The 56,042-nt window shown below is 69.9% G+C and carries 51 protein-coding genes, 1 pseudogene and 1 riboswitch (2 of these 53 only partly in view); of the genes and pseudogenes, 26 read left to right on the top strand and 26 right to left on the bottom strand.

Features of this window, described 5'->3' with window-relative positions; all coding sequences use genetic code 11:
* Positions 1-1,935, bottom strand: the 5' portion of a protein-coding gene (locus AB5J87_RS18005) for a DUF6049 family protein (protein WP_369377781.1). The gene continues 402 nt to the left of window position 1, outside the view; 1,935 of the gene's 2,337 nt are visible here — the first part of the coding sequence; it begins with the start codon at positions 1,933-1,935; its stop codon lies off the left edge, out of view.
* 239 nt (positions 1,936-2,174) lie between these two features.
* Between AB5J87_RS18005 and AB5J87_RS18000 the strand changes: the two genes are divergently transcribed.
* Entirely contained in the window at positions 2,175-3,617 is a 1,443-nt protein-coding gene (locus AB5J87_RS18000) for a CCA tRNA nucleotidyltransferase (RefSeq protein ID WP_369377780.1), read from the top strand.
* 145 nt (positions 3,618-3,762) lie between these two features.
* Here AB5J87_RS18000 and AB5J87_RS17995 read toward each other — a convergent pair whose 3' ends face one another.
* From AB5J87_RS17995 to AB5J87_RS17980, 4 genes are all read right to left on the bottom strand, one after another.
* A complete protein-coding gene (locus AB5J87_RS17995) occupies positions 3,763-4,281 on the bottom strand; it encodes a hypothetical protein (protein ID WP_369377779.1) in 519 nt (172 codons plus the stop codon).
* A gap of 109 nt (positions 4,282-4,390) precedes the next feature.
* Complete coding sequence (locus AB5J87_RS17990) at positions 4,391-5,644, bottom strand: MFS transporter (RefSeq protein ID WP_369377778.1); 1,254 nt, start codon at positions 5,642-5,644, stop codon at positions 4,391-4,393.
* Positions 5,645-5,725: 81 nt separating this feature from the next.
* Complete coding sequence (locus AB5J87_RS17985) at positions 5,726-6,808, bottom strand: inositol-3-phosphate synthase (RefSeq protein ID WP_369377777.1); 1,083 nt, start codon at positions 6,806-6,808, stop codon at positions 5,726-5,728.
* Positions 6,809-6,858: 50 nt separating this feature from the next.
* Positions 6,859-7,542 carry a helix-turn-helix transcriptional regulator gene (locus tag AB5J87_RS17980; RefSeq protein ID WP_369377776.1) on the bottom strand — a complete coding sequence of 228 codons (684 nt, stop codon included), beginning with the start codon at positions 7,540-7,542 and terminating at the stop codon, positions 6,859-6,861.
* A 375-nt stretch (positions 7,543-7,917) separates the two neighbouring features.
* Here AB5J87_RS17980 and AB5J87_RS17975 point away from each other — a divergent pair, with 375 nt between their 5' ends.
* Together AB5J87_RS17975 and AB5J87_RS17970 are read left to right on the top strand one after the other, a co-directional pair.
* Positions 7,918-10,587, top strand: a complete 2,670-nt coding sequence (locus tag AB5J87_RS17975; protein ID WP_369377775.1) for a transglycosylase domain-containing protein — start codon at positions 7,918-7,920, stop codon at positions 10,585-10,587.
* Positions 10,588-10,717: 130 nt separating this feature from the next.
* On the top strand, positions 10,718-12,229 hold the full coding sequence (locus AB5J87_RS17970; RefSeq protein WP_369377774.1) for a glycosyltransferase family 87 protein: 1,512 nt from the start codon (positions 10,718-10,720) through the stop codon (positions 12,227-12,229).
* 76 nt (positions 12,230-12,305) lie between these two features.
* On the opposite strand, the gene AB5J87_RS17965 is transcribed toward AB5J87_RS17970, so the two are convergent.
* From AB5J87_RS17965 to AB5J87_RS17955, 3 genes are all read right to left on the bottom strand, one after another.
* Positions 12,306-13,337, bottom strand: a complete 1,032-nt coding sequence (locus tag AB5J87_RS17965) for an alanine racemase (RefSeq protein WP_369377773.1) — start codon at positions 13,335-13,337, stop codon at positions 12,306-12,308.
* A 68-nt stretch (positions 13,338-13,405) separates the two neighbouring features.
* Positions 13,406-14,524, bottom strand: coding sequence for a lipid II:glycine glycyltransferase FemX (locus AB5J87_RS17960; protein WP_369377772.1), 1,119 nt, complete (start codon positions 14,522-14,524; stop codon positions 13,406-13,408).
* 124 nt (positions 14,525-14,648) lie between these two features.
* Positions 14,649-14,969 (bottom strand): hypothetical protein, encoded by a 321-nt coding sequence (locus AB5J87_RS17955; protein ID WP_369377771.1) that lies wholly within the window; start codon positions 14,967-14,969, stop codon positions 14,649-14,651.
* A gap of 271 nt (positions 14,970-15,240) precedes the next feature.
* Here AB5J87_RS17955 and rpsF point away from each other — a divergent pair, with 271 nt between their 5' ends.
* The 4 genes from rpsF (at position 15,241) to rplI (ending at position 16,942) form a co-directional block, all read left to right on the top strand.
* Positions 15,241-15,531, top strand: coding sequence for a 30S ribosomal protein S6 (rpsF, locus tag AB5J87_RS17950; RefSeq protein WP_067162183.1), 291 nt, complete (start codon positions 15,241-15,243; stop codon positions 15,529-15,531).
* A 75-nt stretch (positions 15,532-15,606) separates the two neighbouring features.
* Entirely contained in the window at positions 15,607-16,197 is a 591-nt protein-coding gene (locus AB5J87_RS17945; RefSeq protein ID WP_369377770.1) for a single-stranded DNA-binding protein, read from the top strand.
* Positions 16,198-16,240: 43 nt separating this feature from the next.
* The gene (gene rpsR, locus AB5J87_RS17940) at positions 16,241-16,477 is read left to right on the top strand and encodes a 30S ribosomal protein S18 (RefSeq protein ID WP_005315025.1); all 237 of its coding nucleotides are present in this window, start codon (positions 16,241-16,243) and stop codon (positions 16,475-16,477) included.
* A gap of 18 nt (positions 16,478-16,495) precedes the next feature.
* Complete coding sequence (gene rplI, locus AB5J87_RS17935; protein WP_369377769.1) at positions 16,496-16,942, top strand: 50S ribosomal protein L9; 447 nt, start codon at positions 16,496-16,498, stop codon at positions 16,940-16,942.
* Positions 16,943-17,143: 201 nt separating this feature from the next.
* Here rplI and AB5J87_RS17930 read toward each other — a convergent pair whose 3' ends face one another.
* Positions 17,144-18,481 carry an MATE family efflux transporter gene (locus tag AB5J87_RS17930; RefSeq protein ID WP_369377767.1) on the bottom strand — a complete coding sequence of 446 codons (1,338 nt, stop codon included), beginning with the start codon at positions 18,479-18,481 and terminating at the stop codon, positions 17,144-17,146.
* A 424-nt stretch (positions 18,482-18,905) separates the two neighbouring features.
* Between AB5J87_RS17930 and dnaB the strand changes: the two genes are divergently transcribed.
* Both dnaB and AB5J87_RS17920 read left to right on the top strand, forming a co-directional pair.
* A complete protein-coding gene (gene dnaB / locus AB5J87_RS17925) occupies positions 18,906-20,393 on the top strand; it encodes a replicative DNA helicase (RefSeq protein WP_369377766.1) in 1,488 nt (495 codons plus the stop codon).
* A gap of 184 nt (positions 20,394-20,577) precedes the next feature.
* Positions 20,578-21,954, top strand: a complete 1,377-nt coding sequence (locus AB5J87_RS17920) for a serine hydrolase domain-containing protein (protein ID WP_369383573.1) — start codon at positions 20,578-20,580, stop codon at positions 21,952-21,954.
* A 130-nt stretch (positions 21,955-22,084) separates the two neighbouring features.
* On the opposite strand, the gene AB5J87_RS17915 is transcribed toward AB5J87_RS17920, so the two are convergent.
* Together AB5J87_RS17915 and AB5J87_RS17910 are read right to left on the bottom strand one after the other, a co-directional pair.
* A complete protein-coding gene (locus tag AB5J87_RS17915) occupies positions 22,085-22,537 on the bottom strand; it encodes an N-acetyltransferase family protein (protein ID WP_369377764.1) in 453 nt (150 codons plus the stop codon).
* 10 nt (positions 22,538-22,547) lie between these two features.
* Positions 22,548-23,021, bottom strand: coding sequence for a MarR family winged helix-turn-helix transcriptional regulator (locus AB5J87_RS17910; protein ID WP_369377763.1), 474 nt, complete (start codon positions 23,019-23,021; stop codon positions 22,548-22,550).
* Positions 23,022-23,158: 137 nt separating this feature from the next.
* Here AB5J87_RS17910 and AB5J87_RS17905 point away from each other — a divergent pair, with 137 nt between their 5' ends.
* Entirely contained in the window at positions 23,159-24,367 is a 1,209-nt protein-coding gene (locus tag AB5J87_RS17905) for an MFS transporter (RefSeq protein ID WP_369377762.1), read from the top strand.
* Positions 24,368-24,443: 76 nt separating this feature from the next.
* Positions 24,444-24,866, top strand: a complete 423-nt coding sequence (locus tag AB5J87_RS17900) for a heme-binding protein (protein WP_369377761.1) — start codon at positions 24,444-24,446, stop codon at positions 24,864-24,866.
* A gap of 52 nt (positions 24,867-24,918) precedes the next feature.
* Here AB5J87_RS17900 and AB5J87_RS17895 read toward each other — a convergent pair whose 3' ends face one another.
* Complete coding sequence (locus AB5J87_RS17895; RefSeq protein ID WP_369377760.1) at positions 24,919-25,773, bottom strand: GNAT family N-acetyltransferase; 855 nt, start codon at positions 25,771-25,773, stop codon at positions 24,919-24,921.
* Positions 25,774-26,015: 242 nt separating this feature from the next.
* On the opposite strand from AB5J87_RS17895, the gene AB5J87_RS17890 reads away from it, so the two are divergent.
* Both AB5J87_RS17890 and AB5J87_RS17885 read left to right on the top strand, forming a co-directional pair.
* Positions 26,016-26,651, top strand: a complete 636-nt coding sequence (locus AB5J87_RS17890) for an HAD family hydrolase (RefSeq protein WP_369377759.1) — start codon at positions 26,016-26,018, stop codon at positions 26,649-26,651.
* A gap of 139 nt (positions 26,652-26,790) precedes the next feature.
* Positions 26,791-27,936: a globin domain-containing protein gene (locus tag AB5J87_RS17885; protein ID WP_369377758.1), complete on the top strand. Its 1,146-nt coding sequence runs from the start codon at positions 26,791-26,793 to the stop codon at positions 27,934-27,936.
* Positions 27,937-27,971: 35 nt separating this feature from the next.
* On the opposite strand, the gene AB5J87_RS17880 is transcribed toward AB5J87_RS17885, so the two are convergent.
* The 4 genes from AB5J87_RS17880 to AB5J87_RS17865 all read right to left on the bottom strand — a co-directional run bounded on the left by AB5J87_RS17880 (position 27,972) and on the right by AB5J87_RS17865 (position 31,154).
* Positions 27,972-28,454, bottom strand: a complete 483-nt coding sequence (locus AB5J87_RS17880) for an NUDIX domain-containing protein (RefSeq protein WP_369377757.1) — start codon at positions 28,452-28,454, stop codon at positions 27,972-27,974.
* 38 nt (positions 28,455-28,492) lie between these two features.
* On the bottom strand, positions 28,493-29,389 hold the full coding sequence (locus AB5J87_RS17875) for a LysR family transcriptional regulator (protein ID WP_369377755.1): 897 nt from the start codon (positions 29,387-29,389) through the stop codon (positions 28,493-28,495).
* Positions 29,390-29,607: 218 nt separating this feature from the next.
* A complete protein-coding gene (locus tag AB5J87_RS17870; RefSeq protein ID WP_369377754.1) occupies positions 29,608-30,753 on the bottom strand; it encodes a cystathionine gamma-lyase in 1,146 nt (381 codons plus the stop codon).
* A gap of 20 nt (positions 30,754-30,773) precedes the next feature.
* Complete coding sequence (locus AB5J87_RS17865; protein WP_369377752.1) at positions 30,774-31,154, bottom strand: phage holin family protein; 381 nt, start codon at positions 31,152-31,154, stop codon at positions 30,774-30,776.
* A 50-nt stretch (positions 31,155-31,204) separates the two neighbouring features.
* Between AB5J87_RS17865 and AB5J87_RS17860 the strand changes: the two genes are divergently transcribed.
* The 4 genes from AB5J87_RS17860 (at position 31,205) to AB5J87_RS17845 (ending at position 33,392) form a co-directional block, all read left to right on the top strand.
* Complete coding sequence (locus AB5J87_RS17860; protein ID WP_369377751.1) at positions 31,205-31,522, top strand: cupin domain-containing protein; 318 nt, start codon at positions 31,205-31,207, stop codon at positions 31,520-31,522.
* Positions 31,523-31,674: 152 nt separating this feature from the next.
* Complete coding sequence (locus tag AB5J87_RS17855) at positions 31,675-31,893, top strand: DUF5326 family protein (protein WP_369377750.1); 219 nt, start codon at positions 31,675-31,677, stop codon at positions 31,891-31,893.
* Between the two features lie 223 nt (positions 31,894-32,116).
* Entirely contained in the window at positions 32,117-32,854 is a 738-nt protein-coding gene (locus tag AB5J87_RS17850) for an IclR family transcriptional regulator (RefSeq protein WP_369377749.1), read from the top strand.
* A gap of 100 nt (positions 32,855-32,954) precedes the next feature.
* Positions 32,955-33,392 (top strand): SsgA family sporulation/cell division regulator, encoded by a 438-nt coding sequence (locus tag AB5J87_RS17845; RefSeq protein ID WP_369383572.1) that lies wholly within the window; start codon positions 32,955-32,957, stop codon positions 33,390-33,392.
* A gap of 19 nt (positions 33,393-33,411) precedes the next feature.
* Here AB5J87_RS17845 and AB5J87_RS17840 read toward each other — a convergent pair whose 3' ends face one another.
* On the bottom strand, positions 33,412-34,764 hold the full coding sequence (locus AB5J87_RS17840) for a YibE/F family protein (protein WP_369377748.1): 1,353 nt from the start codon (positions 34,762-34,764) through the stop codon (positions 33,412-33,414).
* 71 nt (positions 34,765-34,835) lie between these two features.
* A riboswitch (TPP riboswitch) is annotated at positions 34,836-34,970 on the top strand.
* Between AB5J87_RS17840 and thiC the strand changes: the two genes are divergently transcribed.
* Complete coding sequence (gene thiC, locus AB5J87_RS17835) at positions 34,963-36,741, top strand: phosphomethylpyrimidine synthase ThiC (RefSeq protein WP_369377746.1); 1,779 nt, start codon at positions 34,963-34,965, stop codon at positions 36,739-36,741. (Overlaps the previous riboswitch by 8 nt.)
* A 133-nt stretch (positions 36,742-36,874) precedes the next feature.
* Here thiC and AB5J87_RS17830 read toward each other — a convergent pair whose 3' ends face one another.
* The 3 genes and pseudogenes from AB5J87_RS17830 to AB5J87_RS17820 all read right to left on the bottom strand — a co-directional run.
* Positions 36,875-37,720, bottom strand: coding sequence for a hypothetical protein (locus AB5J87_RS17830; RefSeq protein WP_369377744.1), 846 nt, complete (start codon positions 37,718-37,720; stop codon positions 36,875-36,877).
* A gap of 172 nt (positions 37,721-37,892) precedes the next feature.
* The gene (locus AB5J87_RS17825) at positions 37,893-39,059 is read right to left on the bottom strand and encodes a metallophosphoesterase (protein WP_369377743.1); all 1,167 of its coding nucleotides are present in this window, start codon (positions 39,057-39,059) and stop codon (positions 37,893-37,895) included.
* A 247-nt stretch (positions 39,060-39,306) separates the two neighbouring features.
* Positions 39,307-40,413 (bottom strand): annotated as a pseudogene (locus AB5J87_RS17820) (LacI family DNA-binding transcriptional regulator); the annotation flags it as partial.
* 406 nt (positions 40,414-40,819) lie between these two features.
* Here AB5J87_RS17820 and hisC point away from each other — a divergent pair.
* On the top strand, positions 40,820-41,899 hold the full coding sequence (gene hisC, locus AB5J87_RS17815; RefSeq protein WP_369377742.1) for a histidinol-phosphate transaminase: 1,080 nt from the start codon (positions 40,820-40,822) through the stop codon (positions 41,897-41,899).
* 26 nt (positions 41,900-41,925) lie between these two features.
* Here hisC and AB5J87_RS17810 read toward each other — a convergent pair whose 3' ends face one another.
* Positions 41,926-42,303 (bottom strand): cyclophilin-like fold protein, encoded by a 378-nt coding sequence (locus AB5J87_RS17810; protein WP_369377740.1) that lies wholly within the window; start codon positions 42,301-42,303, stop codon positions 41,926-41,928.
* Between the two features lie 253 nt (positions 42,304-42,556).
* Between AB5J87_RS17810 and AB5J87_RS17805 the strand changes: the two genes are divergently transcribed.
* The 5 genes from AB5J87_RS17805 to AB5J87_RS17785 all read left to right on the top strand — a co-directional run bounded on the left by AB5J87_RS17805 (position 42,557) and on the right by AB5J87_RS17785 (position 51,643).
* Complete coding sequence (locus AB5J87_RS17805) at positions 42,557-44,065, top strand: cytochrome ubiquinol oxidase subunit I (protein ID WP_369377739.1); 1,509 nt, start codon at positions 42,557-42,559, stop codon at positions 44,063-44,065.
* A gap of 18 nt (positions 44,066-44,083) precedes the next feature.
* Complete coding sequence (gene cydB / locus AB5J87_RS17800) at positions 44,084-45,085, top strand: cytochrome d ubiquinol oxidase subunit II (protein WP_369377737.1); 1,002 nt, start codon at positions 44,084-44,086, stop codon at positions 45,083-45,085.
* A 62-nt stretch (positions 45,086-45,147) separates the two neighbouring features.
* Positions 45,148-48,666 (top strand): thiol reductant ABC exporter subunit CydD, encoded by a 3,519-nt coding sequence (gene cydD / locus AB5J87_RS17795; protein ID WP_369377736.1) that lies wholly within the window; start codon positions 45,148-45,150, stop codon positions 48,664-48,666.
* A 59-nt stretch (positions 48,667-48,725) separates the two neighbouring features.
* A complete protein-coding gene (locus AB5J87_RS17790) occupies positions 48,726-50,456 on the top strand; it encodes a GAF domain-containing sensor histidine kinase (RefSeq protein ID WP_369377735.1) in 1,731 nt (576 codons plus the stop codon).
* Between the two features lie 101 nt (positions 50,457-50,557).
* The gene (locus AB5J87_RS17785) at positions 50,558-51,643 is read left to right on the top strand and encodes a peptidoglycan DD-metalloendopeptidase family protein (protein WP_369377734.1); all 1,086 of its coding nucleotides are present in this window, start codon (positions 50,558-50,560) and stop codon (positions 51,641-51,643) included.
* A 32-nt stretch (positions 51,644-51,675) separates the two neighbouring features.
* On the opposite strand, the gene AB5J87_RS17780 is transcribed toward AB5J87_RS17785, so the two are convergent.
* The gene (locus AB5J87_RS17780) at positions 51,676-52,545 is read right to left on the bottom strand and encodes a Cof-type HAD-IIB family hydrolase (protein WP_369377733.1); all 870 of its coding nucleotides are present in this window, start codon (positions 52,543-52,545) and stop codon (positions 51,676-51,678) included.
* Between the two features lie 157 nt (positions 52,546-52,702).
* On the opposite strand from AB5J87_RS17780, the gene AB5J87_RS17775 reads away from it, so the two are divergent.
* Positions 52,703-53,599: an LLM class flavin-dependent oxidoreductase gene (locus AB5J87_RS17775; protein ID WP_369377732.1), complete on the top strand. Its 897-nt coding sequence runs from the start codon at positions 52,703-52,705 to the stop codon at positions 53,597-53,599.
* A 23-nt stretch (positions 53,600-53,622) separates the two neighbouring features.
* Here AB5J87_RS17775 and AB5J87_RS17770 read toward each other — a convergent pair whose 3' ends face one another.
* From AB5J87_RS17770 to AB5J87_RS17760, 3 genes are all read right to left on the bottom strand, one after another.
* On the bottom strand, positions 53,623-54,084 hold the full coding sequence (locus AB5J87_RS17770; RefSeq protein ID WP_369377730.1) for a hypothetical protein: 462 nt from the start codon (positions 54,082-54,084) through the stop codon (positions 53,623-53,625).
* 63 nt (positions 54,085-54,147) lie between these two features.
* Complete coding sequence (locus AB5J87_RS17765; RefSeq protein ID WP_369377729.1) at positions 54,148-54,720, bottom strand: RNA 2'-phosphotransferase; 573 nt, start codon at positions 54,718-54,720, stop codon at positions 54,148-54,150.
* 64 nt (positions 54,721-54,784) lie between these two features.
* Positions 54,785-55,300 carry a PadR family transcriptional regulator gene (locus tag AB5J87_RS17760; RefSeq protein WP_369377728.1) on the bottom strand — a complete coding sequence of 172 codons (516 nt, stop codon included), beginning with the start codon at positions 55,298-55,300 and terminating at the stop codon, positions 54,785-54,787.
* 110 nt (positions 55,301-55,410) lie between these two features.
* On the opposite strand from AB5J87_RS17760, the gene AB5J87_RS17755 reads away from it, so the two are divergent.
* Entirely contained in the window at positions 55,411-55,983 is a 573-nt protein-coding gene (locus AB5J87_RS17755) for a hypothetical protein (RefSeq protein WP_369377727.1), read from the top strand.
* A gap of 56 nt (positions 55,984-56,039) precedes the next feature.
* Here AB5J87_RS17755 and AB5J87_RS17750 read toward each other — a convergent pair whose 3' ends face one another.
* Positions 56,040-56,042 carry the end of a MerR family transcriptional regulator gene (locus tag AB5J87_RS17750; protein ID WP_369383571.1) on the bottom strand. 918 nt of this gene lie beyond the right edge of the window, so 3 of the gene's 921 nt are visible here — the last part of the coding sequence; its start codon lies off the right edge, out of view — the gene reads right to left on this strand; it ends in the stop codon at positions 56,040-56,042.

Here is a 56,042-nt window from a genome sequence, read left to right as displayed (position 1 = left end):
GTCGTCCTCGCTGGTGGTCACCTGGAGACGGGTCGGGCTGCTCGGCTCCAGCCGCAGCACCAGGTTGCCGACGGGCTGGACCAGCTGGTTCTGCACCGTGACGGCCAGCGTGGCGCTGCGCCCGGACATGGTGGCCGTGGACTTCTGGATGAGGCGGACCTCACCGGTGAGCTTGTCCAGATAGCTCTGCACTCCGGCCCGGTAGACCGTCCCCCCTTCGGGGTCGCCGCGCCAGGACGTCGACATCTCGCGGTTGATGGCGTTGCCGAAGGGCGTGACCACCCGGTCGGGGGCGCTGAGGACGACCTTGAACTTGTCCAGGGTGCCCTGGGTGCTCTTCATGTCCTGGAACGCCTGCACCGGAAGCTCCTGCTTGCGCAGCGATCCCGGGTACGAGGAGGAGCCGGGCACCCGGGCGGTGGCATGGGCGTCGGGCTTGGCCGCGGCAGCCGCGACGAGGTTCAGCGACTGGGTCCAGCGCTGGGCGCTCAGGGCGCGCACGGCGATCGCCATCGTCTGGGCCTGGCTGGCGGACGGCATCCGCTGGGGCGCGACGACGATGCTGCGCTGCTTGTCCGTGTCCTGGAGCGTGACGGCCAGCGACTGGGCGAGGAACTCCTGGACCGCCAGCGTCGAATTGCCCGCCTTCGACATGTCGCCCTCGAAGGCCGTGGAGAGCCGGGCGTCGGCGACGACGGCCGTGGTGCCGCCGCCGATCGGGCGGGCGGCCGTCGGCGAGTACCCGAGGTCACGGGTCTCGCGGAGGCTGTCGCTGCGGGCGATCACGTTGTGGGCGCCGGCCGAGGTGGCCACGTCCACGATGGAGGGGTCCACCGCGCCGTCCACCGGCCAGGCGAAGTCCACCGAGGGCGTCACATGGAGGATCGTCTCCACGGTCTTCTCGGCGACGTCCGTGGCGCCCTGCAGATGGCTGAGCGACCCGGAGACCTCCTTGCCGCGGTGGGCGAGCGAGGCCAGGTCGGGGTCGGCGAACGGCAGGGCGACGACCTTGTCGCCCTGCACCGCGTTCTCCAACTGGCTCAGCCATTGCTTGGCCACGTCCTGGTTGGTGCCCGGCACGTCGCCGTCCTCGGACTTCACCCGGTAGTTGCGGGTCATCGCGTCGACGGTGGCCAGCAGGTCGGGATCGACCACCCAGGTCACCGACAGCTGGCTGCCGAGCGAGACCATCCGCTCCAGCCGCCCGCCGGGCGCGAGCTCGGCGGCCAGCGCGTCATCGGCGAAGACCGGCGTCTGCTGCTCGTCGGAGCCCGTCTGGGCGGTGAGATGGATCGAGGTGGTCAGCGGCCACATGTAGGTGAGCTGCGACTTCTTGCCGTCGACGGCGTCGGGCTGCCACGGCAGGAAGGTCCGCTGGATGCCCAGCACCTGCTCGTAGGGCTGGTTCGACGTCTGGCCCGACAGGGAGACGCCGAGCTGATAGACCCCGTCCCCGTCCAGGCCGAGCTTGTTCACCGGGACGGAGAGCGTGAAGTCCTGGCTGATGCCGGGCGCGAGCTTCCGGAACTTCACCGTGAACCCGTCGCCGAGCTCTGCGGGGTCCAGGCCCGGGGTGAAGACGGTGCGCTGTGAAGCCTCGTCGATGGCGGTGCGCCCGGCCAGCCGCTGGCCCACCCGCAGCCCCACATGGGCGCTGGTGATGGCCTGCTTGCCGCTGTTGGTGACCGTGCCGGAGATCGTCAGCGTGTCGTTCTTGACGGGGGCGCTGGGAGTCATCGAGTCCAGCGTCACCTGGACCGTGCGCGAGCCGGTCCCGGCCTTGGCCGGCACGGCCGCCCCGGCCGCCGGTGCGGCGCCGGTGCCCGAGAGCAGACCGGCGATCAAAGGTGTGCCGACCAGCAGCGCCGCTGTGCGGCGCAGCCACCGGCGGGCAGGAGAGGGGCCCATCCCCTGAGAGTCTGCCGCCTCGGCCACGCGTCGCCCGTCCCTCGTCGTCGTCAGCTGTGTCGGTGGTTGTCGATTGATGCGTCCACGCATGGTAACGAGGTGGACTGTGGCGAAGTGCCGTGGACTGCTCCACATGATCGGAAGAGTCTGTCAGGCCGCTGGTGGGGCGCCGTACGGGGCCTTCGAAGTGCCTCGCGGGACGAGCCCGCCCGGGCGCCCGGAAACGATGACGCTCCGGTCGGCCGGGGCACGTACCCTTTTCTGTTGTGCCGAACGCCAACGAAGACAATCCCAGTGCCCTGAGCCAGGTGCAGCGCCGCGCGGTCAGCGAACTGCTGCGGGTGTCCCCGGTCGCCGACGACCTCGCCCGCCGCTTCCAGGAGGCCGGGTTCTCGCTTGCCCTGGTCGGCGGCTCGGTACGGGACGCGCTGCTCGGCAGGCTCGGGAACGACCTGGACTTCACGACCGACGCCCGCCCCGAGGACGTGCTGAAGATCGTGCGCCCGTGGTCGGACGCGGTCTGGGAGGTCGGGATCGCCTTCGGCACCGTCGGCTGCCAGAAGGACGGCTACCTCATCGAGGTGACCACCTACCGCTCCGAGGCGTACGACCGGACCTCCCGCAAGCCCGAGGTCTCCTACGGCGACTCCATCGAGCAGGATCTGGTCCGCCGTGACTTCACCGTCAACGCGATGGCCGTCGCGCTCCCCGAGAAGGAGTTCGTCGACCCGCACGGCGGCCTGGAGGACCTGGCGGAGCGCGTGCTGCGCACCCCCGGCACCCCGGAGGAGTCCTTCTCGGACGACCCGCTGCGCATGATGCGGGCCGCGCGCTTCGCGGCGCAGCTCGACTTCGAAGTGGCTCCCGAGGTCGTCACCGCGATGACGGAGATGGCCGACCGGATCGAGATCGTCTCCGCCGAGCGCGTCCGGGACGAGCTGAACAAGCTGCTGCTCTCCGCGTACCCCCGCAAGGGCCTGCGGCTGCTCGTCGAGACCGGCCTCGCGGACCACGTCCTGCCCGAGCTTCCCGCGCTGCGCCTGGAGAGCGACGAGCACCACCGGCACAAGGACGTCTACGAGCACTCGCTGACGGTCCTGGACCAGGCCATCGACCTGGAGAAGGACGGACCGGACCTGATCCTGCGGCTGGCCGCGCTGCTGCACGACATCGGCAAGCCGCGGACACGCCGCTTCGAGCAGGACGGGCGGGTCTCCTTCCATCACCACGAGGTGGTCGGCGCGAAGATGACCAAGAAGCGCATGACCGCGCTGAAGTACTCCAACGACATGGTCAAGGACGTCTCGCGGCTGGTGGAGCTGCATCTGCGCTTCCACGGCTATGGAACCGGCGAGTGGACCGACTCGGCGGTGCGCCGGTACGTACGGGACGCGGGTCCCCTGCTTGAGCGACTGCACAAGCTGACCCGCTCGGATTGCACCACGCGCAACAAGCGCAAGGCCGGTGCCCTGTCCAAGGCGTACGACGGGCTGGAGGACCGGATCGCCGAGCTCAAGGAGCAGGAGGAGCTCGACTCGATTCGCCCGGACCTCAACGGCAACGAGATCCAGGAGATCCTGGGGATCGGCCCCGGCCCGGCGATCGGCCAGGCGTACAAGCACCTGCTGGAGCTGCGGCTGGAGAACGGCCCGATGGACCGCGACGCGGCCGTCGCGGCCCTCAAGGAGTGGTGGGCCGAGCAGGGCTGAGGCCATGTTTCACGTGAAACATGGCATGAGGGCCCTCGGGCGCGATGTTTCACGTGAAACATGACGGCACGGCCATACGGCGAGGGGCGATGTTTCACGTGAAACATCGCCCCTGCCGCTGTTCGGGCCCGGCGGCCCGCCCGGACTACTTCTTGTAGTCCTCCAGGCAGAGCGTGAAGTCCTTGCTGCCGCCCGTCTGGGTGTACTCGGAGTACTTCGTGCGGTCGCAGCCGCTGTTGTCGTCCTTCTTCTCCACGACCTTGTACTTGGCCTTGGAGTCGTCGCAGCCGACGACCTTCAGGTCCGGGTGGGTCGCCGAGCCGGGGTTGCCGATGCTCATGCAGTCGCCGACCTTGGCGGTGTCGGCGTCATGACGGCTGGTGAACCAGCCCACGGCCGCCGCGACGACGACACCCACGGCGATGACGATCCGGACGATCTTCTTGACGTTGCGGCGCGGCGGGGCGGGCGCGGGGGCGGGCGGTATCGGGCCGCCCTGGTTGAAGTAGGGCGACTGCTGCGGCGGGACACCGGGCTGGCCCGGCTGACCGTAGGGAGCACCACCCTGCGGCTGTCCGTACGGGGCTGCACCCTGCGGCTGGCCGTAAGGGGCGTTGGGCTGCGGCGCGTACGGGTTCTGGCCCTGGGGCGGCGGAGTGGACACTTAGGGGTTCCCCCTTGGTGAAAAACAGGTGATGTATGACGCCCGTAAGGTAGCGGCCCCCACCGACATCACCGATACCGGAGGGGCCTCTGTATCCCCGATGTGACACTCACCCACGCTGAAAGCGGGTCATAAACACAGCTACTGCCAGGTAGATGGCCGAGACCGTGACAACCAGCGGTGCCGATTTCCCGTCAGAGGGCAGCATCAGTGCGGCGACCGCGGCGGCGCCGACGAAGGCGACGTTGAAGAGCACGTCGTAGAGGGAGAAGATCCGGCCGCGGTAGGCGTCGTCCACCGAGGACTGCACCACGGTGTCCGTGGAGATCTTGGCGCCCTGGGTGACCAGCCCCAGGACGAAGGCGGCCACGAGGATGGGTACGGGAGCGAAGGACAGCCCGAGCGCCGGTTCCAGGACGGCGGCCGTCCCCGCGCACACCGCCATCCACCGGTACGGGCCCATCCTGGCCACCGCCCCCGGCGTCACGACGGCCGCCGCGAAGAACCCGGCCCCCGAGATGCCCACCGCGAGCCCCAGCAGGGCCAGCCCGTCCGAGGTGCCGTCGGCCCAGGCGTACCGGCAGAGCATCAGCACCATGACCGTCAGCGCGCCGTAGCAGAAGCGCAGCAGCGTCATCGCGGTCAGCGCCCGGGCCGCTGCACGGCGCTTGGCGAGATGGCGCAGCCCCTCCGCCAGACCGCGCGCCGTGGTGCCGATGGCGGCGCCGAGCCGGGGCGGGACGGTCCCGGGATCCGGGCCCAGCAGCCCGGTGGGCAGGCGCAGCGACCACAGCGCCGCGCAGAGGTAGAGGAGCGACCCGAGCAGCACCGTGGCGGCGTCGGCCGGCACCACCAGCCGGAGGCCGAAGGCCAGGCCGCCGCCCGCGGTGGCGGCCAGGGTCCCGGCCGTCGGGGAGAGCGCGTTGGCGATCACCAGCCGGTCTTCGTCGACGACCCGGGGCAGCGCGGCCGAGAGCCCGGCCAGGACGAAGCGGTTGACGGCCGTGACGCAGAGGGCGGAGGCGTAGAAGAGCACGTCGGGGGCCGCCGCGAGGAGAAGGAGCGCGGTGCAGCCGGCCAGCAGGGCGCGCAGCAGGTTCCCGTAGAGAAAGACCTGGCGCCGCTGCCAGCGGTCCAGGAGGACGCCCGCGAACGGGCCGACGAAGGAGTACGGCAGCAGCAGGACTGCCATGGCCGAGGCGATCGCCGTCGGCGAGGTCTGCTTCTCGGGGGAGAAGACGACATGGGTGGCCAGCGCGACCTGGTAGACGCCGTCCGACGCCTGGGAGAGCAGCCGTACGGCCAGCAGATGCCGGAAATTTCTCAGGCGCAGGAGTACGCGCAGATCACGCACGACAGGCATGTGTGCAAGCGTCACATACGGAGAGGGTCCCCGTGCCGACACGGCACGGGGACCCTCAACAGTCGAGCGGAAAGCCGAGACTTAGCGCTCGACCTCGCCCTTGATGAACTTCTCGACGTTGGCGCGGGCCTCGTCGTCGAAGTACTGGACCGGCGGGGACTTCATGAAGTACGAGGACGCGGAGAGGATCGGGCCGCCGATGCCGCGGTCCTTGGCGATCTTCGCGGCGCGCACGGCGTCGATGATGACACCCGCGGAGTTCGGGGAGTCCCACACCTCGAGCTTGTACTCGAGGTTCAGCGGAACGTCACCGAAGGCGCGGCCCTCGAGGCGGACGTAGGCCCACTTGCGGTCGTCGAGCCACGCGACGTAGTCGGACGGGCCGATGTGGACGTTCTTCTCGCCGAGCTCACGGTCGGGGATCTGCGAGGTGACGGCCTGCGTCTTCGAGATCTTCTTGGACTCCAGGCGCTCGCGCTCGAGCATGTTCTTGAAGTCCATGTTGCCGCCGACGTTCAGCTGCATCGTGCGGTCCAGGATGACGCCCCGGTCCTCGAACAGCTTCGCCATGACGCGGTGCGTGATGGTGGCGCCGACCTGCGACTTGATGTCGTCACCGACGATCGGGACACCGGCCTCGGTGAACTTGTCCGCCCACTCCTTGGTGCCGGCGATGAAGACCGGGAGGGCGTTGACGAACGCGACCTTGGCGTCGATGGCGCACTGCGCGTAGAACTTCGCGGCGACCTCGGAACCGACGGGGAGGTAGCAGACGAGAACGTCGACCTGCTTGTCCTTGAGGATCTGGACGATGTCGACCGGGGCCTCGGCGGACTCCTCGATGGTCTGGCGGTAGTACTTGCCCAGACCGTCGTGGGTGTGACCGCGCTGGACGGTGACGCCCGTGGTGGGCACGTCCGCGATCTTGATGGTGTTGTTCTCGCTGGCGCCGATGGCGTCCGCGAGGTCCAGGCCGACCTTCTTGGCGTCCACGTCGAACGCGGCCACGAACTCCACGTCCTTGACGTGGTAGTCGCCGAACTGGACGTGCATCAGACCCGGCACCTTGCCGGCCGGGTCGGCGTCCTTGTAGTACTCGACGCCCTGCACCAGCGAGGCGGCGCAGTTGCCCACGCCGACGATGGCTACGCGAACCGAACCCATTCCGGTTGCTCCCTGTGTGTTCTCGACGAAGTCCTGCGGGTGCAGGGCCTTCAGTTGGCGGTGTCCTCGGACGGATCCGGCCGGGTGCTGTCCCGATGCCGGGGCAGGCCGCCCGTCTCTCCAGTTGTGTGGTCCTGCTGAGCGGAGCCGGTGGCCCGGCCGGATCGCTGATCCCGCCCTGCCCGCTCGCTCTCGATGAGCTCGTTCAGCCAGCGCACCTCGCGCTCCACGGACTCCATGCCGTGGCGCTGCAGCTCAAGCGTGTAGTCGTCCAGGCGCTCGCGCGTACGGGCCAGGGAGGCGCGCATCTTTTCGAGGCGCTCCTCCAGCCGGCTGCGACGACCTTCCAGCACGCGCATCCGCACCTCGCGCTCCGTCTGCCCGAAGAAGGCGAAACGAGCGGCGAAGTGCTCGTCCTCCCAGGTGTCGGGGCCGGTGTGGGAGAGCAGCTCTTCGAAGTGCTCCTTCCCCTCGGCCGTCAACCGGTAGACGATCTTGGCCCGGCGCCCTGCGAGTGAAGCGGCCAGGGCCTCTTCGGGGGCGCTGCCCGGTTCCTCGATCAACCAGCCGCTCGCGACCAGCGTCTTGAGGCAGGGGTAGAGGGTCCCGTAACTGAAGGCCCGGAAGATCCCCAGTGAGGTGTTGAGCCGCTTGCGCAGCTCGTACCCGTGCATCGGGGCCTCGCGAAGCAGGCCGAGAACGGCGAATTCGAGGATGCCGGAGCGCCTGCTCAACCTTCGCCTCCTCTGCTGCCGCGGACCTTTATGCCGTGCTGATGTATCGACTCGATACATCATGACGATAGAACGGTGACGCGGCTGCGACAAGAGGGGTCATCGTGAACGGCGTCACATCGTCAATTGATCGCAAGCAAGTTGCCTGATTTGGGGTGAACTTCGGCCCTAGGCGGGTTTTGACCGTGCGTAGTCTGTGCGGCATGCAGACCACCGGGAGCCGAGTGACGTCAGGGGGCGTCGGCGCGATTCGCGCCATCGGTATACCGGGTGCACGGCGGACGAGCTCGTCGCAGGGCTGGTCCGTGTATCGGGGGGACCGGAACACACCAGTCGCTTTCAGGCGCACTCGCCTGCCCGAGGAGTAGTCGTTCGATGAGCGAGCACCGTCGTAAACCGCCGGAATCGCAAGGCGGCGGCCGTGCCGCGGCCCGGAGGGCTGCCCAGCAGCCGTCCGGCCGGCGCGCGGCCCCCGCCCGGGACTCCGCCACGGGGTCCCCCTCCGCTTCGTACGGAGAGCAGCGACCGACGGGTGGACGTGCCGAGGCGCGGCGGGCCGCCCAGCGGGGCGGACGCAGACGAGGAGCCGAGCCCGGTGGCGGCGCTGCGGCGGGCCCCGGTGGCCGCCGTGGCGGCTCGGGTCCCGGAAACCGGCGCCCGGGCAAGAAGCGTTTCATCGACTACCCGCGCCACAACAAGCGCGGGTGGCGGCGCTGGATGCCCTCGTGGAAGCTGATGAGCGGGCTGTGCCTGGGATTCCTCGGCACGCTCGTGATCGTCATCGGCATCGCCTACTGGACGGTCAGCGTCCCGAACGTGGCCCAGGCGGCCACCGCCGAGAACAACGTCTACTACTGGGCCGACGGATCGCAGATGGTCGCGACCGGTGGCGAGGTCAACCGGCAGATCATCGCGTACGAGAAGATCCCGGCCGCCATGCGGTACGCGGTCATCTCGGCCGAGAACAAGACCTTCGAGACCGACTCCGGCGTCGACCCGCAGGGCATCGCGCGCGCCCTGGTGAACATGGCCAAGGGCGGACACACGCAGGGTGGCTCCACGATCACCCAGCAGTATGTGAAGAACGCCCGGCTCGACGACCAGTCGCAGACGCTGACCCGTAAGTTCAAAGAGCTCTTCATCTCCATCAAGGTCGGCGCGACCAAGAAGAAGAGCGAGATCATGGCGGGCTATCTCAACACTGCCTACTACGGGCGCGGCGCCTACGGCCTCCAGGCCGCGGCCCGCACGTACTACAGCAAGGACGCCCAGAACCTCGACCCCAGCCAGTGCGCGTTCCTCGCCTCGCTGCTCAAGGGAGCCACGTACTTCGACCCGGCCGGCGCCACCGAGATCGACCCGGCGGCCACGCCGCAGCAGAACACCAAGAACGCGATGAACCGGTGGGCCTGGATCCTCGACGAAGAGGTGAAGGACGGCCACCTCCCGGCAGCGGAGCGGGCGAAGTTCACCACCTTCCCGATGCCGGACAAGCCCAAGAAGAACGCGCAGCTCAGCGGGCAGATCGGCTATCTGGTCAGCCTCTCCAAGGCGTACTTCGTCAACAACAACACCCAGGGCATCACCGCCGGTGACCTGGACCAAGGCGGCTACGAGATCCACACGACCTTCGACAAGAAGAAGGTCCAGGCGCTCGAAGACGTGGTGAAGAAGGTCCGCAAGAAGAACATCGACCCGAAGAAGCGCCCGGAGAAGGACACCTTCGTCCAGTTCGGCGCGGCGTCGGTGGACACCAAGAGCGGAGCCATCAAGGCGCTCTACGGCGGCGAGGACGCCACCAAGCACTTCACCAACAACGCCGACCAGACCGGTGCGCAGGTCGGCTCGACCTTCAAGCCCTTCGTGCTGGCCGCCGCCATGGAGTACGGCAAGCGCGACCCCAAGGGCCCCAAGGACCAGGGCGAGTCGGAGCGGACCCCGGTCTCCCCGAAGAGCATCTACAGCGGCATGAACAAGCTGAAGATCAAGAACTACGACGGGAGCGTCTGGACCAACGAGAAGGGCGAGCAGTGGCTCCAGACCAACGACGGCAATGAGTCCTACAACCCGCCCAGCTACGGCATCGACCTGCGGTACGCGATGCAGGAGTCGGCGAACACGCCCTACGTCCAGCTCGGCATGGACGTCGGTACGGACAAGGTGAGGGACGTCGCCCTGGCGGCCGGTCTGCGCAAGGACAGCCTCGCCTCGTCGAGCGTGCCGTCGTTCTCCATCGGCACCTCCTCCCCCAGCGCGATCCGTATGGCCGGCGCGTACGCCACCTTCGCGACCAGCGGGATGCACCACGACCCGTACTCGGTCGAGAAGGTCAACAAGCGCGGCCGGGTCATCTACCAGCACGATGACAAGGGCACCCGCGCCTTCTCTGCGGCCATCGCGGACAACGTGACGGACGTCCTGAAGAACGTGGTGGAGAAGGGCACCGGTACCAACGCCCAGCTCAGCGGCCGTGATGTGGCGGGCAAGACCGGTACCACCGACGGCAACCGGTCCGCCTGGTTCGTCGGCTACACGCCGCAGCTGTCGACCGCGGTGAGCATGTACCGCCTCGACGACAACGAGACGAACAAGAAGCGCGAGTTCCTGAAGATGTTCGGCACCGGCGGCCAGGAGAAGATCCATGGTGCGTCGTTCCCGTCGACCATCTGGCACGACTACATGGAGCAGGCGCTGAACGGCGTCCCGTCCGTCGACTTCCCGACGCCCGAGGCGATCGGCGACAAGGTGTACGGCGGCGGCATGTCGCCCAGCCCCACGGCTTCCCCGTCGCCCTCCCCGTCCCCGTCGCAGTCCGAGCAGATGCCGTCGCCGACTCCGTCGCTGACACCGTCGAAGTCCCCGAAGCCCACCAAGTCCTGCGGCAAGTGGGACTGGAACTGCGGTGGTCCCGGTGGTTCGGACGCCGGAACCGATCAGGGCACCACCGACGGAAATGTGGGCGGGCCCACCGGCACACCGTCGCCGAGCAGCTCCAAACCGGGCCGGGGTGATGGCGGCGCCATCATCGGAGGCCCCAACGGCTAGCGCGCACCGCGTGCCCGGCTGACGCGGGCAGGCATCCGGGGGCGATGTTTCACGTGAAACCAGGAACCACGTTTCACGTGAAACATCGCCCCTCGGCATTTCCACAGAGCTCTACGGCAGGATGTGCGGCATGACGAGCGAGACCAGTGCCCGTACGGACGAGGACCGGCGCGACGAGCCCGCCGAACCGGTCGTCCGGCCCACGGAACAGGACGAGGTCGCCGCGGCCGGCAGCGAGCTGCTGGGCGGTCCCATGGGCCGCTGGGCGTCGGGGGCGGGCCACTGGCTCACCCCCGTGCGGGTGATCGCCCTCGTCGCGATCGGCATGTTCGCCCTCGGAATGGCCCAGAAGGCCCCCTGCTACGACTGGGCCTGGTTCCGGGGCGCGAACTCCCAGTACACCCACGCCTGCTACTCCGACATCCCGCACCTGTACGTGGGGCGGGGCTTCGCCGACGATCTGGTGCCGTACTTCGACCGCCTCAACGGCGACATGGACTACCTCGAATACCCCGTCCTGACCGGGTTGTTCATGGAGGTGGCCGCATGGATCACGGCGCCCGTGGGCGGCAGCATGCAGCACCGCGAGCAGATGTACTGGATGGTCAACGCGGGGATGCTGATGGTCTGCGCGACCGTCATCGCCGTCTGTGTGGCCCGTACGCACCGGCGCCGTCCCTGGGACGCCCTGCTGGTAGCCCTGGCGCCCGCCTTCGCGCTGACCGCGACCATCAACTGGGACCTCTTCGCCATCGCCCTCACCTCAGCCGCGATGCTGATGTGGTCCCGCAGCCGCCCGCTCGCCTTCGGCATCCTCATCGGGCTGGCGACGGCCGCCAAGCTCTATCCCGTCCTGCTCCTGGGGCCACTGCTGTTCCTGTGCTGGCGGGCGGGGAAGTGGCGCCAGTACGGACTGGCCCTGCTCGGCGCCGCGGGCTCCTGGCTGCTGGTGAACGTGCCGGTGATGCTGCTCGCCCCCGAGGGCTGGAAGAAGTTCTACACGTTCAGCCAGGAGCGTTCCGTCGACTTCGGCTCGTTCTGGCTGATCATCTCCCAGCGCACCGGCAAGTCCCTGGACGTCAGCACGGTCAACAACCTGGCGACGCTGCTGATGGTGCTGCTGTGCGGGGGGATCGCGGCGCTCACGCTCACGGCTCCGCGCCGCCCCCGCTTCGCACAGCTGGCCTTCCTGGTCGTCGCGGCGTTCGTTCTCACCAACAAGGTCTACTCGCCGCAGTACGTGCTGTGGCTGATCCCGCTGGCCGCGCTGGCCAGGCCCCGCTGGCGGGACTTCCTGATCTGGCAGGCCGGCGAGGTCGTGTACTTCCTCGGCATCTGGATGTACCTGGCGTACACGATGAGCGGGGAGAAGCACCAGGGCCTTCCGCCGGAGGGCTACCAGCTGGCCATCGCCGCCCATCTGCTGGCGACGCTCTACCTCTGTGCGGTCGTCGTGCGCGACATCCTGATGCCCGAGCGGGACCTCGTACGGCGCGACGGCTCGGACGATCCGTCCGGGGGTGCCCTGGACGGGGCGAAGGACGTGTTCGTCCTGGGCCGTGCGGCGCATCCGCCGAGGCACGCGGCGCCGCTGGTGGAGGGCCCGCGGGTGGAGTGGGGCAAACCCGCCCCCGGCGCCTAGAGACCGCGAGAAGGGCCCCTGCCGGGTCGGCAGGGGCCCTTCTCCATGTCCTCGTGCGCGGTGTGGCCGCTGCCGCCTAGCGGTCGACCAGGCGGTCGAACTGCGTGGTGGTGTGCCGCAGGTGGGCCACCAGTTCGTCGCCCACCCGCGGCTCCTGCGAGTCGGAGGGGACGAACAGGATCGAGACCTGCATGTGCGGCGGCTCCGCGAACCAGCGCTGCTTGCCGTCCCAGACGAACGGCGACAGATTGCGGTTGACCGTCGCGAGCCCGGCCCGGGCGACGCCCTTGGCCCGCGGCATCACCCCGTGCAGCGCCTTCGGAGCCTCCAGGCCCACACCGTGCGAGGTGCCGCCCGCGACCACGACCAGCCAGCCGTCGGAGGCCGCCTTCTGCTGGCGGTAGCCGAAACGATCACCCTTGGCGACCCGGGTGACGTCCAGGACGGCTCCCCGGTACTCGGTGGCATCGTGGTCGCCGAGCCACAGCCGGGTGCCGATGCGGGCGCGGAAGCGGGTCTGCGGGAACTGCTGCTGCAGCCGTGCCAGCTCCTCGGCCCGCAGATGGCTGACGAACATGGTGTGCAGCGGCAGCCGGGCCGCGCGCAGCCGGTCCATCCAGGCGATGACCTCCTCGACGGCGTCCGAGCCGTCGGTGCGGTCGAGCGGGAGGTGCAGGGCGAAGCCCTCCAGGCGCACGTCGGCGATCGCGGAGTGGAGCATGCCGAGCTCCTCCTCCTTGACGCCGTGGCGCTTCATCGAGCTCATGCACTCGATGACCACGCGCGCGCCCACCAGGGCGTGCACACCGTCCACCGACGACACGGAGCGGATGACGCGGTCCGGCAGCGGCACCGGCTCCTCGCCCCGGCGGAACGGCGTCAGCACCAGCAGGTCGCCGCCGAACCAGTCCTTGATGCGGGCGGCCTCATAGGTGGTGCCGACCGCCAGGATGTCCGAGCCGAACCGGTTCACCTCCTCGGCGAGCCGCTCGTGGCCGAAGCCGTAACCGTTGCCCTTGCAGACCGGGATGATCCCCGGGAACTGGTCGACCACGGACTTCTGGTGCGCCCGCCAGCGAGCGGTGTCGACGTACAGGGAGAGCGCCATGGCCGGATCCGGAACCTTTCTGGTGGCTGCGGTGTATCAGAGGTATGAGAGACGGAATCAAGCAACCATCAGCGACGCGACATGTAGATGTCGAGGGCCTTGTGCAGCAGCTTGTTCAGCGGGAAGTCCCACTCACCGACGTACTCGACGGCTTCGCCGCCGGTGCCCACCTTGAACTGGATGAGGCCGAAGAGGTGGTCGGTCTCGTCGAGCGAGTCGGAGATGCCGCGCAGGTCGTAGACGGTCGCGCCCATGGCGTACGCGTCGCGCAGCATCCGCCACTGCATCGCGTTCGAGGGCCGGACCTCGCGGCCGATGTTGTCGGAGGCGCCGTAGGAGTACCAGACGTGGCCCCCGACGACGAGCATCGTCGCCGCCGACAGGTTCACCCCGTTGTGCCGGGCGAAGTAGAGCCGCATCCGGTTGGGGTCCTCGTTGTTGAGGACCGTCCACATGCGCTGGAAGTACGAGAGCGGGCGCGGCCGGAAGTGGTCACGGACAGCGGTGATCTCGTACAGCCGCTGCCACTCCTCAAGGTCGTGGTAGCCGCCCTGGACGACCTCGACGCCGGCCTTCTCGGCCTTCTTGATGTTGCGGCGCCACAGCTGGTTGAAGCCCTTGAGGACGTCGTCCAGCGAGCGGTTGGCGAGCGGCACCTGGAAGACGTAGCGCGGCTGCACGTCGCCGAAGCCCGCGCCGCCGTCCTCGCCCTGCTGCCAGCCCATCTTCCGCAGCCGGTCGGCGACTTCGAAGGCACGCGGCTCGATGTGGGTGGCCTCGACGTCCCGCAGACGCTTGACGTCCGGGTCCTGGATGCCGGACTTGATGGCGGCCGAGTCCCAGCGCCGGATGACGACGGGCGGACCCATCTTCACGGAGAAGGCGCCCTGGTGCTTGAGGTGCGCCAGCATCGGCTGCAGCCAGTCCTCGAGGTTCGGGGCGTACCAGTTGATGACCGGACCCTCGGGGAGGTAGGCGAGGTAGCGCTTGATCTTCGGCAGCTGGCGGTAGAGCACCAGACCGGCACCGACCATCTGGCCGTTCTTGTCGAACCAGCCGAGGTTCTCCGAGCGCCATTCGGTCTTCACATCAGCCCACGCCGGGACCTGGCAGTGGCTCGCCGCGGGCAGGCTCTGGATGTACGCCAGATGCTGCTCTCGGCTGATGGTCCTCAGGGTCAGGCTCATGCGGGGCGCTCCTCGGCAGGTGTGTCCCCATGGGTACAGGGGCTCCGGCTCTCGCGCCGAAGCCTACTGCGCCCGGGGAGCGCCCCGGATGGCTGTACGGACCCTGGGTCGGTACGGGGTGCTCTCAGCCGCCGACGACACCGCCGAAGAGGCCGCCGTGGGCCATGCCAAGGAAGAAGCCGATGGCAGAGGCACCGAGCCCGAGGATCAGCAGGAACCGCTCCCGGGTCGTCTCCGAGATGAACTGCCCGTACGCCCCGGTGAGGATCCCGACGAGGCCCGCCCACGAGCTGAGCAGGTGCAGATTGTGGAAGAACGAGGTGGTGAACGCCAGCGCGCCGAGCACGACGGTCACCGCCATGAAGGCGTCCTGGAGGGGATGGGGCTTGCCGTCGGTGGCGAAGAGGGAGACGACGGACGAGTTCGATCGCATTGCCTGTGCCATGGGGCACCTCCTGGCGGAAGCGGAACGCGGCGAAGGGTAGCGCCGCGCACACCCGATGTGTACAGATTGCGTCCCCTGACCGCCGGATTTCAACCGGAAGCGGGTGTGCAGGTACTCTGTACGGTCTGCACCGGTGTCTGCCCTGCCCAGGACGCACTCCCTCTCCTTCCGAGCGGGATTGTCAGTGGCGGCGGATACCGTTGCGTACGCATCACGACCCTCCTGCCACGGAACGACCGTGGCCGCTGAGTCCAAAGGAGGTGGGTTCCACATGCGTCACTACGAGGTGATGGTCATCCTCGACCCCGATCTGGAGGAGCGCGCTGTCTCCCCCCTGATCGAGAACTTCCTCTCCGTCGTCCGTGAGGGCAACGGAAAGGTCGAGAAGGTCGACACCTGGGGCCGTCGTCGTCTCTCCTACGAGATCAAGAAGAAGCCCGAGGGCATCTACACGGTCATCGACCTCCAGGCCGAGCCTGCGGTCGTCAAGGAGCTCGACCGTCAGATGAACCTGAACGAGTCGGTCCTCCGGACCAAGGTCCTCCGTCCCGAGACCCACTGAGCTTCCGCTCAGAAGTCATCGGGTTCCGAGTAGCAACACAGCAGCCAGCAGCAATCCCCGCCGAGAGGTTCACCCATGGCAGGCGAGACCGTCATCACGGTCGTCGGCAATCTCGTCGACGACCCCGAGCTGCGCTTCACCCCGTCCGGTGCGGCCGTCGCGAAGTTCCGTGTCGCGTCGACCCCCCGCACCTTCGACCGTCAGACCAATGAGTGGAAGGACGGCGAAAGCCTCTTCCTGACCTGCTCGGTCTGGCGTCAGGCGGCGGAGAACGTCGCCGAGTCGCTTCAGCGAGGCATGCGCGTCGTCGTGCAGGGCCGGCTGAGGCAGCGGTCGTACGAGGACCGCGAGGGCGTCAAGCGCACGGTCTTCGAGCTGGACGTCGAGGAAGTCGGCCCCAGCCTCAAGAACGCCACGGCCAAGGTCACCAAGACCACCGGTCGAGGCGGCCAGGGCGGCTACGGCGGCGGTGGCCAGCAGCAGGGCGGCGGCAACTGGGGCGGAGCTCCCAGCGGCGGCCCGCAGGGTGGCGGCGCTCCCGCCGACGACCCGTGGGCTTCCAGTGCGCCGGCCGGCGGTGGCCAGCAGCAGGGTGGCGGCGGTGGCGGCTGGGGCGGAAGCTCCGGCGGCTCCGGCGGCGGCTACTCGGACGAGCCGCCCTTCTAGGGCAGCCCGTACCCCCACTTCTTGATCACACAGGAGAAACACCATGGCGAAGCCGCCTGTGCGCAAGCCTAAGAAGAAGGTCTGCGCTTTCTGCAAGGACAAGACCGCTTACGTGGACTACAAGGACACGAACATGCTGCGGAAGTTCATTTCCGACCGCGGCAAGATCCGTGCCCGCCGCGTGACCGGCAACTGCACGCAGCACCAGCGTGACGTCGCCACGGCCGTCAAGAACAGCCGTGAGATGGCGCTGCTGCCCTACACGTCCACCGCGCGATAAGGGAAGGGTGACCGAAAAATGAAGATCATCCTCACCCACGAGGTCTCCGGCCTCGGTGCCGCTGGCGACGTTGTCGACGTCAAGGACGGCTACGCTCGCAACTACCTGGTCCCGCGCGGTTTCGCGATCCGCTGGACCAAGGGCGGCGAGAAGGACGTCGAGCAGATCCGTCGCGCTCGCAAGATCCACGAGATCGCCACCATCGAGCAGGCCAACGAGGTCAAGGCTCGCCTGGAGGGCGTGAAGGTCCGTCTGGCCGTTCGCTCCGGCGACGCCGGTCGTCTCTTCGGCTCCGTCACCCAGTCCGACGTCGCTGCGGCGATCAAGGCTGCCGGTGGCCCGGACGTGGACAAGCGTCGTGTCGAGCTCGGCTCGCCGATCAAGACCCTGGGCGCGCACCAGGTGTCCGTGCGTCTGCACGCCGACGTTGTCGCGAAGCTTGGCGTCGAGGTCATCGCCGCCTAAGCGAAGCGCTCAGCAGAGCATGTGAAGGGCCGCACCCTCCGGGGTGCGGCCCTTTGCCGTGGGCGGCGACTGCGGTGTTTCACGTGAAACACCGCGGTCAGTGGCAGGCCATGTTTCACGTGAAACATGCGCCGAGGCCCCGCAGGGGCGTCGCTGCGGGGCGTGGACCTCTCGTACGAGGTGTGGCTGCCTGGACCGCGCTCAGCGCGTCGCGCCGGTCACCAGCCAGCGCCCTGAACGGGCGCGGAGCCACACGGTGAGCATCCGGACGGCCATCATGAGGGTCATCGCCCACCACAGCGCCGTGAGCCCGCCGCCGAACGCGGGCACCAGCAGTGCCACCGGGGTGAAGCAGGCAAGGGTGACGAGCATCGCCCAGGCCAGATAGGGGCCGTCTCCCGCTCCCATCAGCACGCCGTCGAGGACGAAGACGATCCCGGAGATCGGCTGGGAGAGCGCCACCACCAGCAGAGCGGGCAGCAGGGTGTCATGGACGGCCTGGTCGCCGGTGAAGAGCGGGACGAACAGCGGCCGGGCAACGGCGATCAACAGCCCGAGCACCACTCCCGCGGCGATTCCCCACTCCACCATGCGGCGGCAGGCTTGCCGGGCGCCCTCGGTGTCCCCGGCGCCCAGATATCTGGCGATGATGGCCTGCCCGGCGATGGCGATGGCGTCGAGGGCGAAGGCCATCAGGGTCCACAGGGACAGGATGATCTGGTGGGCGGCTATGTCGGCGTCGCCCAGCCGGGCCGCGACCGCGGTGGCGATCATGAGGATGGCCCGGAGCGAGAGCGTACGGACCAGCAGCGGGACGCCCGCCTGGGCGCTGGCCCGTATGCCCGCCGCGTCGGGCCGCAGTGAGGCGCCGTGGCGCCGGGCTCCCCGGACGACCACCCAGAGGTAGACGGCCGCCATCGCGAACTGGGCGATCACAGTGCCCCAGGCGGAGCCCGCGATGCCGAGCCCCGCCCCGTAGACGAGGCCGGCGTTCAGTCCGGCGTTCAGTGTGAAGCCGCCGACGGCCACGTAGAGCGGGGTCCTGGTGTCCTGGAGGCCGCGCAGGATGCCGGTGGCAGCGAGCACCATGAGCATGGCGGGGATGCCGAGGGCGGAGATGCGCAGATAGGTGACGGCGTACGGCGCGGCGTTCTCCGAGGCGCCGAAGAGGTCGATGAACCACGGGGCGGCGGGCAGGACGACGGCGATGACGGCCGCGCCGAGCAGCAGGGCGAGCCAGATGCCGTCCATGCCCTGACGGATGGCCGCCTGGAGGTCACCGGCGCCGACGCGCCGGGCGACGGCTGCCGTGGTGGCATAGGCGAGGAAGACGAACACGCTCACGGCGGTGGTGAGGAGCGCCGCGGCGATGCCCAGACCGGCCAGCTGCGGGGTGCCGAGGTGGCCGACGATGGCGCTGTCGGCCATGACGAAGAGCGGCTCGGCGACGAGCGCGCCGAACGCGGGCACGGCGAGTGAGACGATCTCTCGGTCGTGCCGGCGACGGATGTTCCGCGGTGCCGCTGGGGCCTGTGTCATGAACTCAATCTAATCTTCCACAGGTAAGAGATGCAATGGGTTATTGATCCTTACCTTGGAACCGGCGTGCGGTTCGGCTGTGCGCCGTTTGTCGTGATCTTGGGCCAGCTGGGAAAGTTTTTCTCCCCCACAGCCGGTGGATGGAAAAATGCCAGGTCAGAGCCGTGTTGGCGGGGTGGCTATGACTTTGTCCACAGTGCTGTCCCCCGGTCCGTGCACAGGTTCTGCGGAGTTCTCCACAGCATCTGGTCCGTCGTCCACATGGCCTGTGGATAACCAGATTGGCTGACGGTGCCGACGGGCCTAACGTGGACCGGCGCCCGACGCGCCGGAACCGGAGTCGGGCGACTCGTTTTGTCAGTGTCGTGCCGTAGAACAGAGTGGCACGGCGAGGTCCGCGGAGCGGACGGGAGGAGGTGGCCCGGTGAGTATTCCCGAGCCCTTGGACGACCCCTGGGCCGACAGCGGTCCGGGTGACCGTCTGCCCGTCTCCCGCCCCCGCCGAGCCGATGGACGGGGCCGAGGCCGCGACGATCAGCACGACCGGGGCAGCGACGGCGAGTCCTGGGACGGCGGCGGCTCGGCCAACTTCGAGCGGGTGCCCCCGCAGGACATCGACGCCGAGCAGTCCGTCCTCGGCGGCATGCTGCTCTCCAAGGACGCCATCGCGGACGTCGTGGAGATCATCAAGGGCCATGACTTCTACCGGCCGGCGCACGAGACGGTCTACACGGCGATCCTCGACCTCTACGCGAAGGGCGAGCCGGCCGACCCGATCACCGTGGCGGCCGAGCTGGTCAAGCGCGGCGAGATCACCCGCGTCGGCGGCGCCTCGTATCTGCACACCCTGGTCCAGTCGGTCCCGACCGCGGCCAACGCCTCGTACTACGCGGAGATCGTCCACGAGCGGGCCGTGCTCCGCCGTCTCGTCGAGGCGGGAACCAAGATCACGCAGATGGGATACGCGGCGGACGGCGACGTCGACGAGATCGTCAACTCCGCCCAGGCCGAGATCTACGCCGTCACCGAGCAGCGCACCAGCGAGGACTACCTGCCGCTCGGCGACATCATGGAGGGCGCTCTCGACGAGATCGAGGCGATCGGCTCCCGCAGCGGTGAGATGACCGGTGTGCCCACCGGCTTCACCGACTTCGACTCCCTCACCAACGGTCTGCACCCGGGTCAGATGATCGTCATCGCGGCCCGTCCCGCCATGGGTAAGTCGACGCTGGCACTGGACTTCGCACGGGCCTGCTCCATCAAGCACAACCTGCCCAGCGTGATCTTCTCCCTCGAAATGGGCCGCAACGAGATCGCGATGCGCCTCCTGTCGGCCGAGGCCCGGGTCGCGCTGCACCACATGCGCTCCGGCACCATGACCGACGAGGACTGGACCCGGCTCGCGCGCCGGATGCCGGACGTCTCCCAGGCCCCGCTCTACATCGACGACTCCCCGAACCTGTCGATGATGGAGATCCGCGCCAAGTGCCGTCGGCTCAAGCAGCGCAACGACCTCAAGCTCGTCGTCATCGACTACCTCCAGCTGATGCAGTCCGGCGGCTCCAAGCGCGCCGAGAGCCGCCAGCAGGAAGTCTCGGACATGTCGCGAAACCTCAAGCTGCTCGCCAAGGAGCTGGAGATCCCGGTCATCGCGCTCTCCCAGCTGAACCGTGGCCCCGAGCAGCGCACGGACAAGAAGCCGATGGTCTCCGACCTGCGTGAGTCCGGCTCCATCGAGCAGGACGCGGACATGGTCATCCTGCTGCACCGTGAGGACGCCTACGAGAAGGAGTCCCCGCGAGCGGGCGAGGCGGACCTGATCGTGGCCAAGCACCGTAACGGTCCGACGGCGACGATCACGGTGGCCTTCCAGGGCCACTACTCGCGCTTCGTCGACATGGCGCAGACCTGATCCGCCTCAGCCGCAGGTGAGTTGAGGCGTGTCCGGCGTCGATGTGCGGGCCGCGCGGCGCGGTCCGCACCGCTGTGTCCGCGTCGTCTCCCGTGTGTCGTGGGAAAACCACTCGACGGCCATGGGGCGCGAGGATAGACCTTGGGCCATGACTTCATCCCCGTATGTGCCGATCGCCCCGCCGATGACCACGGCCCCCGCCGACCTCCTGCCCGGTACGGAACGTGCGCTGATCCACCGCCTCGCCGTGGCGCAGTCCGAGCAGCGGCTGCCTTCGCTGGTCGCCGCCGTGGTGCGCGAGGGCCGGATCGTCTGGACGGGCTCCCGCACCTCCGTCGAGGGCCATGGGCCGGACGCCGATGTGCAGTACCGCATCGGCTCGATCACCAAGACCTTCACCGCCGTACTGGTGATGCGGCTGCGGGACGAGGGGCTGCTGGACCTCGGCGACCCGCTGGAGAAGCACCTGCCCGGCACCGGAGTCGGCGAGGTCACCATCGCCCAACTCCTCAGCCACAGCGCCGGGTTGGCGGCCGAGACGCCCGCGCCCTGGTGGGAGCGGAGTTCGGCGGCGCTGCGCCCCGAGCTCGCGGACGTACTGGGCGAGAGCCCGCTGCTGCATCCGGTCGGCAGGCTGCACCACTACTCCAACCCGGGGTACACCCTGCTCGGTTCGCTGGTCGAGGCCGTACGGGGCGTTCCCTGGGAGGAGGCTCTGCAGCGCGAGATCCTCGATCCGCTGGGTCTGACCAGGACGAGCGCACAGCCGGTGGCCCCGCACGCGGGTGGCTGGGCGGTGCACCCATGGGCGGACGCCCTGCTGCCCGAGCCGTCGGAGGACCTCGGCATCATGGCTCCGGCGGGCCAGCTGTGGTCGACGGCCGCGGACCTCTGCCGTTTCGCCGTCTTCCTCGCCGTGGGAGACGACCGGGTGCTGAGCGCCGCGAGCGTGCGCGAGATGCGGACGCCGTCGGCCCCGCCCGAGGCGGGGGACTGGCAGAACGAATACGGGCTGGGCATGCAGCTGAGCTGCCAGGACGGCCATCGCACCCTCACTGGACACACTGGTTCGCTGCCGGGCTTCGTCGCGGGTCTGTGGATCAGCGTGGAGGACGGGGTGGGGGCGGTCGCGCTCGCCAACTCCACCTCGGGCGCAGCCGCCTCGGTCGCGGCCGACCTGGTCCGGATCGTCGTCGAGGCCGAGCCGAGGCTTCCCGCGCCGTGGCGGCCCCTGACCGAGGTGGATCCGGCGGTACTGGAGCTCACCGGGCCCTGGTACTGGGGAACGCACTCCTACGGTCTGCGGCTGCACGCCGATGGCACGGTGGCGCTGGAGCCGCTGCGCGGCCGGGGCCGTGCGGCGAGGTTCGAGCCCCGTGCCGATGGCGACTGGGTGGGGCTCGACGACTATTACCAGGGGGAGGTCCTGCGGGCCGTGCGCCGACCGGACGGCTCGGTGAGCCATCTCGACCTCGGGTCCTTCGTCTTCACCCGGGAGCCTTACGGCCCGGCCGAGGCGGTGCCCGGAGGTGTCGACCCCGAGGGCTGGCGCGGGGTCTGACGTTTCACGTGAAACAAGCCAGGCCCGATGACTTCGTTGAGCTCTGTCCCCAGGGCCTGCCGCATGACCCTTGTTTCACGTGAAACGTGTCCCGCGAGCGTGGGCAGTGAGGCCCTCTGAGCCTGGCGGCTCAGAGGGCCTTCTTGAACCCCAGATGCGATGCCTCGAAGCCGAGCCGCTCATAGAAGCGGTGCGCGTCGATCCTGGTGGCGTCCGACGTCAGCTGGACCAACTGGCAGTCCAGGCGCCCGGATTCCGCGACGGCCCACTCAATGAGCCGGGTGCCGAGGCCACTGCCGCGTTCATCGGAATGGACGCGTACGCCTTCGATGACCGAGCGGGTGGCGCCGCGCCGGGAGAGACCGGGGATCACGGTCAACTGGAGCGTGCCGACGACCTGTTCGTCGCGGACGGCGACCACCACATGCTGATGGGGGTCCCGGGCCAGCCGGTCGAAGGCGGCGAGGTAGGGGGCGAGGTCGTCCGGCGACTCCCGCTGGGCACCCAGTGGGTCATCGGCGAGCATCGCCACGATCGCCGGGATGTCCTGGGGCGCGGCGGGCCTTATCTCAAGATCGCTCATGGCCCGGAGATTACGCCGGGGAGGACGACACCGGGACGCGGAGTTCCTCGACGGTCCTGACCAGCGGTGCCAGCTCCGGGTTCTTGGCGGCTTCGTCGAGCGCCTCGCGCAGTGCGCGGTCATTGGTGGGGCGCGCCTCGTCGAGCAGGGCCTGACCCGACTCGGTGACATCGGTGTAGATGCCGCGCCGGTCGGTGTCGCAGAGGTACCGGGTGAGGAGCCCCCGGTCCTCCAGGCGCGTCACCAGCCGGGTGGTGGCGGACTGGCTGAGCACGACCGCGTCGGCGACCTGCTTCATCTGGAGATGGCCGCCCGGGCCGCTGTGCTGGCGGCTGAGGACGTCCAGGAGCGAGTACTCGCGCGCACTGAGGCCGTGCCCCGACTGCAGGGCCCGTTCCACATGGGTCTCGATCTTTCCGTGCAGCAGTGAGAGGGCGCACCAGCCCTGGGCGAGGGCGGTGAGCGCGGGGTCCGTCGCTGTCATGCGTGTGTCCTCCGTCCAGAGCGGCCTGCCTCCAGGATAGGCCAAGTGCGCAATAGCCCGCGCTTGCAATTAGCCCGCGTCTGCAATTATTGTGGACGCTCGTAAGGCGCTCGTGCAATCTCCTGGAAGGCAATCCCATGCCCCTCGCGCTGCTAGCCCTGGCCATCGGGGCGTTCGGCATCGGCACCACCGAATTCGTGATCATGGGCCTGCTCCCGGAGGTGGCCGACACCTTCGACGTGAGCATCCCCATGGCCGGCTACCTGGTCACCGGATACGCGCTCGGTGTGGTGCTCGGCGCCCCGCTGATGACCGTCCTGGGCACCAGGATCTCCCGCAAGCGCATGCTCATGCTGCTGATGGGCTTCTTCATCGTCGGCAATGTGCTCTCCGCCGTCGCCCCGGTCTTCGGGCTGATGCTGGCCGGGCGGATCGTCGCCTCCCTGGCGCACGGCGCCTTCTTCGGCATCGGCTCGGTCGTCGCGGCCGATCTGGTCGCCCCCGAGAAGAAGGCCGGGGCCATCGCGATGATGTTCACCGGTCTGACCGTCGCCAATGTCGTCGGCGTTCCGCTGGGCACCCTGGTCGGCCAGCAGATCGGCTGGCGCACCACGTTCTTCATCGTGGCCGCGCTCGGCGTGGTCGGGCTGCTGGGCGTCGCCAAGCTCATCCCCGACATGCCCAAGGCCGAGGGCGTACGGCTGCGCCACGAGATCGCCGCGTTCCGCAACGTCCAGGTGCTGCTCGCCATGGCGATGACCGTGCTCGGCTTCGGCGGCGTCTTCGCCGCGATCACCTACATCACGCCGATGATGACCCATGTCGCCGGATACGCCGACGGCTCCGTCACCTGGCTGCTCGTCCTCTTCGGACTCGGCATGGTCGCCGGGAACCTGATCGGCGGCCGGTTCGCCGACCGTGCGCTGATGCCCATGCTCTATGTGTCGCTGAGCGGGCTCGCCGTCGTACTGGCCCTGTTCACGCTCACCGCGCACGACAAGACCGCGTCCGCCGTGACCGTCTTCCTCATCGGGGCGCTCGGCTTCGCGACCGTGCCGCCGCTGCAGAAGCGGGTCCTCGACCAGGCCGCGGGCGCGCCCACCCTCGCCTCCGCGGTGAACATCGGCGCCTTCAACCTCGGCAACGCCCTCTCCGCCTGGCTCGGCGGCCTGGTGATCTCGGCCGGACTCGGCTACACCGCCCCCAACTGGGTCGGCGCCACGCTCGCCGCCTCCGCGGTCGTCCTCGCGATCGTCTCCAGCACGCTCGAACGGCGGACGTCCGCCGACAGCCGCATCGTCAGCGGCGCCACGGCCGAACCCGCCCGGGCCGCCGTCCACCACTGACCAACCCGCAGCCGCCCCCGCCACCCCTGGGGGCGCCACGGACCAACCGCACTACCGCATCAAGGAGTTACCCCTCATGAGCACCGCCACCGCAGTCGCCCCCCTCACCACCCACGACGCCGAGGCCCTCGTCGAGGCAGCGCGCGCCGCCGCCGAGGAGGCCGGCGTCACCGTCGCCATCACCGTGCTGGACGCGGGCGGTCATCTGCTCGCTTTCCGCCGGGACGACCGCGCCGTGCTGATCGCGGGCGAGACCAGCACCCGCAAGGCGTACACCGCGCTCCAGCTGAACGCCCCGACCGCCGACCTGGTCGACGCCGTTCAGCCGGGCGGGCTCTTCCACACGCTGCCGACCGCGCTGGACCGGCCGCTGCTCTTCATCGCGGGTGGCGTTCCCGTCCACCGTGACGGCCGGCTCATCGGGGCGATCGGTGTGGGCGGCGGCGCCCCCGAGCAGGACCACGGTTTCGCCACCCAGGCCGTGCTGCGGCTCGGCTGAGCCACAGCAGTCCCACGGCTTCAGGCCGAGGCCACCCGGCTCCGCTTCCGGATCAGCCCGCCGCGACCGTCAGGGGAGCGAACCTGCGGGTCCAGTCGCCGGGCAGCTCGGGGAGGTTGCGCGTCATCACCGCGTTGAAGGCGATCGGTTCCAGACCGTTCGCCTTCAGCCAGTTCAGCAGCTCCTCGTGGCGTACGTCGATGTCGGTGCGCAGCGGGCGGTCCGTCCCCGCCGCCAGTGAGGCGACCAGGGCCTTCGCGGTCTCCGTGTCCCGTGCGACCAGCGGCCCCACGACATGGGTCTCCATGTTCGGCCAGAGCGCCGCGTATCCGATCAGCCCTCCCGCGTCCTCCGCCACCCGCAGCTGGTCGGCGAAGGCGGGCAGCCGAGTGATCACATGCGTACGGTCGCGGCCGAAGACCTCGCCGTCCAGGCGCAGGATGGCGTGGAGGTCCTCGGCGGTCGCGGGGCGGGTGGCCACGGTGGCGGCCGGTCCCGAGGGGCGGAAGTAGCCGCGCACCATCTCGGCGCGGCCCACGACCGTGAAGCCAAGCTCCTCGTAGAGCGGCCTCCCGTACGGAGTGGCGTGCAGGGTCACCGGCCGGTCGCCGAGCTCGGCCAGGACGTGCCGCATCAGCCGCCGCCCCACTCCCTGGCGGGCGTACTTCTCCGCGACCAGGACCATGCCGATCGCGTCCAGGTCCGGCGTGTACGAGGTGATCACGCAGGCGCTGACCAGCCCCTTGCCCTCGGGGTCGTCGATGCCGTACCCGGTTCCGGCGGTGAGGAGCAGGCCCCACTTGTGCTCCTCGCGCGGCCAACCGCGGTTCTCGGAGAGATCGGCGCAAGGAACGAGGTCGTCAATGGTCAAACGGCGGATCGGGAGCTCGTCGAGCGGTGAGGGCATGGGGATCAGGCTCTCCGATGAACCCATGCCCCGTCCACCGCTTTGCGGATACGGCACGTTGCTTTCGGCCACGCTGTGTCAGCGGCGGTGCCGATGTTTCACGTGAAACATGCATCCCGAGCGTTGTTTCACGTGAAACGGTGCGCGTGGTTTCACGTGAAACATGAGGCTCCGAAGGGCTCCCGCGGGCGACCGGGTGCCCGCTGCCGCGGGCGTGAGCAGGGGGACTAGCCTCTGTGGCCATGGCGAGACTTCACTTCTTCGATCTCGACGGGACCCTGATCCGGGGCTCTGCCGCGCCCGTGGAGATCTCCCGGCAGCTCGGGCTGCTGAGCGAGGTCGGTGCGTTGGAGCGGGACCTGGCCACCGGGCGCATCGACCCGCCGGAGTACGCGGTGCGGGTGCACGCGCTGTGGTCCGGGCTGACCGAGGAGCATGTGACGGCGGCCTTCGTCTCGGCGCCCTGGCTCGCCGGTATCGAGGAGGTGTGGCGGGAGATCCGCGAGCGCGGTGACTACTGCGCGGTCATCTCGCTGTCGCCGTCCTTTTTCGTGGAGCGGCTGCTGGGCTGGGGAGCGCATGCCGCCCATGGTTCGGTCTTCCCCGAGGTGCCGTTCACCCGGCCCGTCGACCCGGCGGGCATCCTCACCGCCTCGGCGAAGGTCACCGTCGCGGAGCGGCTGCGTGCCGAGTTCGGGGTGCGCCGGGAGGACTGTGTCGCCTACGGGGACTCGATGTCGGACGTGGAGCTCTTCGCCGCGGTGCCCGTCTCGGTCGCGGTGAACGCGGACCGTCATCTGACCGGCCTGGCCACCCACATGTACACGGGCGGCGACCTCCGGGAGGCTTACGCGTTGGCAGAGGTCAAGCGACATTAACGGGAATGCGGGTTCGGATACCCGGGATTCCTGCTATTTGTCCACGCGGCGCGCCGGAAGCTGACATGCTCCGTTACGGGAGGGACGGGACTCCCGGACGTCGGTAACTGCGGCCAGAGGTTCGAGGCGAGAAACCAGGATGAACGCTCCGACCACCACGTCGACCGACGCTGTGCTGATACGCCGCACTCTCGCGGAGATCGCACCGTTAGCGGACAAGGTCACGTCGTACTTCTACGCACTGCTGTTCATAGGTGATCCGGAGCTGCGCACGCTGTTTCCGGCAGCCATGGACACCCAGCGGGACCGGTTGCTCAAGGCGCTGCTCACAGCGGCCGAGCATCTGGAGGACACCACCACACTCACCGAATATCTACGCCAACTGGGCCGGGGACACCGTAAGTACGGGACCCGGCCCTCGCACTACCCGGCGGTCGGCGAGGCGCTCATCGGGGCGCTGATCCGGTACGCGGGGAAGAGCTGGGACGAGGCGACCCAGGACGCCTGGGTACGGGCGTACACCACGATGTCCCAGATAATGATCGACGCGGCCGACGAGGACGAGCGACAGGCGCCGGCGTGGTGGTACGCCGAAGTCGTCTCGCACGATCTGCGGACCCCGGACGTCGCGGTGGTCACCCTCCGGCCCGACCAGCCGTACCCCTTCCTCGCGGGCCAGTACACGACGCTGGAGACGCCCTGGTGGCCACGGGTCTGGCGGCACTACTCGCTGGCCTCGGCGCCCCGCTCCGACGGGCTGCTCTCGCTCCATGTGAAGGCGGTCCCGGCGGGCTGGGTCTCCGGCGCGCTCGTCCACCGGGCCCGGCCCGGCGACACCCTGCGCCTGGGGGCGCCCGCCGGATCGATGGTCGTCGACCACACCACGGACAACGGACTGCTCTGTCTGGGCGGCGGCACCGGGATAGCGCCGATCAAGGCGATGGTGGAGGACGTCGCACGGTACGGGGAGCGGCGGCCCGTGGAGGTCTTCTACGGGGCCCGCAGCGACCACGGCCTGTACGACATCGACACCTTGATGCGGATGCAGCAGGAGTACACCTGGCTCTCGGTCCGGCCGGTGGTCTCCGACGGCCCGAGCCGGGGGCACACCGGGAGGCTGCCGGAGGCGGTGCGCGCCTACGGGCCGTGGAACTCCTACGACGCCTATCTGTCGGGGCCGCCGGGGATGATCCGGAGCGGAGTGACGGCGCTGAGGGACATCGGGATCCCCTCGGACCGCATCAGACACGACTCGGTCGAGGAACTCGTCGCGGCGAACAGTTGACGGACGCCCGGCCGCGGATCAGTGGCGGCCGGGCATCAGCCCAGGTCGGGCGCGTGCATGGCGCGTACGCCCTCGATGTTGCCGTCCAGGTAGTGCCGCAGCGACAGTGGCACCAGATGGACGGAGGCGATGCCCACGCGGGTGAACGGGATGCGGACGATCTCGTACTCGCCGCAGGGCTCGTCCACCTCCGGGCCGTGCCGCAGGGCAACGTCCATGGATTCGAGGCGGCAGACGAAGAAGTGCTGCACCTTCACCCCGGTGGCCCCGCCGTCGGCGCCGATGTGCTCGACGGTGTCGACGAAGCAGGGGACCACGTCGGTGATCTTCGCGCCGAGTTCCTCGTGCACCTCGCGGTGCAGGGCCTCGACGACGGTGGAGTCCTCCGGTTCGACGCCGCCACCGGGGGTCAGCCAGTACGGATCGACGCCGGGCTTGGTGCGCTTGATCAGGATCAGGTCGTCGCCGTCCAGGAGGACGGCTCGTGCGGTGCGCTTGACCACGGGTCGGACGGTCATGGGAGAAATGTGGCCCGTGGCGGTGCCCCCGAAACTCCTCAGCTCCAGTCGACGGCGGCGCGCAGCAGCCACTCCTGGGCGCGCGCGATGTAGGGCAGGGCCAGGGTGCCGGTGCGCACCGCCAGGAAGTAGGTCCGCAGCGGGGGCACCGGCGGGTCGAGCAGCGCGACGACCTCGCCCCGCTCCAGCGCCTGCTCGCACAGATAGCGCGGCAGCACGGCCAGTCCGGCGCCCGCCGTGACCGTCTCCAGGACCGCCCGCAGATCGGGTGCGATCACCGTGCCCGCGGTGGTCGGCTTGGTGTCGAAGACCGCCGCCCAGTAGCGCGAGACGAGCGGCAGCGACTCATGGACCTCCACCACGGGGATGTGCTCCAGTACGCCGGGTCCCTTGCGCCGGAGCATTCCCGGGGCGACCCTCGCCGCCCAGCGCACCCCGGCCACCAGGACGTGCTCCTCGTCGCAGAGCGGGGTGGCACTGAGCAGCCGGCCGCGCGGGCGGGCGGTGGCGATGGCCAGGTCGTGGTGGCCCGCGGCCAGGCCCTCCAGGGTCTCCTCGGCGTTGCCGAAGGAGGTGCGCAGCGCCAGCCCCTGGGGAACGAGCGAGGTCAGGGCGGGCAGCGCGCGCAGCGAGGTGAACTCCGGCGGCCCGGCGAGATGCAGGGTGCGCACCCCCGACTCCCCGTACAGCCCGGACTCGGCGATCTCGACGAGCGCGTCCAGATGCGGGGCGGCCCGCTGGGCCAGCTCGTCGCCGACGGTCGTGGGGGTCACCCCGCGCGCCTGGCGCAGGAACAGCGGGCGGCCCAGTTGCCGTTCCAGCGTGCGTATCTGGCTGGTCACGGCGGGCTGGGAGAGCCCGAGCAAGGCAGCGGCCCGGGTGAAGGAACCTGCCCGGTGCACCGTCACGAACGTACGCAGCAGGGCGAGGTCCATGCGCGCCCTCCCGTCCTGAACCGCCTCACAACGTCCCCGGCCGGACACAACTATAAATATGTCGATAGGGCTCTGTCGCTACCGTGATTGGACACTGACACACAGTCAACTAGCCTTGGTGACGCGGTTCTTCGCGCGTGGAACCGCTGCGGTCCGAGCCATGAGGGGGGAGGCTCGGACCGCGCGCCTCGCGCCGCCCGACGGCCGCCGCGGGCGGCTCACGCCCCGTCCGGCCGTCCCGCCTCGTCCAGCGCGCGCAGCACATCTGTGATCAGGTCGACGGTGTCCTCGGCGCCCGCGGAGAAGCGGACGAAGCCCTCCGCGACCTTGTCGCCGCCCCAGCGACCGCGCCGCTCGGCGGTGGAGCGGACCCCGCCGAAGCTGGTGGCGTCGTCCACCAGCCGCAGCGCCGCCAGGAACCGCTCCGCGTGGGCGCGGTCGGGCAGCTCGAACGAGACCACACAGCCGAAGCGGCGCATCTGCGCGGCGGCCTGCCGGTGGGCCGGGTCGGACGGCAGTCCGGGATGGCGCACCCCGCTCACCTCGGGCCGCTCGCACAGGGCCTCGGCCAGCGCCAGCGCGTTGGCCGACTGCCGGTCCGCACGCAGCTGGAGCGTGGCGAGCGAGCGGTGGGCCAGCCATGCCTCCATCGGCCCGGGGATCGCTCCGACGACCTTGCGCCACTTGCGTACGCGCGCGGCGAGCTCGGGATCCCGGCAGACCACATAGCCGAGCAGCAGATCGCCGTGGCCGGTGAGGCCCTTGGTGCCGCTGGCCACCGCGAAGTCCGCGCCGAGTTCCAGCGGGCGCTGGCCGAGCGGGGTGGCCAGCGTGTTGTCGACCGCGACCAGCGCGCCCGTCCCGTGGGCGGCCCGGCTGAGGCGCTCGATGTCGCAGACGTCCAGGCCCGGGTTGGAAGGCGTCTCGATCCACAGCAGCGCGGCGCCGTCCAGGACGGACAGCTGGGCGTCGTCGGCGGTCGGCGCGGTGCGCACCTCCACGCCGTACGCGGCCAGTTGCTCGCGTATCAGGGCGAGCGCCTGGTAGCCGTCGTCCGGCAGGACCACGGCGTCGCCCACGCGCGCGTGGGAGAGCAGCACCGCGGAGATCGCGGCCATGCCGGAGGCGAACACGATCGCCTCGGCGGGCACGCCGGGGGACTCCAGCTCGGCGAGGGCCCGTTCCAGATGGGTCCAGGTCGGATTGGTGTCCCGGCCGTAGGTGTAGGGACCCGTGGCCTCGCCGGGCAGATGGAAGTGCGCGGCGAACACCGGCCCCGGCAGCGCGGGTTCGTACGGCACCGGGTCGGGCAGACCGGCCCGCACCGCACGGGTGCCGTCGCCCGTGGCCGGTGCGGGGTTCATGTCGGGGCTCATCCGGGACCTCAGTCCTCGTCGTCGGGCAGGACGATGTGCAGCGCCCAGGAAACGATCGAGATGATCAGACCGCCGAGCAGCGCGGTCCAGAAGCCCTCCACATGGAAGTCGAGGCTGAGCTTCCCGGCCAGCCATGAGGTCAGCAGCAGCATCAGGGCGTTGATGACGAACGTGATCAGCCCGAGCGTCAGGATGAACAGCGGGAAGGAGAGGAGCTTCACCACCGGCTTGACGACGAAGTTCACCACGCCGAAGACCAGCGCCACCAGGATCAGTGTCAGGGCCTTCTTGCCCGTGCTGTCACCGGTGAGGGTGATGTCCTGAACCAGCCAGATGGCGACGGCGAGGGCCGCCGCGTTCGCGAGCGTCTTGACTACGAAATTCTTCATGTGTCTGATCGTGGCAGACGTGATCGGTATCAGAGCAGGGGCGGACGGCGATGAAGGAATTCCGGCTTGACGAACTGGAGGCGGAGCGCGCCGCCAACGACGGCGCGTACCTGCAGTTTCTGCGGGAGAGGAACATGTCGGCCGGCCTCTACGCGCTGGACGCCGGTGCCATGGACACCCAGAGCCCGCACAGCCAGGACGAGATCTATTTCGTGGTGAGCGGCCGGGCCTCGATCACGGTCGGGCTGGAGACGACGCAGGTGGCCCGGGGCAGTGTGGTCTACGTCCCGGCCGGGACCGCGCACCGGTTCCACCACATCGTCGAGGACCTGCGGGTTCTGGTCGTCTTCTCTCCCCCTGAGAGCTGAGGGTCGACCCCGACTTTCCCTAGGGGTCCGGTCAGGGGAGTTCAAGGGCTGTAGGCCGCCCGTTCACCCCCGCGGCGCCCCTAGCATCGGAGGTGTCGAAGGCAGCAGCCCGAGACTTCGGGAGACCCACGAGAACGAAAGAGGTAAGGACGATGGCCGCACGGGAGATATTCACGGGGATGCCCTGGTGGGTGAAGTGGGTCGCCGTGCCCGTCATCGCGCTGGTCGTGTTCGGCGGGCTGATCGCCAGCGTGGTCGGATTCCTCTTCGGACTCCTCTTCAAGGTCCTGGTCTTCGTGGCTCTGGTCGGTGGTCTGATCTACGTGGTGCGCCGGTTCATGTCGTCCTCGTCCTCGCGGGGCGACTGGTAGGAGCGGGGCGCGGAATAGGTACGGGGGCGGCGCCGCAAAGGCACAGCGCTCGTACAACAGGGAGAGGTGTTAGCCCGGCTGAGGGACCCGGCAGCCCAATCCCCTCATGGCGTCGGAAGCGGCCGTTAAGGTGAAATCCTCTGCTGCCTCGGGCGGGTTCCTTGCCCGTCAGCACGCCTGGGGGTGACCTGTGGCCACGGCTGCGAACGCCGGAGTCCCTACCTTGATCGGTTCGGTCCAGCGGGCGCTGCGCCTGCTGGAGGCCGTGGGCGCCCATCCGGACGGTGCTCCCGCCAAACAGCTGGCGCGGGAGGCGGGGCTTCCGCTCCCCACCGCGTACCACCTGCTGCGCACGCTGACCCATGAGGGCTATCTGCGCAGGGAGCACGGAGTGTTCGTGTTCGGTGAGGCGGCGGAGCGGCTGGCCAGCGGCGGAGCACTGCAGAATCGTCGCAGCAAGATCAGTAGATCGCTCGCGGAGTGGCGTGACGCCATCGGCGTGCCCATCTACTTCGCGGTCTACCGCGAGGGCGAGATCGAGATCGCGGGAGTGGCCGACACGCCGTCGGCGCCCGCCGTGGACGAGTGGGCCGACTTCCGGGAGACCGGGCACGCGCACGCCATCGGACAGTGCCTGCTGAGCCAGCTCGACGAGAAGTCCCGCGAGGACCATCTGGCCCGCCATCCCGTCCGCGCGATCACGCCCTACTCGGTACGCGACCGAAGGGCCCTGCTCGACCGCCTCGCGGCTACGGAGCGTATGCAACCTGTCATTGAACGGCAGGAATATGCCCTCGGTACGGTCTGTGCCGCGATCCCCATCACGGCCGGCTCCGGGGCCGCCACCATGGCCCTCTCCCTCCCCCTCCACCAGCAAGAACGCCTTCTTCCCGCGATCGAGCAGCTGCGCGGCGAGGTGGGGAAACTGCTCAGTTCACTCGCGTTCTCTATCAGTATCTGAAATATCACTCCTTGTGATCTGCTAGCCCTTCCAGCACGATTGCGTCAAGAGGGCCAGGGGGGATCATTCCTGGCCAGTTTCAGCTACAGCGGGGTAGATGATGCGAGAGTCGGTCCTGGCAGAGGTCATGATGAGCTTCCTCGTCTCCGAGGAGCTCTCCTTCAGGATCCCGGTGGAACTCATGTACCGCGCCGACGATCCCTATGCCGTCCGGATGACCTTTCACCTCCCCGGCGACGAGCCCGTGACCTGGGCTTTCGGGCGCGAACTGCTGCTCGACGGCATCAACGGCCCCAGCGGTGACGGGGATGTGCACATCGCGCCAACCCGCCCCGAGGAACTGTCGGACGTCCACATCCGCCTCCAGGTCGGCGGCGAGAAGGCCGTCTTCCGCGCGGGCGCGGGTCCTCTGGTGGCCTTCCTCGACCGTACGGACAAGCTCGTACCGCTCGGCCAGGAGCGCGCGCTCGGCGACTTCGACGACCATCTGGACGAGGCCCTCGGCCGGATCCTCGCCGAGGAGCAGAACGCGGGCTGACAGCTGCCCCGGCGCCCGCCTACTTCTTGCGGCGCCTGCCCCGACCACCCCGCAGCGCGGCCCGCCCCGCGTCGGCCGGAGCGCCCCCGCCGGCCGGGCGGTCGGCGGAGACCACCAGCGCGGCGAGCGCCGTGGTCACCGGGACCGAGGCCACCAGACCGATCGAGCCCACCAGCGTGCGCACGATCTCCTCCGCGACCAGCTCGCTGTTGGCCACCGTCCCCACACTGCTCTGCGCGATCGAGAACAGCAGCAGAAGCGGCAGCGCGGCGCCCGCGTACGCCAGCACGAGGGTGTTCACCACGGAGGCGATGTGGTCGCGGCCGATCCGGATGCCCGCCCGGTACAGCCCGCGCGGGCCCATCGTCGGGTTGGCCTCGTGGAGCTCCCACACCGCGGAGGTCTGGGTGACCGTCACGTCGTCGAGGACACCGAGCGAGCCGATGATGACGCCCGCCAGCAGCAGACCGGACATGTCGATGTTCGGGTAGAGGCCGTGGATCAGACCGGTGTTGTCGTCGGTGTTGCCGGTCAGCGAGGCCCAGCCGATGAAGAGCGATCCCAGCAGCCCGATCAGGACGAGCGAGACCAGGGTGCCCAGCACGGCGACCGAGGTGCGCGCCGAGAGCCCATGGCACATGTACAGCGCGATCAGCATGATCGCGCTCGCCCCGACCACCGCCACCAGCAGCGGATTCGAGCCCTGGAGGATCGCGGGCAGGATGAACAGCGTCAGTACGGCGAACGAGACGACGAGGGCGACCAGCGCCATCACCCCGCGCAGCCGCCCCACGACCACGACGGCGAGCGCGAAGATGCCCGCGAGCAGCGCCATCGGGACCCGGCGGTTCACATCCGTCACCGAGTACTGGAGATCGTGGGGGGCGTCGGGGGCGTACGCCACGATCACGCCCTGCCCCTTGTGGAGTTGGCGCGGGGCGCCGGGCTGCACGATCTCCGTGAAGGTGCGGCCCTTCTCGTCGCCGGTGGTGACCTCGATCGTCGCCTTGGAGCACGGACGCTGATCGGGCTCCTTGGCCGCCTGCCCCCCGGCGGCCGGGGCGCCGCCGTTCGCGGGAGCCTGGGCGGCGTTGACCGACTTGCAGTCCACCTTCTGGATGCCGGTGACTTTGGCCTGCTGGGTCTGGCGGTCGAAACCGACCCCGGTGCGCTGGTGCGCGGGGGTTCCGCCGGGCCACAGGACGGCCAGCCCCACCAGCACCGCCACCGAGAACGGGATCAGCACGGCGGCGATCACCTTGCGGAGATGCTTAGAGACGGGCGCTGCCGGGCCGTGGCTGTGGCTGTGCCCGTGAGGCTGTGCGTGCGGGTGTCCGTGGGCGTCTTTGTGGGGCTGCTCTGTTGACGTCACCGCCCGATCATCGCAACAACGAAGGGGCCCCTCTGTTCAGCGCGCTGGAGATGGCGCTAGCGTGGTGACACCTTTGCACACGCGGGAGCTCGGAGCACCGGGCTGAGAGGGCGCTGAAATCCGTACGAACGGTACGGAAGCGGCTGCGCCGACCGCCGAACCTGTTACCGGGTAATGCCGGCGTAGGGAGTAGGTCTCATGACCATTCAGGACGCACGCACGCCTGCCTCCAGCCAGAACGAGGCCGGGAAGTCCATCGGTTGGCACAAGGGATACGTCGAGGGCTCGCGCCCCGACCTCCGGGTGCCGGTCCGCCAGGTGCACCTCACCAACGGCAAGGACGTCACGCTGTACGACACGTCCGGGCCGTACACCGACCCGAACATCGAGACGGACGTCCGCCGCGGCCTCGCCCCGCTCCGCGAGAACTGGATCATCGCGCGTGGCGACACCGAGGAGTACGCCGGGCGCCCGGTGCGCCCCGAGGACGACGGCATCAAGCACACCTCGCCGCGCGGTGGCCTCAAGAACCTCGACGCGGTCTTCCCGGGCCGCCCGCGCCAGCCGCGCCGGGGCCGGGGCGGCCAGGCCGTCACCCAGCTCGCCTACGCCCGCCGGGGCGAGATCACCCCGGAGATGGAGTACGTCGCGATCCGGGAGAACGTGGCGCCCGAGGTCGTGCGCGAGGAGATCGCGGCCGGTCGCGCGGTGCTGCCCGCCAACGTCAACCACCCCGAGATCGAGCCGATGATCATCGGCAAGCGGTTCCTGGTGAAGGTCAACGCCAACATCGGCAACTCCGCCGTCACCTCCTCCATCGAGGAGGAGGTCGACAAGATGACCTGGGCCACCCGCTGGGGTGCCGACACGGTCATGGACCTCTCGACCGGCCGCAACATCCACACCACCCGCGAGTGGGTGCTGCGCAACTCCCCCGTCCCGATCGGGACCGTGCCGCTCTACCAGGCGCTGGAGAAGGTCGACGGCCGTGCCGAGGAGCTGACCTGGGACATCTACAAGGACACGGTCATCGAGCAGGCCGAGCAGGGCGTCGACTACATGACGGTCCACGCGGGCGTGCTCCTGCGGTACGTGCCGCTCACCGCCCGTCGCAAGACCGGCATCGTCTCGCGCGGCGGCTCGATCATGGCCGCCTGGTGCCTCGCGCACCACAAGGAGTCGTTCCTGTACGAGAACTTCGAGGAGCTGTGCGAGATCCTCGCGGCCTACGACGTCACGTACTCGCTGGGCGACGGTCTGCGGCCCGGCTCCATCGCGGACGCCAACGACGAGGCGCAGTTCGCCGAGCTGCGCACCCTCGGTGAGCTCAACAGCATCGCCAAGCGCCACAACGTGCAGACGATGATCGAGGGCCCGGGCCATGTCCCGATGCACAAGATCAAGGAGAACATCGACCTCCAGCAGGAGATCTGCGAGGAGGCCCCGTTCTACACGCTCGGCCCGCTCACCACGGACGTCGCCCCGGCGTACGACCACATCACCTCGGGCATCGGCGCGGCGATGATCGCCTGGTGGGGCACCGCGATGCTCTGCTACGTCACGCCCAAGGAGCACCTGGGCCTGCCCAACCGCGACGACGTGAAGACCGGTGTCATCACCTACAAGATCGCGGCGCACGCGGCCGACCTCGCCAAGGGGCACCCGGGTGCACAGGACTGGGACGACGCGCTCTCGGACGCCCGCTTCGAGTTCCGCTGGGAGGACCAGTTCAACCTGGCGCTCGACCCGGACACCGCCCGGGAGTTCCACGACGAGACGCTGCCCGCCGAGCCGGCGAAGACCGCGCACTTCTGCTCCATGTGCGGTCCCAAGTTCTGCTCGATGAAGATCTCGCAGGACATCCGGCGGGAACACGGTGGCGATCTGGCGGCCGGTGACATCGAGGCCGGAATGGCGGAGAAGTCCGCGGAGTTCGCCGCCGCGGGCAACCGGGTCTATCTGCCGATCGCCGAGTGATACATCGCCGAGTGGCGAACGCGTACGCATGTTTCACGTGAAACACCGGCCCGTGTTTCACGTGAAACAGGCACACCTGGTTTCACGTGAAACATAGGGTCCGCACAGAATCCGCTTCCGGGCCCGACACCGGTTACTCCGGCTGGTGTTCGGGGCCGCCGAAGTCGGGGCTGGTGAAGTCCGGACTGGTGAAGCTGGGCCGGGTGCCCGGGGTCGGGTCGCCCGGGCTGTCGAAGTCGGGCCGGTCGTAGCCGAGGGCCGGGATCCGGCCCACCGGGTGGCGCGAGGCGGTCCCCGGCCCGACGCTCGGGTCGGCCAGCGCCTCGCGCAGGAAGGGATAGATGCCCCGTTCCACCAGGGCGTGGCGCCAGGCTTCCCGGGCCCGGGAGACCTCCTGCGCTCTCTCGTCGCCCACCTCGCCCTCCTCGGGCTCGGCGATGACCTGGGTGGAGCCGTTGCGTATGGCGGTGAGCAGCAGACTGATCGCGGCGGCCAGGATGGCGGCTGCGGTGAGTGCGCCGAAGAACCAGCCCGCGGTCAGCATGGTGTCGGCGAAGGCGGGCTCCGGGTTGAGCATCTTCAGGACGTAGCCCACCAGCAGGAAGATCGCGGCGGCGGTTCCGGCGAGGACGGGTGCCAGCACCGCGACGACCGCGCCGACGCCCGCGCCCGAGGTGGACTCCGGGCTGTCGACCACGGGCGGCTCCAGGATCGAGCCCTCGCTCGTCACGAGTGGGGTGCCGGTGGGCGTACGCAGTTCCTCGCGGACCCTCACATAGTGGTCGTACTCGGCCGCCGCCGCTGCCGAGACGAGCGCACCGGCGTTCAGCACCATGGTGCGCAGCTGCTCTGTGTTGAGCCGTACTCCAACGCCGGCCAGCTCGGGCCGGTCGTGCGCGGTGCGCAGTGCGTCGTCGAGGATTCGCTCGAACTCCGGGCGGTCCTCGGTCAGCAGGTGCGGAGCGCTGTTCATGTGCATCCCCCGATGCTCCGTAGGGCCGGAAAGCCCGCCTGACGAACGGGCAATCGGGCGGAAACGGAGGAGAGCCTGCTACGGATAAGCCGATGGTAGAGCGGTTACGGCACGGGGTGACAGGGTGTTTCCGAAATCACCTTGCTACCGCCCGAGCCGAGATTTTCCCGATTACGCGTCAGTCATGCAGAGGCAACCGTACGACCAGCAGTTTTCCGGCCATGGTCACCCCTCCGTCCATCGCGATGGCCAGACCGTCCGCGTACACATGCGGACCCTCCACGATCGGACGCGAGTCTTCCTCGCCGTCTTCGGTGCCGACTTCGCCCAGGAGGTAGGGGATCGGGCTGTGGCCGTGGACCACCCGCCGCCCGCCGTAGGCCGCGAGCAGTTCGCGGGCGGCCTGGGGGCCGGACTCGTCGCGGAAGGCGAAGCGCTTGGTGAACTTGCGGAAGAGGTCCCAGCACTCGTCGGCGTCGTTGCGGGTGAGCAGCGCGTGGACGGTGTCGTTGACCGCTTCGATGGAGTCGCCGTAGTCCAGGTATGCGGTGGTGTCGGAGTGCATCAGGAGATGCCCGTCCTCCTGCTCGATCGCGTCGAGGCGGGACATCCACTGGAGGTGGACGTCCTGGAGGCGGTCCATGTCGGCCTTCTGGCCGCCGTTGAGCAGCCAGGCGGCCTGGAACGTGGCGGTCCCCGCACCGGAGTTGACCGGGGTGTCGCCGAAGCGCTTGGCCCCGATCAGCAGCAGCTCGTGGTTGCCCATGAGGGCCTTGCAGTAGCCGCCGGCGGCGGCGGCCTCGGCGGACAGCCGCATCACCAGGTCGATGACGCCGATGCCGTCGGGGCCCCGGTCGGTGAAGTCGCCGAGGAACCAGAGACGGGCGTTGCCCGCGGCCCAGTTGCCCTCGGCGTCGATCAGCCCCTGTTCGCGCAGTGCGGCCACGAGTTCGTCGAGGTAGCCGTGGACGTCGCCCACGACGAAGAGCGGCCCGAGGCCGTCGGCGACGGGCGCCGGGGCGGGCTCGGTCTGCACCGGCACCTGCACGGTGTCCCCCCGGTTGATCACCGGGAGGTCGCGCGCGGTGGGGGTGTAGCCCTCGGGCGGCTCGTCGTCCGGATAGGCGTTCCCCGGGTGGATGTCCGCGGGGTACGCCTGGACCGGATGCGCCGGGGCCGCGGGTACGGCCACGAGGTGGTGCGGGTCCGCCTGCGACGGGATGTCGACGGGCGGGGGCGGCGCGGGAACCTGCGCGGTGTGCGCGGGAGTCTGCGCGTACGGAGGTACCCGGAAGTCACGCAACGTGTCCGTCCGCACGGGTCCCTGACCGGCCCCCTGAGTCATCGACCCCTCCACCACCGTCGCGCCGCAGTACACCGGGAGACCCCCCTGGTCGGGCGGGGATCCGTGGTGTCGTGCGCCCATCATAGGAATGAGGCTCCTGCTGTGTGACGCACCAGGGGTGGTGAATCCGGGTGCGGCCAGGGTTCACCGGTGGTTATGTCCCCAATGTGTTGGTCTAGTCCTTGTCGGCATCGCTGTCGGGGCTCCTGTCCGGCACGTTGGGATCCTGGCCGTGTCCCCTGAGCGGTTCGGCGACGGGGGAGCGCGGGGGGCTGACGGTCGTCCGTGGCGCACGTCGCTGCGACGAGGTACGGACGATGAGTTCGGTCGGTATCACCTGCTCGATCGGGTGACCGTGGTCGATTCCCTCGATGGCGTCGATGAGGAGCTGGACCACGGCGGTGCCGATGCGGCGGGGTTTGAGGGAGAGGGTGGTGATGGGCGGTTCGGTCGTCGCGTACACGGTGGACTCGCTGCAGCAGACGAGCAGCAGGTCCTCGGGCACCCGCAGGCCGTACCGGCGGGCGGCTGCCAGCAGGTCGGTGCCGTTGGGGTCGAACAGTCCGTACACGGCGTCGGGCCGGTCCGGGCGGGCGAGCAGCCGATCGGCCGCGACGGCGCCCGCACACGGATCGTGGGCCGGGTAGGACTCGTAGACCGGGTCCTGTCCGACCCGCTCGCACCAGCGCAGATACGCCTCGGTGGAGAGCCGGGTATAGGTGTCGGTGGTGGTGCCGGTGAGCAGGCCGATGCGGCGGGCGCCGGCTGCGGCCAGATGGTCGAGCAGTTCCAGTACGGCGGCCTCGTGGTCGTTGTCGACCCAGGCGGTCACCGGCAGCGCCCCGGCGGGGCGGCCGTCGGAGACCACCGGCAGGCCCTGGCGGACCAGCTCGGTGACGACGGGGTCCTGGTCGGAGGGGTCGACCACGACGGTGCCGTCGAGGGCGACGTTCGACCAGACGTCCGCGGGGCTGCGGCGTGAGGTGGCGGGCAGGATGACGAGGGCGTAGCCGCGGGCGAGCGCGGCTGAGGTCGCGGCCCTCGCCATCTCGGCGAAATAGGCGAACTCGGTGAAGGTGAAAGGTTCATCCCCGTACGTCGTCACGGTCAGGCCGATCAGGCCCGACTTTCCGGTACGGAGCGTGCGGGCCGCTGCGGATGGGCGATAGCCCAGCCGGTCTGCGACCTCGCGGACGTGGCGGCGGGTGGCGTCGGGGAGCCGGCCCTTGCCGTTGAGCGCGTCTGAGACGGTCGTGATGGAGACACCGGCGGCGGCGGCCACGTCCCGAATGCCCGCCCGCCCCAGCCGGCGACCGGTCGACCGGCTCACCTGGTGCTTCCCTGCTGCTGTCATGGCGAGCCGATAGTAGGGCGATGCGAGACAGTTGGCTCAGGTGCATATGCACACGTTGACAGGGACGTTTCTGCATGATCGAAAAGTGCTAATCGCCTTGATATTCAAGGGAGTTGCTGGTCTCAACGTTGTAGTGGCGGTTGTCGATCGGCGGGCAGCTGCCGAATGCCCGATGTTGCGAAGAGGTCTCAACTCACCTGTACGAGGGATGCGCGCCACGGCGCGAGCCACCAGCGCGCGACTTCGGCAGGGAGCGCTCCCCCCTCCCCCGTGCCCCAGAGATCCCCTCCTCTGGGCCGCGCCAGGCCGCCGGACGGGACGGATGCCCACCGCTCTTCGCAGGGGAGCGGAATCCTCATAAGGTGAGCAGTATTCGTACGGACGGAACGGTCGAGGAGGACCTGCGGTGAGCGAGACGAGCCCCAAGCTGCGCGCCGAGCTGGACGGCATCCCCACCTACAAGCCGGGCAAGCCCGCGTCCGCCGACGGCCCGGTCGCGTACAAGCTGTCCTCCAACGAGAACCCGTACCCGCCGCTGCCGGGCGTGATGGAGAGCGCCATCGCCGCCGCCGGGACGTTCAACCGCTACCCGGACATGGCCTGCACCGGTCTCATGAACGAGCTGGCCGACCGCTTCGGGGTGCCGGTCTCCCACCTCGCCACCGGCACCGGCTCGGTCGGCGTGGCCCAGTCGCTGCTCCAGGCCACCTCGGGCCCCGGCGACGAGGTCATCTACGCCTGGCGCTCCTTCGAGGCGTACCCGATCATCACCCAGATCAGCGGCGCGACCTCCGTGCGGGTGCCGCTGACCTCGGGCGAGGTGCACGACCTGGACGCGATGGCCGACGCGATCACCGAGCGGACCCGGCTGATCTTCGTCTGCAACCCGAACAACCCGACCGGGACGGTGGTGCGCCGGGCCGAGCTGGAACGATTCCTCGACCGGGTGCCCTCCGATGTGCTGGTCGTCCTGGACGAGGCGTACCGCGAGTTCATCCGCGACGCGGACGTGCCGGACGGGATCGAGATCTACCGCGACCGCCCCAATGTGGCCGTGCTGCGGACCTTCTCCAAGGCGTACGGGCTCGCCGGGCTGCGGGTCGGCTTCGCCGTCGCCCACGAGCCGGTGGCGGCGGCGCTGCGCAAGACCGCCGTCCCGTTCGGCGTCAGCCAGCTGGCCCAGGACGCGGCGGTCGCCTCGCTGCGCGCCGAGGACGAACTGCTCGGCCGCGTCGGCTCGTTGGTGGGCGAGCGCGCCCGGGTGTACGAGGGGCTCGTCGGCCAGGGCTGGACCGTGCCCGAGACGCAGGCGAACTTCGTCTGGCTGCGGCTGGGCGAGCGCACGGTCGCGTTCGCCCAGGCGTGCGAGGCGGCCGGTGTGGTGGTCCGGCCGTTCGCGGGCGAGGGCGTGCGCGTCACGATCGGCGAGACCGAGGCCAACGATCTCTTCCTGAAGGTGGCCGAGGGCTTCCGCAAGGCGGGCTGAGGCGCCCCAGGGGGCGCGGGGGCGCGTCAGGCGCCCCCGACGCGGTCCACCCGGATCGTGTCGCCCGCGCGGACCGTGGCGAGCGCCCGGGCGTCGCCGTCGATCCGCCCGAGGACGTTGCACGGGCTCGCGAGGCGGCATTCGTCGCCGCGCGAGATGGGCGTGGGGCCGTACGGCAGGGCCAGGGCGTCGCCCTCGGTCCAGAACGCGACCGTGCCCGGCTCGACCACCTGGCGCGCTCCCGCTTCGAGGGCGGGGGAGACCGGGGTGTCGAAATAGACCTCCTCGCCCCAGGTGCGGGCGGTGGAGACGATCGGAAGCGCCCCCGCGAGCGCCGTGCTCGTGGGGGTCTCCTCAAGGGTGGCGGTCAGCTGCCCGGCGGGCCATGAGATCCGTATCTGCATGGGCCCGAATTCAACAATATGTTGAAGGCGCCCGGAAGGGGCGTCTCACCAGGCGTACCCAGCCCCTGCTTTCCCGGACCGCAGACGCCCGGTCGCGAAAGGGGACCCCCCGTTGAAAGCTCCGGAAGCTTGTGCGACATAATGCTTGTGAATGTGAACGCGTTCACAAGCGTGTCCCGCTTCATCCCGTAATCGGTGGGATCAGAGGGGCAAACTGCCGCTTGTGATCACGGCGAGGTAAGGAGATGACGACGTGAATCTGGCTCTTGCGCCGGAAACGCTGGCGCGATGGCAGTTCGGCATCACCACCGTCTACCACTTTCTGTTCGTCCCCCTCACGATCTCGCTGGCCGCGCTCACCGCGGGCCTGCAGACCGCGTGGGTGCGCACGGAGAACCCGAAGTACCTCAAGGCGACGAAGTTCTGGGGCAAGCTCTTCCTGATCAACATCGCGATGGGTGTCGTCACCGGCATCGTCCAGGAGTTCCAGTTCGGCATGAACTGGTCCGACTACTCGCGGTTCGTGGGCGATGTCTTCGGCGCGCCGCTCGCCTTCGAGGCGCTGATCGCCTTCTTCTTCGAGTCGACCTTCATCGGGCTCTGGATCTTCGGCTGGGACAAGCTGCCCAAGAAGATCCACCTCGCCTGCATCTGGATGGTCTCGATCGGCACCATCCTCTCCGCGTACTTCATCCTGGCCGCCAACTCCTGGATGCAGCACCCGGTCGGCTACCGGATCAACAAGGCCACCGGGCGGGCGGAACTCACCGACTTCTGGCACGTCCTGACCCAGGACACCACCCTGGTCGTCGTCTTCCACACGCTCACCGCCGCGTTCCTGACCGGTGGCGCGTTCATGGTCGGCGTCTCCGCCATCCATCTGCGCCGCAAGAAGCACATCCCGGTGATGCGCACCTCGCTCCGGCTCGGCCTGGTCACCCTGGTAGTCGGCGGACTGCTGACGGCCGTCAGCGGTGACCAGCTCGGCAAGGTCATGTTCAAGCAGCAGCCCATGAAGATGGCCGCCGCCGAGGCGCTGTGGGACGGCGAGAAGTCGGCGCCGTTCTCGATATTCGCCTACGGAGACGTGGCCAAGGGCCACAACAGCGTCGAGATCTCGGTCCCGGGCCTGCTGTCCTTCCTCGCCGACAACAACTTCACCTCGTACGTGCCCGGCATCAACGACGTGAACAAGCAGGAGCAGCAGAAGTACGGGCCCGGCGACTACCGGCCCAACATCCCGGTCACCTTCTGGGGCTTCCGCTGGATGATCGGCTTCGGCATGACGTCGTTCGCCATCGGCGCCCTCGGCCTCTGGCTCACCCGCAAGAAGTTCATGCTGGCCCCGGGGCTGCGCACCGGTGACGACGAGGTGCCGCATCTGGTGCTCTTCCGGAACAAGGCGCTCGGCTCCCGGCTGACCGGCTGGTACTGGTTCGCCGCCATCTGGACGCTCGGCTTCCCGCTGATCGCCAACTCCTGGGGCTGGATCTTCACCGAGATGGGCCGCCAGCCCTGGGTCGTCTACGGCGTGCTGCGCACCAAGGACGCGGTCTCCCCCGGTGTCTCGCAGGGCGAGGTCCTCACCTCGATGATCGTCTTCACCCTGCTCTACGCCGTGCTCGCGGTGATCGAGGTGCGGCTGCTGGCGAAGTACGTCAAGGCGGGGCCGCCCGAGCTCACCGACTCCGACCTCAACCCGCCCACCAAGATCGGCGGGGACGACCGCGACCCCGACCGGCCGATGGCCTTCTCGTACTGAGGCTGAGGAGACAGAGGCATGGAACTCCACGACGTCTGGTTCGTACTCATCGCGGTCCTGTGGACCGGCTACTTCTTCCTGGAGGGCTTCGACTTCGGGGTCGGTGTCCTCACCAAGCTGCTGGCCCGCGACCGCAAGGAGAAGCGGGTCCTGATCAACACGATCGGGCCCGTCTGGGACGGCAACGAGGTGTGGCTGCTGACGGCGGGCGGCGCGACCTTCGCCGCCTTCCCCGAGTGGTACGCCACGCTCTTCTCCGGCTTCTACCTGCCGCTGCTGATCATCCTGGTCTGTCTGATCGTGCGCGGCGTCGCCTTCGAGTACCGGGCGAAGCGGCCGGAGGACAAGTGGCAGCGCAACTGGGAGGAGGCGATCTTCTGGACCTCGCTGATCCCGGCGTTCCTCTGGGGCGTGGCCTTCGGCAACATCGTGCGCGGAGTGAAGATCGACGCGCACAAGGAGTACGTGGGCACCTTCTGGGACCTCCTCAACGCGTACTCGATCCTCGGCGGACTGGTGACGCTGTTCCTGTTCACCTTCCACGGCTCGGTCTTCACCTCGCTGAAGACGGTCGGTGACATCCGTGAGCGGTCGCGGGCGCTGGCGCTGAAGCTGGGACTGGTCACGGCCGTCCTCGCCCTCGGATTCCTGATCTGGACCCAGGTCTCACGCGGTGACATGAAGAGCCTGGTCGCGATGGTGATCGCGGTCGTGGCGCTGGTGGGAGCGATCGGTGCGATCAAGGTCGGCCGGGAGGGCTGGTCGTTCGCGCTCTCGGGCATCACGATCGCGGCTGCCGTGGCGATGCTCTTCCTGACGCTCTTCCCGAACGTCATGCCGTCCTCGCTGCACGACGAGTGGAACCTGACGGTCTCCAACGCCTCGTCGAGCCCGTACACCCTGAAGATCATGACCTGGTGCGCGGGCATCGCGACCCCGGTGGTGCTGCTCTACCAGGGCTGGACGTACTGGGTGTTCCGCAAGCGGATCGGTACACAGCACATCGCTGACGCGCACTGAGTCTGCAAGGGGGTGTGTTTCACGTGAAACACACCCCCTGACCCTTTGAGGGGATGTTTCACGTGAAACCGATCGATCCGCGACTGCTCCGCTACGCCCGGGCCACCCGTCGCTTCCTGGTGGCCGTCGTCGCCCTCGGCCTCGTCGGCGCCGGTCTGGTCGTCGCCCAGGCGATGCTGATCGCCGAAGTGGTGGTGGGGGCGTTCCAGCACGATCTGGACGCGGCCGGGCTGCGCACACCGCTGCTGCTGCTCGGAGCGGTCGCGCTCGGCCGGGGGCTGGTGTCGTGGCTGACCGAGCTCGCCGCACACCGGGCGAGCGCGGCGGTCAAGTCGGAGCTGCGCGGTCGCTTGCTGGAGCGGGCGGCCCAACTGGGGCCGGAGTGGCTGAGCGGTCAGCGGACCGGGTCGCTGGTGGCGCTGGCCACCCGAGGAGTGGACGCGCTCGACGACTACTTCGCGCGCTATCTGCCGCAGCTGGGGCTCGCGGTGGTGGTGCCGGTGGCGGTACTGGCCAGGATCGTCACCGAGGACTGGGTGTCGGCGGCGACCATCGTCGTCACCCTGCCACTGATCCCGCTGTTCATGGCCCTCATCGGCTGGGCCACCCAGGCCCAGACGGACCGCCAGTGGCGGCTGCTCTCCCGGCTGTCGGGACACTTCCTGGACGTGGTCGCCGGACTGCCGACGCTCAAGGTGTTCGGCCGGGCCAAGGCCCAGGCCGAGTCGATCCGGACCATCACCTCCGACTACCGCCGGGCCACGCTCAAGACCCTGCGGATCGCGTTCCTCTCCTCGTTCGCGCTGGAGCTCCTCGCCACGCTCTCGGTGGCCCTGGTCGCCGTCGGGATCGGCATGCGCCTGGTCCACGGCGACATGGACCTCTACACGGGCCTGGTGATCCTGGTCCTCGCCCCCGAGGCGTATCTGCCCCTGCGACAGGTCGGCGCGCAGTACCACGCGGCGGCGGAGGGCCTGTCGGCCGCCGAGGAGATCTTCGAGGTCCTGGAGACTCCCCTGCCGGCGGGCGGTACGGGAACGGTTCCCGCCGGTCCCGTCCGCATCGAGATCGAAGGCGTGACGGTACGTCACAGTGGGCGCACCGAGCCCTCGCTGGCGAACGCCTCGCTGGTGGTGGAGCCGGGCGAGACGGTGGCCCTGACCGGGCCGAGCGGCGTCGGAAAGTCGACGCTCCTGGGTGCCGTACTCGGGTTCGTGGCGCCGGACGAGGGCCGGGTGCGGATCTCCGGCACCGATCTGGCGACGCTCTCGCCGCAGCAGTGGCGGGAGCGGATCGCGTGGGTGCCCCAGCGGCCACAGCTGTTCGCCGGGACGATCGCGGAGAACGTCCGGCTGGCACGGCCCGACGCGGACGACGCAGCGGTACGGGCGGCCCTGCGGGACGCCGGGGCGCTGGAGTTCGTGGCCGCACTGCCCGACGGCCTCGACGCCGAGCTCGGCGAGGGCGGCGCCGGGCTCTCGGCCGGGCAGCGCCAACGGCTGGCACTGGCCCGCGCGTTCCTCGCGGACCGGCCGGTCCTGCTGCTCGACGAGCCGACGGCCGCACTCGACGGGGAGACCGAGGCGGGCATCGTCGACGCGGTACGGAGGCTGGCGGCGGACCGCACCGTCCTGCTGGTCGTCCACCGCCCCGCCCTGCTCGCCGTCGCCGACCGGGTGGTGGAACTGCGGCCCGGAGCCGGAGCACAGGCAGGAGCCCCGGTACGGGAAGAGGGCTTGCGTACGGCCCCCTCGGCTCCACGTGAGGACCGGCCCCTCGCACCGGCGGCGGACCCCGTCCCGGACGCGTCCGCGGCGGCCGTGCCGACGAACGTGCTCGCACGGGTACGCGGCGCCGCGGGCGGTCTGCGCGGGCGCCTCACCCTCGCTCTGCTGCTGGGGGCACTGGCGCTCGGTTCGGCCGTGGGGCTGATGGCCGTCTCCGGCTGGCTCATCTCCCGGGCCTCCGAGCAGCCGCCCGTGCTGTATCTGATGGTGGCGGTGACGGCGACCCGGGCGTTCGGCATCGGGCGGGCCGTGTTCCGCTATGCCGAGCGGCTGGTGTCCCACGACGCGGTGCTGCGGATGCTCGCCGAGCTGCGGGTGGCCGTCTACCGCAGGCTGGAGCGGATCGCACCGGCCGGTCTCGGCGGCACCCGGCGCGGCGATCTGCTGTCCCGGCTGGTCGCCGACGTGGACGAGCTCCAGGACTACTGGCTGCGCTGGGCACTGCCCGCGGCCGTGGCCGTGCTGGTCTCGGTGGCCGGTGCCGGGTTCACCGCCTGGCTGCTGCCGGAGGCCGGGGCGGTGCTCGCGGCCGGGCTGCTGCTCGCCGGAGTGGCGGTGCCGATGGTCAGCGGGGCGTGCGCCCGCCGGGCCGAGCGCCAGCTGGCGCCCGCACGCGGCCTCCTGGCCACCAGGGTGACCGATCTGCTCACCGGGACCGCCGAGTTGACCGTGGCGGGCGCGCTCGGGCGCCGCACCCGCGAGGTGCGGGACGCCGATGCGGCGCTGACGGGGATCGCCTCCCGGGGCGCCGCCGCCACCGCGCTCGGCGGTGGGCTCTCCGCGCTGGTCTGCGGGCTGACCGTGGCGGCAGCCGCTCTGGTCGGGGTGGCGGCGGTCGGCGCGGGACGGCTCGACGGGGTACAGCTCGCGGTCGTCGTCCTGGTCCCCCTCGCCGCCTTCGAGGCCGTCAGCGGCCTGCCCCTCGCCGTGCAGACGCGGCAGCGGGTCAGGCGCAGCGCGGAGCGGGTCTACGAGGTGCTGGACGCCCCCGTGCCGGTCCGGGAGCCGCAGGAGCCGGCCGTCGCTCCCACGAGCCCGTTCCCGCTGGAGGTACGGGGTCTGGGCGCGCGGTACGACGGGCAGGCGCGGGACGCGTTGAGCGACTTCGCCCTGACGCTGACCCCGGGCCGCCGGGTGGCCGTGGTCGGGCCCTCCGGGTCCGGCAAGACGACCCTCGCCCAGGTGCTGCTGCGCTTCCTGGATCCGGGCTCGGGCACGTACCGGATCGGAGGCACGGACGTCATGGAGCTGGCGGGCGACGACGTACGCCACTTGGTGGGGCTCTGCGCCCAGGACGCCCACATCTTCGACAGCTCGCTGCGGGAGAACCTGCGGCTGGCCCGCACCGGAGCCGGTGAGGACGAGATGCGCGAGGCACTCGCGGCGGCCCGGCTGCTCGACTGGGTGGACGGGCTGCCCGAGGGCTTGGACACGCTCGTCGGCGAGCACGGGGCCCGGCTGTCGGGCGGCCAGCGCCAGCGGCTGGCGCTGGCCAGGGCGCTGCTCGCCGACTTCCCCGTCCTTGTCCTCGACGAGCCGGCGGAGCATCTGGACCTGGCGACCGCCGACGCGCTGACGGCCGATCTGCTGCGGGCGACCGAAGGCCGGACGACCGTACTGATCACCCATCGCCTGCGCGGTCTGGAAGCGGTGGACGAGGTCGTCGTCCTGGACCGTGGCCGGTCCGTGCAGCGCGGGGCGTACGACGATCTGGCGCTGGTCGAGGGCCAGTTCCGGCGGATGCTGGAGCGTGAGCGGGACAGCGATCTGCTGCAGGTGGCCCGTACCGCTTGAGTGGGGGATCGTCGTGGCCCGACTTTCCTTGGCAAATGGGACTTACTAGGCTCAAGGGCATGTCAGTGCCGGATCCGAAGGACCCCCAGGGCATCCAGGACCACGACGCGATCGAAGCGGCGACCCGGGCCACCCGCAGCCTCCAGGGGCTGTCCACCGAGCTCACCGCGCGCGTGCCGCAGCTCCTGGAGGCGATGCGTTCCGTCGGTACCGGTCTGGAACTGCACTCCACGCTCGACCGCATCTGCCAGACGGCGGCCGAACTGGCGGACGCCCGCTATGCCGCGATCGGCGTGGTCGACGAGCTGGGCAGTGGCCTTTCCGACTTCGTCACGTACGGGATCACGGAGGAGGAGGCCGCCGCGATCGGCCGCCGTCCGGACGGCCACCGGGGGCTGCTCGGCTGGCTGATCCACCATCCCGAGCCGCTGCGGCTCGCGGAGATCGCCACCGACCCCCGCTCGGCGGGCATGCCCGCGAACCATCCGCCGATGCGGGCCTTCCTCGGCGTACCCATCCGGGTGCAGGGCGAGGGGTTCGGCAATCTGTATCTGACGGAGAAGAACGGCGGGGGCGAGTTCAACGACTACGACCTCCACATGGTGCGGGTGCTGGCCACCGAGGCGGGCATCGCCATCGGCAACGCCCGGCTGTACGAGGCGGCGCGCCAGCGCGAGCGGTGGATCGACGGCTCGGTCGCCGTCACCACGGCGCTGCTCTCCGGCGGCGACGCCGACGACGCGCTGGAAGTCGTCGCCGAACAGGCCCGCCATCTGGCCGGCTCCGCCGCCGGAATCGTGCTGCTGCCCGCCGAGGAGGGGGGCCTGGAGATCGTCGCCGTCTCCTCCGACGACCCCGGGGCGGCGCTGGGCGTGGTGATCCCGCCGGAGAGCCCGGTCGTGGCGACCCTGCTCGACGGCGAGGCGGTCTTCGTGGACGACGCCGCCACCGACGACCGCATGATCACCAAGCTCGCCGAGCGGTACGGGCCGAGCATGATGCTCCCGCTGCACAGCGGTGGCCGGGTGCTGGGCGCGCTCGCCACCCCGAGGGCGCGGGGCGGGCGCCCGTTCACCGAGACGGAGCGGACCCTGGCCACCCAGTTCGCCTCGCAGGCCGCGCTCGCGCTGATGATGGCCGAGGCGCAGCGGGACCGGGAGCGGCTCGCGGTGTACGAGGACCGCGACCGGATCGCGCGCGACCTCCATGACCTGGTCATCCAGCGGCTCTTCGCCACCGGGATGATGCTGGAGGGCGCCCAGCGCAAGTCGGTCGTGCCGGAGGTGCAGCGCGGGGTCGGCAAGGCGGTCGACGAGCTGGACGTGACCATCCAGGAGATCCGCACCGCGATCTTCGCGCTCCAGCAGGGACCGGCGGAGGCGCCGTCCGGGCTGCGCACCCGGGTGCTGCGGGAGATCAACATGGCGGCCGTGCCGCTCGGCTTCAAGCCCGCGCACCGCTTCGTCGGCCCGGTGGACGCGCTGGTCGGGGAGCTGACCGGCAAGAACCTGATCGCAGCCCTGCGCGAGGCGCTCTCCAACGCGTTCCGGCACTCCGGTGCCTCCCGGATCGAGGTCGTGGTGGACGCGACCGTCCACCTTCCTGATGGAGAGGCGGGCGTACGGCTCACGGTCGCCGACGACGGGGTGGGCATCCCGGAGGGCGGCCGGCGCAGTGGTCTGCGCAATCTGCGGCGCCGGGCCGAGGCGCTGGGCGGATCGAGCACCCACGGCCCCGGCCTTGGTGAGGACGGCCGGGGAACGACGGTGGTCTGGGAGGCCCCGCTGTAGGCGGCCCCCGGCGCGTCCCGGTACGCCACTTGGGGGGAGCGGACCGGGGGCGAGAGGTGTGTTTCACGTGAAACATGTCCCGGCCGCGCGACGATCCCGGCATGCGCCTAGGACACAGGTACAGGGCCCTCGCGTCGGTCCTGTGCGCCCTGTGGGCCCTCGCGGCGCCCTCCACGGCCGCCCGGGGCGCCGACGGCCCCGATGTGCCCTCCACGAGCGCCGCGGTGGCCCGGCTGTACCTGGCCGCGGCCAGGGCGACCACCGCGTACGAGCAGGGCAGCTACGCGGCCCAGGCGCAGCGGGAGAAGGCCGAGCGGCTGGAGCGGCTGCTCGTCGACGGGCGGCACGATCTGGCCCGGCTCCACGACGACATGGGGCGGGTGGCCCGCGCCCAGTACCGGACCGGCGGGAACATCGCGTACACCGCGCAACTGCTGCTGGCCCGCGACCCCGAGGAGCTGATGCGAGGTCAGCGGCTGGCCTGGCAGGCGGACATGGCGGTGACCCGGCTGTACGGGAAGGCCCGCCGGGCCGAGGTGCGGCTGGTGGCGGCGGAGAGCCGGGCCCGGGCCGCCTGGCGCGACCTCTCGGACCGCCGGGACCGGCTGGAGGCCGTCAAGCGGTCCGTCGCGGCTCGCCTGGAGGAGGCGCGCTGGGAGCTCCAGGGCGAGGCGGACCGCAGTGTCGCCGCCGGGCAGTGCCGGGGCGCGGTCCGGCTGGAGGAGCCGCCGGGATCGCGCCCCGCCGGAGCGTGGACCACGCCGGTGGAGACGTACCGCCTGTCGGCGGGCTTCGACAGCGCGGGCGAGCGCTGGGCGCAGCTCCACACCGGCCAGGACTTCGCCGTGGACATCGGCACGCCGGTCCGGGCGGTCGGCGCGGGCCGGGTCGTCTCGGTCTCGTGCGGCGGCGGCTTCGGCATCGAGATCGTGATCGGCCATCCCGGCGGCTACTACTCGCAGTACGCGCATCTGGCCGCCGTCGCGGTCGACCAGGGGGAACGCGTCGGCACGGGCCAGTTGATCGGCCAGACGGGCACCACCGGCAACTCCACCGGCCCGCACCTCCACTTCGAGATCAGGCTCACGCCCGACCTGGGCTCGGCGGTGGACCCGGTGCGATGGCTGGGCGAGCACGGGGTGGCGCTCCACAGCACGGCCGCCGAGCCGGAGCCGGACGCGCCCTGACGAAGGCACCTCCGGCTCAGCGGCTCACCGGCTCAGCGGGAGTCGAGGATGCGCTCGATGACGACCGCCACGCCGTCCTCGTTGTTGGCGACCGTGTGGCCGGAGGCGGCGGCCAGTACGTCCGGATGGGCGTTGCCCATGGCGTACGAGTGACCGGCCCAGGTCAGCATCTCGATGTCATTGGGCATGTCCCCGAAGGCGACGACCTCGGCGGGTGCGATGCCGCGCTCGGCGCAGCACTCCTCCAGCGTGGACGCCTTGGAGACGCCGGGACCACTGATCTCCAGCAGGGCGGTCGGGCTGGAGCGGGTGATCTCGGCGCGCGCTCCCACGGCCGTGCGCGCCAGGGCGAGGAAGTCGTCGGGCGGCAGGTCGGGGTGGTGGGCGAGCACCTTCAGGATGGGCTCGGTGGCGCTGTCCGAGGTGTCGGCCAGCAGCTTCTCGGCGGGCGCGATGCTGGTGGCGGCGTCCATGAACATCGGTGGATAGGCGAGTTCGTGGTGTATTCCGCCGGTCCGCTCGATGGCGAAGGAGGTGCCCGGTGCGGCGTCGCGCAGGATGTCCACGACCTCCCGGGCGGCGGCGCGCTCCAGCGGACGGACCTTGACGAACCGGTGCTCGCCGGGGCCGCCGTGCAGATCGACGACGGCCGCGCCGTTGCCGCAGATGGCCAGGCCGTGACCGTGCACGTGGTCGCTGACGACGTCCATCCAGCGGGCTGGGCGGCCAGTGACGAAGAAGACCTCGATGCCCGCCTTCTCGGCGGCGGCGAGTGCCGCGACCGTCCGCTCCGAGACGGACTTGTCGTCGCGCAGCAGCGTGCCGTCCAGGTCGGTGGCGATGAGCCGGGGGGCGGCGGACGCGGGGCGCTCGGTGAAGGGGGAATCGTTGGCTGAGGTCACGATTCCATTCTCCCGTACGTGGGCGCACGGTCGTGCAGGGGAGCGCACATTTGAGTGCGCACGCCAGTGCGTACGGGGCGCAGGGGGCGCATGGGGGGGGATCGGTCTCAAGGGCACCGAGGCATGAGTGTCACAGCGAGCCGTTAGTGTCGTAGGCATGCGTCTGAGCACTGTGATTCTTCCGGTACGCCGCTGGCACGACGGCGGTCGCGACGAGTGGCTGCGCGCCGAGGAACTGGGCTTCCACACCGCGTACACCTACGACCACCTGTCCTGGCGGAGCTTCCGGGACGGGCCGTGGTTCGGCGCGGTGCCGACGCTGACCGCCGCTGCCGCCGCCACCTCGCGGATGCGGCTCGGCACCCTGGTCACGTCGCCGAACTTCCGGCATCCGGTGACCCTCGCCAAGGACCTGATCACGCTCGACGACGTGTCGGACGGCCGGATCACCCTGGGCATCGGCGCGGGCGGCAACGGCTTCGACGCCACCGCGCTGGGCCAGGAGGCATGGACGCCGCGCGAGCGGGCCGATCGCTTCGCCGAGTTCGTCGGCCTGCTCGACCGGCTGCTCACCGAACCGTCGGTGACCAGCGAGGGCGCCTTCTACTCGGCCAACGAGGCGCGTAACCTCCCGGGCTGCGTGCAGCGTCCCCGGGTGCCGTTCGCGGTGGCGGCGACCGGCCCGCGCGGGCTGAAGCTCGCGGCGCGGCACGGCCAGGCATGGGTCACGACGGGCGACCCGAAGCTCTTCGAGTCGGGCACGCCCGACCAGTCGGTCGAGGCGATCCGCGGCCAGCTCAAGAAGCTGGGCGAGGCGTGCGACGACCTCGGCCGCGACGCGGACGAGCTCGACAAGATCCTCCTCACCGGCTTCACCCCGGAGCCCGGACGGGTGCTGGAGTCGGTGGACTCCTTCGTGGACTTCGCGGGCCGCCACTTCGAGCTCGGCATCACGGAGATCGTGCTGCACGCGCCGATCCCCGACTCGGACTTCGCCGCCGACCCGAAGGTGTTCGAGCGCATCGCCACGGAGGGCCTGGCGCAGCTGCGCTGACGCCGCCGCGCGCGGGGGGCGGCTCAGCCCTTCGCGCGCACGCGCCCGCTCAGCCAGGGCGAGAGCATGCCGCCGAGCACGAGTTCCTTGTACGTCTCGTCGCCGGGCAGCGGCACGACCAGCCACCAGCCGGGCGGGAAGAAACGCCCCTTCACATACGCCAGTCCGCCGTAGACCGAGCGCAGGAACGCGGGAACCGAGTCGCGCGGCAGATCGTTGAACTCCACGCCGTCCACGGTCACCTTCGCGTCGTCCTCCGCGAAGACCTGGACGGTCACGGCGGGCGAACCACCCAGCTCGACGAACGCCTCGTGCGGCAGCGAGCCGTCCGGATCCAGCACCGCGAACGCGTCGGCCGAACCGCGTCGCGAGGAGCGGTCGGCGCCGATGTCGTCGGTCACCTCGACGACGAGGTCGTGCGCGCGGGCGATCTCACGGATCGCGGTGACGACGCTCTCGGTGGTGGGCAGATGCGGCTGGGCCATGCCGTCGATCATGGCACCCGGCAGGGGCGGACGCCCGACCGGCTCGCTCTGTCCGGGGTCCGATCAGCCGGGAAACCGCAGGTGGCGCGGTGGTACGGAGTCGGTGAGCCACACGCCGTTGGCGCTGAGCCGGAAGACATGGCCGTCGCGGCGCATCGCCGCCGCGTCCACGCTCAGAACGACGGGCCGTCCGCGCCGGGCGCCCACCCGGGCCGCCGTCTCCCGGTCGGCCGAGAGGTGCACATGGTGGCGGGCCATGGGGCGCAGGCCCTCGGCCCGGATCGCGTCCAGGGCGCGGGGCACGGTGCCGTGGTAGAGGTACGCGGGAGGTTCGGCGGCCGGAAGGTCCAGGTCGACCTCGACGGTGTGCCCCTGGCTGGCCCGGATCCGGCCGCCCTCGACCGCGAAGCGGCGCTTGTCGTTGACCGCGACGACGTGGTCGAGCTCGGCGCGGGTGATCCGGAAGCGGTGTTCGGCCGCCGCCCTCAGCAGGGTGTCGATCTCCACCCAGCCGTTCGCGTCCAGGGTGATCCCGATGCGTTCCGGCTGGTGGCGCAGATGCTTCGACAGGTATTTGGATACCTTGACGGTGCGTCGGTCATCGACGGCGCCGTGGTCGTCCGGTGGTTCGGCCATGCCGCCAGAGTGCCCGGCCGGGACGGCCCGGGCACCCCGTTTTTCCGCAACGGCGGCCGGTGGATCACGGTTTGAGCTGCTCGGCGGCCCAGCGGGCCCACTCCTCGTGCATCGCGCTGAGCCGCTTGCCGTACTCCAGGGCCAGTCGGCCATGGACCGACAGCGGGGCGTCGTCCCATTCGATCGAGGCTTCCGCCTGCTCCAGCCCGGCGAGCTGGTGCGCCGAGCGCTCGGCCTCGGTGAGCAGATATGTGCGCGCCTCGAGCCGGGTGAGGGTGCCGAGGAAGAAGACCCGGAGCAGCGAGTCGCTCCGGCGGGCCCGGGACGGCTCGGTCTGGGTGAGCCAGTGGTGCAGTTCGCCGCGGCCCTGCTCGGTGATGGCGTACTCCTTGCGGCCGCGCGGCCCCTCGGAGGCGACCTCGACCATGCCGGAGTCGGCGAGCTTGCCCAGCTCGCCGTAGACCTGGCTCTGGGTGGCCGACCACACGTGGGAGAGGGAGGTCTCGAAGAGTTTCATCAGGTCGTAGCCGCTGGCCGGCTTGTCGGCCAGCAGGCCCAGGACCGCGTGACGGAGGCTCATGTCCCTCACTTTACCTTCCACTCTTGACACGTCAATCAAAGAACCTCTACTTTTGACATGTCGAAGTTGGAATGTGGAGCGGGCGAGAGCCCGGTACGAGGGGGACTTCCATGAACTACCTGCGCGGATTCATCCCGTGGATCGTCTTCGCCGCCGTCGGCGCGTCGTACTGGCAATGGGGGGCGCTCTGCGCGCTGGCGACCGGGGCCTGGCTCCTCCACAGCGACCGCAAGCGGGGGGCCTTGGCCGAATCGCAGGTCCTGGAGCGGTCCACGATCGCCTTCTTCGCGATACTGGGCGCGGTGGCCTTCGCGGCGCCGGACAGCGGCCTGCGGGAGTACGGCGGGGCGCTGGCCACCGGCTGGCTGGCCCTGACGGCCTGGGCGACGCTGGCCGTGCGGCGGCCCTTCACCACCGCGATAGCCAAGCGGCAGGCGCCGCGCGAGATGTGGAACCACCCGGTCTTCCTCCGGATCAACGTGGTGCTCACCGCCGCTTGGGCCGCCGCTTTCACGATCACCGCCGTCGGTCTCGCCCTCGTCCACGCGGAGGCGCTGGGCGGCACGGCCGAGGTGGCCGTGCAGGCCGCCGGGTTCGCGGTCCCGGCGCTCATCACCACCCGCTACCCCGAGCGCGCCCGCCGCGCCGCCCAGTCCGCCAAGGTGACCGCAATCACGTGCTAATGACGGTCAGTTAGGTTTGATCCACAGGCAAGTGCGGTTATCCACAGGCTCTGTGGCTA

Origin of the sequence: Streptomyces sp. cg36 (assembly GCF_041080675.1) — a bacterium.
In the GTDB taxonomy this organism is placed as follows: domain Bacteria; phylum Actinomycetota; class Actinomycetes; order Streptomycetales; family Streptomycetaceae; genus Streptomyces.
This window is presented reverse-complemented; position numbering and strand designations above follow the sequence as displayed.

Excerpts from the sequence above, each read along its gene's own strand:
- AB5J87_RS17990 (WP_369377778.1), bottom strand. The coding sequence starts at position 5,644 with ATGCCTGTCGTGCGTGATCTGCGCGTACTCCTGCGCCTGAGAAATTTC.
- AB5J87_RS17985 (WP_369377777.1), bottom strand. The coding sequence starts at position 6,808 with ATGGGTTCGGTTCGCGTAGCCATCGTCGGCGTGGGCAACTGCGCCGCC.
- AB5J87_RS17975 (WP_369377775.1), top strand. The coding sequence starts at position 7,918 with ATGAGCGAGCACCGTCGTAAACCGCCGGAATCGCAAGGCGGCGGCCGT.
- AB5J87_RS17970 (WP_369377774.1), top strand. The coding sequence starts at position 10,718 with ATGACGAGCGAGACCAGTGCCCGTACGGACGAGGACCGGCGCGACGAG.
- AB5J87_RS17965 (WP_369377773.1), bottom strand. The coding sequence starts at position 13,337 with ATGGCGCTCTCCCTGTACGTCGACACCGCTCGCTGGCGGGCGCACCAG.
- AB5J87_RS17960 (WP_369377772.1), bottom strand. The coding sequence starts at position 14,524 with ATGAGCCTGACCCTGAGGACCATCAGCCGAGAGCAGCATCTGGCGTAC.
- AB5J87_RS17955 (WP_369377771.1), bottom strand. The coding sequence starts at position 14,969 with ATGGCACAGGCAATGCGATCGAACTCGTCCGTCGTCTCCCTCTTCGCC.
- rpsF (WP_067162183.1), top strand. The coding sequence starts at position 15,241 with ATGCGTCACTACGAGGTGATGGTCATCCTCGACCCCGATCTGGAGGAG.
- AB5J87_RS17945 (WP_369377770.1), top strand. The coding sequence starts at position 15,607 with ATGGCAGGCGAGACCGTCATCACGGTCGTCGGCAATCTCGTCGACGAC.
- rpsR (WP_005315025.1), top strand. The coding sequence starts at position 16,241 with ATGGCGAAGCCGCCTGTGCGCAAGCCTAAGAAGAAGGTCTGCGCTTTC.
- rplI (WP_369377769.1), top strand. The coding sequence starts at position 16,496 with ATGAAGATCATCCTCACCCACGAGGTCTCCGGCCTCGGTGCCGCTGGC.
- AB5J87_RS17930 (WP_369377767.1), bottom strand. The coding sequence starts at position 18,481 with ATGACACAGGCCCCAGCGGCACCGCGGAACATCCGTCGCCGGCACGAC.
- AB5J87_RS17920 (WP_369383573.1), top strand. The coding sequence starts at position 20,578 with ATGACCACGGCCCCCGCCGACCTCCTGCCCGGTACGGAACGTGCGCTG.
- AB5J87_RS17915 (WP_369377764.1), bottom strand. The coding sequence starts at position 22,537 with ATGAGCGATCTTGAGATAAGGCCCGCCGCGCCCCAGGACATCCCGGCG.
- AB5J87_RS17910 (WP_369377763.1), bottom strand. The coding sequence starts at position 23,021 with ATGACAGCGACGGACCCCGCGCTCACCGCCCTCGCCCAGGGCTGGTGC.
- AB5J87_RS17905 (WP_369377762.1), top strand. The coding sequence starts at position 23,159 with ATGCCCCTCGCGCTGCTAGCCCTGGCCATCGGGGCGTTCGGCATCGGC.
- AB5J87_RS17900 (WP_369377761.1), top strand. The coding sequence starts at position 24,444 with ATGAGCACCGCCACCGCAGTCGCCCCCCTCACCACCCACGACGCCGAG.
- AB5J87_RS17895 (WP_369377760.1), bottom strand. The coding sequence starts at position 25,773 with ATGCCCTCACCGCTCGACGAGCTCCCGATCCGCCGTTTGACCATTGAC.
- AB5J87_RS17890 (WP_369377759.1), top strand. The coding sequence starts at position 26,016 with ATGGCGAGACTTCACTTCTTCGATCTCGACGGGACCCTGATCCGGGGC.
- AB5J87_RS17885 (WP_369377758.1), top strand. The coding sequence starts at position 26,791 with ATGAACGCTCCGACCACCACGTCGACCGACGCTGTGCTGATACGCCGC.
- AB5J87_RS17880 (WP_369377757.1), bottom strand. The coding sequence starts at position 28,454 with ATGACCGTCCGACCCGTGGTCAAGCGCACCGCACGAGCCGTCCTCCTG.
- AB5J87_RS17875 (WP_369377755.1), bottom strand. The coding sequence starts at position 29,389 with ATGGACCTCGCCCTGCTGCGTACGTTCGTGACGGTGCACCGGGCAGGT.
- AB5J87_RS17870 (WP_369377754.1), bottom strand. The coding sequence starts at position 30,753 with ATGAACCCCGCACCGGCCACGGGCGACGGCACCCGTGCGGTGCGGGCC.
- AB5J87_RS17865 (WP_369377752.1), bottom strand. The coding sequence starts at position 31,154 with ATGAAGAATTTCGTAGTCAAGACGCTCGCGAACGCGGCGGCCCTCGCC.
- AB5J87_RS17860 (WP_369377751.1), top strand. The coding sequence starts at position 31,205 with ATGAAGGAATTCCGGCTTGACGAACTGGAGGCGGAGCGCGCCGCCAAC.
- AB5J87_RS17855 (WP_369377750.1), top strand. The coding sequence starts at position 31,675 with ATGGCCGCACGGGAGATATTCACGGGGATGCCCTGGTGGGTGAAGTGG.
- AB5J87_RS17845 (WP_369383572.1), top strand. The coding sequence starts at position 32,955 with ATGCGAGAGTCGGTCCTGGCAGAGGTCATGATGAGCTTCCTCGTCTCC.
- thiC (WP_369377746.1), top strand. The coding sequence starts at position 34,963 with ATGACCATTCAGGACGCACGCACGCCTGCCTCCAGCCAGAACGAGGCC.
- AB5J87_RS17830 (WP_369377744.1), bottom strand. The coding sequence starts at position 37,720 with ATGCACATGAACAGCGCTCCGCACCTGCTGACCGAGGACCGCCCGGAG.
- AB5J87_RS17825 (WP_369377743.1), bottom strand. The coding sequence starts at position 39,059 with ATGACTCAGGGGGCCGGTCAGGGACCCGTGCGGACGGACACGTTGCGT.
- AB5J87_RS17810 (WP_369377740.1), bottom strand. The coding sequence starts at position 42,303 with ATGCAGATACGGATCTCATGGCCCGCCGGGCAGCTGACCGCCACCCTT.
- cydB (WP_369377737.1), top strand. The coding sequence starts at position 44,084 with ATGGAACTCCACGACGTCTGGTTCGTACTCATCGCGGTCCTGTGGACC.
- AB5J87_RS17790 (WP_369377735.1), top strand. The coding sequence starts at position 48,726 with ATGTCAGTGCCGGATCCGAAGGACCCCCAGGGCATCCAGGACCACGAC.
- AB5J87_RS17785 (WP_369377734.1), top strand. The coding sequence starts at position 50,558 with ATGCGCCTAGGACACAGGTACAGGGCCCTCGCGTCGGTCCTGTGCGCC.
- AB5J87_RS17775 (WP_369377732.1), top strand. The coding sequence starts at position 52,703 with ATGCGTCTGAGCACTGTGATTCTTCCGGTACGCCGCTGGCACGACGGC.
- AB5J87_RS17770 (WP_369377730.1), bottom strand. The coding sequence starts at position 54,084 with ATGGCCCAGCCGCATCTGCCCACCACCGAGAGCGTCGTCACCGCGATC.
- AB5J87_RS17765 (WP_369377729.1), bottom strand. The coding sequence starts at position 54,720 with ATGGCCGAACCACCGGACGACCACGGCGCCGTCGATGACCGACGCACC.
- AB5J87_RS17760 (WP_369377728.1), bottom strand. The coding sequence starts at position 55,300 with ATGAGCCTCCGTCACGCGGTCCTGGGCCTGCTGGCCGACAAGCCGGCC.
- AB5J87_RS17755 (WP_369377727.1), top strand. The coding sequence starts at position 55,411 with ATGAACTACCTGCGCGGATTCATCCCGTGGATCGTCTTCGCCGCCGTC.